The sequence below is a fragment of the Paenibacillus sp. FSL R5-0908 genome (assembly GCF_038006245.1).
Lineage (GTDB): Bacteria > Bacillota > Bacilli > Paenibacillales > Paenibacillaceae > Paenibacillus_AQ > Paenibacillus_AQ odorifer.
The window spans coordinates 288,358-346,028 of sequence record NZ_JBBOUV010000001.1 but is presented as its reverse complement, the minus strand read 5'-3'; the positions used below and the strand labels follow the sequence as shown (position 1 = coordinate 346,028).

General features: G+C 46.2%; 46 protein-coding genes and 1 pseudogene (1 of these 47 running past the window's edge). 16 read left to right on the top strand and 31 right to left on the bottom strand.

The window, feature by feature from the left end:
- Positions 1–119 precede the first annotated feature (119 nt).
- From MKZ09_RS01570 to MKZ09_RS01560, 3 genes are read left to right on the top strand one after another with little or no spacing between them, the layout of a single operon-like run.
- Positions 120–1,301: a glycosyltransferase family 4 protein gene (locus MKZ09_RS01570; RefSeq protein WP_076134785.1), complete on the top strand. Its 1,182-nt coding sequence runs from the start codon at positions 120–122 to the stop codon at positions 1,299–1,301.
- A complete protein-coding gene (locus MKZ09_RS01565) occupies positions 1,301–2,407 on the top strand; it encodes a glycosyltransferase (RefSeq protein WP_076134784.1) in 1,107 nt (368 codons plus the stop codon). Before MKZ09_RS01570 ends, MKZ09_RS01565 begins: the two co-directional genes overlap by 1 nt.
- Positions 2,400–3,479 carry a mannose-1-phosphate guanylyltransferase gene (locus tag MKZ09_RS01560; RefSeq protein WP_076134783.1) on the top strand — a complete coding sequence of 360 codons (1,080 nt, stop codon included), beginning with the start codon at positions 2,400–2,402 and terminating at the stop codon, positions 3,477–3,479. Before MKZ09_RS01565 ends, MKZ09_RS01560 begins: the two co-directional genes overlap by 8 nt.
- 104 nt (positions 3,480–3,583) lie before the next feature.
- Here MKZ09_RS01560 and MKZ09_RS01555 read toward each other — a convergent pair whose 3' ends face one another.
- The 7 genes from MKZ09_RS01555 to MKZ09_RS01525 form a co-directional block, all read right to left on the bottom strand.
- Positions 3,584–3,820 (bottom strand): DUF6953 family protein, encoded by a 237-nt coding sequence (locus MKZ09_RS01555; protein WP_036687339.1) that lies wholly within the window; start codon positions 3,818–3,820, stop codon positions 3,584–3,586.
- Positions 3,821–3,930: 110 nt separating this feature from the next.
- The gene (locus MKZ09_RS01550) at positions 3,931–4,248 is read right to left on the bottom strand and encodes a hypothetical protein (protein WP_036687337.1); all 318 of its coding nucleotides are present in this window, start codon (positions 4,246–4,248) and stop codon (positions 3,931–3,933) included.
- 57 nt (positions 4,249–4,305) lie between these two features.
- A complete protein-coding gene (locus tag MKZ09_RS01545) occupies positions 4,306–5,181 on the bottom strand; it encodes an alkaline phosphatase family protein (RefSeq protein WP_081394228.1) in 876 nt (291 codons plus the stop codon).
- A gap of 4 nt (positions 5,182–5,185) precedes the next feature.
- The gene (locus MKZ09_RS01540) at positions 5,186–6,229 is read right to left on the bottom strand and encodes an ABC transporter ATP-binding protein (protein WP_076203386.1); all 1,044 of its coding nucleotides are present in this window, start codon (positions 6,227–6,229) and stop codon (positions 5,186–5,188) included.
- The gene (locus tag MKZ09_RS01535) at positions 6,226–7,029 is read right to left on the bottom strand and encodes an ABC transporter permease (protein WP_076203383.1); all 804 of its coding nucleotides are present in this window, start codon (positions 7,027–7,029) and stop codon (positions 6,226–6,228) included. Before MKZ09_RS01535 ends, MKZ09_RS01540 begins: the two co-directional genes overlap by 4 nt.
- Entirely contained in the window at positions 7,026–7,946 is a 921-nt protein-coding gene (locus MKZ09_RS01530) for an ABC transporter permease (protein ID WP_076203380.1), read from the bottom strand. Before MKZ09_RS01530 ends, MKZ09_RS01535 begins: the two co-directional genes overlap by 4 nt.
- A gap of 84 nt (positions 7,947–8,030) precedes the next feature.
- The gene (locus tag MKZ09_RS01525) at positions 8,031–9,143 is read right to left on the bottom strand and encodes an ABC transporter substrate-binding protein (protein ID WP_076134779.1); all 1,113 of its coding nucleotides are present in this window, start codon (positions 9,141–9,143) and stop codon (positions 8,031–8,033) included.
- 279 nt (positions 9,144–9,422) lie between these two features.
- Here MKZ09_RS01525 and MKZ09_RS01520 point away from each other — a divergent pair, with 279 nt between their 5' ends.
- Positions 9,423–10,190, top strand: a complete 768-nt coding sequence (locus tag MKZ09_RS01520; protein ID WP_076203376.1) for a hypothetical protein — start codon at positions 9,423–9,425, stop codon at positions 10,188–10,190.
- A gap of 45 nt (positions 10,191–10,235) precedes the next feature.
- On the opposite strand, the gene MKZ09_RS01515 is transcribed toward MKZ09_RS01520, so the two are convergent.
- The 6 genes from MKZ09_RS01515 to MKZ09_RS01490 form a co-directional block, all read right to left on the bottom strand.
- On the bottom strand, positions 10,236–11,015 hold the full coding sequence (locus tag MKZ09_RS01515; RefSeq protein ID WP_036687327.1) for an ABC transporter permease: 780 nt from the start codon (positions 11,013–11,015) through the stop codon (positions 10,236–10,238).
- A 15-nt stretch (positions 11,016–11,030) separates the two neighbouring features.
- Positions 11,031–11,807, bottom strand: coding sequence for an ABC transporter ATP-binding protein (locus MKZ09_RS01510; protein WP_076134777.1), 777 nt, complete (start codon positions 11,805–11,807; stop codon positions 11,031–11,033).
- 12 nt (positions 11,808–11,819) lie between these two features.
- Positions 11,820–12,860, bottom strand: a complete 1,041-nt coding sequence (locus tag MKZ09_RS01505; protein WP_076134776.1) for an ABC transporter substrate-binding protein — start codon at positions 12,858–12,860, stop codon at positions 11,820–11,822.
- A 22-nt stretch (positions 12,861–12,882) separates the two neighbouring features.
- On the bottom strand, positions 12,883–14,337 hold the full coding sequence (locus MKZ09_RS01500) for an aryl-sulfate sulfotransferase (protein WP_076203372.1): 1,455 nt from the start codon (positions 14,335–14,337) through the stop codon (positions 12,883–12,885).
- 25 nt (positions 14,338–14,362) lie between these two features.
- A complete protein-coding gene (locus tag MKZ09_RS01495; protein ID WP_076203368.1) occupies positions 14,363–14,902 on the bottom strand; it encodes a MarR family winged helix-turn-helix transcriptional regulator in 540 nt (179 codons plus the stop codon).
- 580 nt (positions 14,903–15,482) lie between these two features.
- On the bottom strand, positions 15,483–21,380 hold the full coding sequence (locus MKZ09_RS01490; RefSeq protein ID WP_179089538.1) for an S-layer homology domain-containing protein: 5,898 nt from the start codon (positions 21,378–21,380) through the stop codon (positions 15,483–15,485).
- A gap of 256 nt (positions 21,381–21,636) precedes the next feature.
- Here MKZ09_RS01490 and MKZ09_RS01485 point away from each other — a divergent pair, with 256 nt between their 5' ends.
- Positions 21,637–22,023, top strand: a complete 387-nt coding sequence (locus MKZ09_RS01485; protein ID WP_038568262.1) for a hypothetical protein — start codon at positions 21,637–21,639, stop codon at positions 22,021–22,023.
- 104 nt (positions 22,024–22,127) lie between these two features.
- Here MKZ09_RS01485 and MKZ09_RS01480 read toward each other — a convergent pair whose 3' ends face one another.
- The 3 genes from MKZ09_RS01480 to MKZ09_RS01470 all read right to left on the bottom strand — a co-directional run bounded on the left by MKZ09_RS01480 (position 22,128) and on the right by MKZ09_RS01470 (position 25,236).
- On the bottom strand, positions 22,128–23,144 hold the full coding sequence (locus MKZ09_RS01480) for an AI-2E family transporter (RefSeq protein WP_076101160.1): 1,017 nt from the start codon (positions 23,142–23,144) through the stop codon (positions 22,128–22,130).
- 140 nt (positions 23,145–23,284) lie between these two features.
- A complete protein-coding gene (locus MKZ09_RS01475) occupies positions 23,285–24,469 on the bottom strand; it encodes a polysaccharide deacetylase family protein (RefSeq protein ID WP_081394226.1) in 1,185 nt (394 codons plus the stop codon).
- A 209-nt stretch (positions 24,470–24,678) separates the two neighbouring features.
- Positions 24,679–25,236 (bottom strand): GbsR/MarR family transcriptional regulator, encoded by a 558-nt coding sequence (locus MKZ09_RS01470; protein WP_076203364.1) that lies wholly within the window; start codon positions 25,234–25,236, stop codon positions 24,679–24,681.
- 219 nt (positions 25,237–25,455) lie between these two features.
- Between MKZ09_RS01470 and MKZ09_RS01465 the strand changes: the two genes are divergently transcribed.
- The 6 genes from MKZ09_RS01465 to MKZ09_RS01440 are packed head-to-tail and all read left to right on the top strand — an operon-like array spanning position 25,456 to position 30,653.
- Positions 25,456–26,337, top strand: coding sequence for a carbohydrate ABC transporter permease (locus MKZ09_RS01465; protein WP_076107350.1), 882 nt, complete (start codon positions 25,456–25,458; stop codon positions 26,335–26,337).
- A gap of 25 nt (positions 26,338–26,362) precedes the next feature.
- The gene (locus MKZ09_RS01460; RefSeq protein ID WP_076203360.1) at positions 26,363–27,208 is read left to right on the top strand and encodes a carbohydrate ABC transporter permease; all 846 of its coding nucleotides are present in this window, start codon (positions 26,363–26,365) and stop codon (positions 27,206–27,208) included.
- Between the two features lie 35 nt (positions 27,209–27,243).
- A complete protein-coding gene (locus tag MKZ09_RS01455) occupies positions 27,244–28,590 on the top strand; it encodes an ABC transporter substrate-binding protein (protein WP_081394225.1) in 1,347 nt (448 codons plus the stop codon).
- A gap of 15 nt (positions 28,591–28,605) precedes the next feature.
- Positions 28,606–29,394, top strand: coding sequence for an HAD family hydrolase (locus tag MKZ09_RS01450; RefSeq protein WP_076203354.1), 789 nt, complete (start codon positions 28,606–28,608; stop codon positions 29,392–29,394).
- A gap of 11 nt (positions 29,395–29,405) precedes the next feature.
- Complete coding sequence (locus tag MKZ09_RS01445; protein WP_038574002.1) at positions 29,406–29,732, top strand: DMT family transporter; 327 nt, start codon at positions 29,406–29,408, stop codon at positions 29,730–29,732.
- A 51-nt stretch (positions 29,733–29,783) separates the two neighbouring features.
- On the top strand, positions 29,784–30,653 hold the full coding sequence (locus MKZ09_RS01440) for a metallophosphoesterase family protein (RefSeq protein ID WP_076203351.1): 870 nt from the start codon (positions 29,784–29,786) through the stop codon (positions 30,651–30,653).
- A gap of 96 nt (positions 30,654–30,749) precedes the next feature.
- Here MKZ09_RS01440 and MKZ09_RS01435 read toward each other — a convergent pair whose 3' ends face one another.
- The 7 genes and pseudogenes from MKZ09_RS01435 to MKZ09_RS01405 form a co-directional block, all read right to left on the bottom strand.
- Positions 30,750–31,199: a hypothetical protein gene (locus MKZ09_RS01435; RefSeq protein ID WP_076203348.1), complete on the bottom strand. Its 450-nt coding sequence runs from the start codon at positions 31,197–31,199 to the stop codon at positions 30,750–30,752.
- Positions 31,200–31,232: 33 nt separating this feature from the next.
- Entirely contained in the window at positions 31,233–32,150 is a 918-nt protein-coding gene (locus MKZ09_RS01430) for an ABC transporter ATP-binding protein (RefSeq protein WP_269473473.1), read from the bottom strand.
- Positions 32,143–33,162, bottom strand: coding sequence for an ABC transporter ATP-binding protein (locus MKZ09_RS01425; protein ID WP_076134770.1), 1,020 nt, complete (start codon positions 33,160–33,162; stop codon positions 32,143–32,145). Before MKZ09_RS01425 ends, MKZ09_RS01430 begins: the two co-directional genes overlap by 8 nt.
- 15 nt (positions 33,163–33,177) lie before the next feature.
- Positions 33,178–34,023, bottom strand: coding sequence for an ABC transporter permease (locus MKZ09_RS01420; protein WP_076134769.1), 846 nt, complete (start codon positions 34,021–34,023; stop codon positions 33,178–33,180).
- Between the two features lie 4 nt (positions 34,024–34,027).
- Positions 34,028–34,978 (bottom strand): ABC transporter permease, encoded by a 951-nt coding sequence (locus MKZ09_RS01415; protein ID WP_076134768.1) that lies wholly within the window; start codon positions 34,976–34,978, stop codon positions 34,028–34,030.
- A gap of 69 nt (positions 34,979–35,047) precedes the next feature.
- Entirely contained in the window at positions 35,048–36,664 is a 1,617-nt protein-coding gene (locus tag MKZ09_RS01410; protein ID WP_076203342.1) for an ABC transporter substrate-binding protein, read from the bottom strand.
- Between the two features lie 83 nt (positions 36,665–36,747).
- Positions 36,748–36,858: pseudogene (locus MKZ09_RS01405) on the bottom strand (hypothetical protein); the annotation flags it as partial.
- Positions 36,859–37,321: 463 nt separating this feature from the next.
- On the opposite strand from MKZ09_RS01405, the gene MKZ09_RS01400 reads away from it, so the two are divergent.
- Positions 37,322–38,899: a glycosyltransferase family 2 protein gene (locus MKZ09_RS01400; RefSeq protein ID WP_076203340.1), complete on the top strand. Its 1,578-nt coding sequence runs from the start codon at positions 37,322–37,324 to the stop codon at positions 38,897–38,899.
- A 56-nt stretch (positions 38,900–38,955) separates the two neighbouring features.
- Here the strand turns inward: MKZ09_RS01400 and clpB are convergent, their stop codons facing one another.
- From clpB to MKZ09_RS01385, 3 genes are all read right to left on the bottom strand, one after another.
- Positions 38,956–41,610: an ATP-dependent chaperone ClpB gene (clpB, locus tag MKZ09_RS01395; RefSeq protein WP_076203338.1), complete on the bottom strand. Its 2,655-nt coding sequence runs from the start codon at positions 41,608–41,610 to the stop codon at positions 38,956–38,958.
- 618 nt (positions 41,611–42,228) lie between these two features.
- On the bottom strand, positions 42,229–43,239 hold the full coding sequence (locus MKZ09_RS01390; protein WP_179089537.1) for a DnaJ C-terminal domain-containing protein: 1,011 nt from the start codon (positions 43,237–43,239) through the stop codon (positions 42,229–42,231).
- Between the two features lie 175 nt (positions 43,240–43,414).
- Positions 43,415–43,888: an Hsp20/alpha crystallin family protein gene (locus MKZ09_RS01385; RefSeq protein ID WP_076203335.1), complete on the bottom strand. Its 474-nt coding sequence runs from the start codon at positions 43,886–43,888 to the stop codon at positions 43,415–43,417.
- 409 nt (positions 43,889–44,297) lie between these two features.
- Here MKZ09_RS01385 and MKZ09_RS01380 point away from each other — a divergent pair, with 409 nt between their 5' ends.
- Positions 44,298–45,944 carry an SWIM zinc finger family protein gene (locus MKZ09_RS01380; protein WP_076203333.1) on the top strand — a complete coding sequence of 549 codons (1,647 nt, stop codon included), beginning with the start codon at positions 44,298–44,300 and terminating at the stop codon, positions 45,942–45,944.
- Complete coding sequence (locus MKZ09_RS01375) at positions 45,941–48,961, top strand: DEAD/DEAH box helicase (RefSeq protein ID WP_076203331.1); 3,021 nt, start codon at positions 45,941–45,943, stop codon at positions 48,959–48,961. Before MKZ09_RS01380 ends, MKZ09_RS01375 begins: the two co-directional genes overlap by 4 nt.
- A 50-nt stretch (positions 48,962–49,011) precedes the next feature.
- Here MKZ09_RS01375 and MKZ09_RS01370 read toward each other — a convergent pair whose 3' ends face one another.
- A complete protein-coding gene (locus MKZ09_RS01370; RefSeq protein WP_076203329.1) occupies positions 49,012–49,812 on the bottom strand; it encodes a hypothetical protein in 801 nt (266 codons plus the stop codon).
- Positions 49,813–50,339: 527 nt separating this feature from the next.
- On the opposite strand from MKZ09_RS01370, the gene hflX reads away from it, so the two are divergent.
- Positions 50,340–51,605, top strand: a complete 1,266-nt coding sequence (hflX, locus tag MKZ09_RS01365) for a GTPase HflX (protein WP_076203327.1) — start codon at positions 50,340–50,342, stop codon at positions 51,603–51,605.
- 156 nt (positions 51,606–51,761) lie between these two features.
- Here the strand turns inward: hflX and MKZ09_RS01360 are convergent, their stop codons facing one another.
- The 4 genes from MKZ09_RS01360 to MKZ09_RS01345 form a co-directional block, all read right to left on the bottom strand.
- Positions 51,762–52,490 carry a protein-glutamine gamma-glutamyltransferase gene (locus MKZ09_RS01360; protein ID WP_076203322.1) on the bottom strand — a complete coding sequence of 243 codons (729 nt, stop codon included), beginning with the start codon at positions 52,488–52,490 and terminating at the stop codon, positions 51,762–51,764.
- A 75-nt stretch (positions 52,491–52,565) separates the two neighbouring features.
- Positions 52,566–53,828 carry a PucR family transcriptional regulator gene (locus MKZ09_RS01355; protein WP_076203319.1) on the bottom strand — a complete coding sequence of 421 codons (1,263 nt, stop codon included), beginning with the start codon at positions 53,826–53,828 and terminating at the stop codon, positions 52,566–52,568.
- A gap of 812 nt (positions 53,829–54,640) precedes the next feature.
- On the bottom strand, positions 54,641–55,774 hold the full coding sequence (gene ald / locus MKZ09_RS01350) for an alanine dehydrogenase (protein WP_076206116.1): 1,134 nt from the start codon (positions 55,772–55,774) through the stop codon (positions 54,641–54,643).
- A gap of 281 nt (positions 55,775–56,055) precedes the next feature.
- Positions 56,056–57,282 (bottom strand): Zn-dependent hydrolase, encoded by a 1,227-nt coding sequence (locus MKZ09_RS01345; protein ID WP_076206114.1) that lies wholly within the window; start codon positions 57,280–57,282, stop codon positions 56,056–56,058.
- Between the two features lie 220 nt (positions 57,283–57,502).
- Between MKZ09_RS01345 and MKZ09_RS01340 the strand changes: the two genes are divergently transcribed.
- A protein-coding gene (locus tag MKZ09_RS01340; RefSeq protein ID WP_076206112.1) for a glycosyltransferase family 2 protein crosses the window boundary here: on the top strand, positions 57,503–57,671 show its beginning. 890 nt of this gene lie beyond the right edge of the window; 169 of the gene's 1,059 nt are visible here — the first part of the coding sequence; it begins with the start codon at positions 57,503–57,505; its stop codon lies beyond the right edge, outside the window.

Sequence of the window (57,671 nt, the reverse complement as noted above, 5' to 3'; positions counted from 1 at the left end):
TTTGCAACATTTCTAATTTCAGAAAACCAAATACCTTTCCCTATTCAGAAAATAGAGTCTTCTTTATTTTCTTTTTTTGTATCCAGACCAATCGCAAGACCATTAGGGAGGCTCTTTGAATGAAAAATACAGTCCGTAATCACAACATCGTGTTCTTGGGAACCAGTCTGCCGCGAGAGTGCGGTATCGCCACGTTCACACAGGATCTGCTAGATGAACTTATCCACCTTCCCGGCTTCAACCCGCCCCGGATTATTGCCATAAACAACAATGAAACCTACGCTTACGATCAGCAGGTAATACGGCAGATCGACCAGCATAATTACGCAGATTATATAGATACGGCCGATTTCCTCAACAATTCTGATACCGATTTGTTGGTCATCCAACATGAATTTGGCATCTACGGCGGAGAAAGCGGTGAATACCTGCTGCCCTTTGTCGAACGTTTAAACATTCCGTATGTTGTTGTTTTTCACACAGTGTTGACCAAGCCCTCCCCTAAGCAGCATCAGATCATCCGATGTCTGGCCGAGCGTAGCGTGCAGGTCGTGACGATGGCGGAATCAACCCTTACCGATTTATCTACTATTTATGAGATCCCAGTTTCCAAAATCACATTCATCCATCACGGTGTCCCTCAAGTGAGCACAGCTTCACGCTCCAGCCTCAAAGCACAATACGGTTATCCAGACCGCAAAATCCTCTCCACCTTCGGCTTCCTCAGTCCCGGCAAAGGGATTGAATACAGCATCGAAGCCATGCGCGGCGTGGTCAAGCGCCATCCCGAAGCACTTTACATTGTCTGGGGCAAGACCCATCCGGTCGTCAAGCAGGAATCCGGGGAAGTTTACCGCCAGAAACTAACGGACCTGGTAGAAATGTTTGACCTGCAGGACAATGTCCAATTCGTCGATAAGTTGCTGACCCAAGAAGAAGTAATAGAGTCCTTGGTCATGTCAGATATCTATGTGACTCCTTATCTGGGTAAGGATCAGGCCGTCAGCGGCACCCTGGCCTACGGAGTCGGTTATGGCCGGGTCATCGTGTCGACCCCTTACCGCTACGCCCAGGAAATGCTGGCAGAAGGCCGCGGTCTACTGGCTGATTTTCATGATTCTGCTTCCTTGGAAGCCTGCATTTTGCGCTTGCTGAACAGCCCTGCTCTGGTGCAAACGATGGAAGACCGCACGTTGAAGCTCGGGCTCACTATGCGCTGGAACGAAATCGCCAAAATCTATGCCGCCTTGTTCCACAGCCATATCCAGAGCTCGGCTTCAGCTGATCGGAGCGTGATTTAATGGAAACCTTCACCACAGTACAGTCTAAACCAGGCTATATGCGCAGAATCACGGACGATACAGGAATCTTTCAGCATACCAAGTTTGGGGTTCCGGACCGTTCCAAGGGCTACACTACCGATGATAACGCCCGCGCCTTGATTGCTGCGGTCTTAATGTACGAGAATTCCCGGGATGCCGTGGCACTCGATCTCATTCATACGTATATCTCTTTTATCTATCATTCCCAGACAGCGGACGGCAATTTTCGCAATTTCATGGATTATAACCGCTCCTTTATAGAGGATAAAGGTTCTGAAGATTGCCAGGGACGTACCTTGTGGGCACTCGGGTTCGCCTTGTCACATGCTGCTTCCCTGCCCGATAACCTGATGAATACCTGCCGGTATTTGATCAATCAGGCACTGCCGCATCTGGAGGCCTTGGGCTCACCTCGGGCCGGAGCCTATGCCATCATCGGCCTAAGTTATCTTACCGAAGCACCGGGCTCATTAGGTTATGCTTTTCCATACCCGCATACTGAAAACACGACCGAAGAAGCCACCTTTCTGCCAAGGGCAACCATTGAGAGTCTGATCGAAAATATTGCGGTTCGGCTGCACAATCAATATACCCGCTATAAGGGGCACGGCTGGAATTGGTTCGAGGACAGCATCACTTATGGCAATTCCATGCTGCCCTGGGCTCTGCTTCGGGCCTTCCTGATCTCCGGGAATAAAGACCTGCGGGAGACCGCCAAGGAAAGCCTGGATTTCCTAGCTTCCACCACCTTCTCCAGCAAAGGTTACTATAAACCGATCGGCAGCCATGGCTGGCTGCTGCGCGATGGGCTGGCTGCACCCTATGATGAACAGCCCATTGAAGCCTGCGAGATGCTGCTGGCCTGCCGGGAAGCAGCTGTTGTTCTTGAGGACCCCGCCTATCTTGCGCAGGCAGAATTATGCTACAACTGGTATCTAGGGCATAATTCCTTGGGAATCCCTCTGATCGATCCGCAGACTGGTGCTTGTTATGACGGCATCCATGCCGCGGGGCTCAACCTGAACCAAGGCTCGGAGAGCATTATATCCTTCACAATTGCCCGGTTGGTGATGCATCATGAATAAATATGCTACGATCCTAGCCGGCGGGGGCGGAACACGGTTCTGGCCCCTGTCCAGACAAGAAATCCCAAAGCAGCTGCTGAACATTAGTGGCAACGACATTATGCTAAACGATACGATTGAACGCTTCAAAGGGATTATTCCTCAGGAGAATACAGTTATCGTTACTAATCGTACCCAAGCAGTATTGTTGGAGAGTATTATGCACAGCAGCGTTCTAAAAGCTAATATTCTAATTGAACCTGTGGCGCGAAATACAGCCGCTAGCATTCTTTTTGCAGCATTATCTATAGAGAAATCTCATGGCAATTCTTTAATGGTCGTCCTTCCCTCCGATCACTATATAACCGATGAGGAACAATTCCGTCTTACACTAGACGAAGCCTGTACTGTTGCCATGGAGTCAGACAAAATAGTAACCATCGGAATCAAGCCTACTTTCGCATCTACTGGCTACGGCTATATCGCCTTTGATAAGACGCCGATTGCGACTAGCCCAGTGGCTGTATATGATGTAGATGAATTTGTAGAGAAACCAAACTTTCAGAAGGCACAGAGTTATCTGGCATCCGGTAATTATCTATGGAATAGTGGGATTTTTATTTGGCAGACCTCTGTCATTATTGATAATTTCAAACGTTATCTACCTCGACTCTACAAAACCATGCTGCCCATCAGTGATTGTTTGGGTACAGATCAGGAAGAGGAAGTTATTAATGCCATCTATCCAACGCTTCAGAATATTTCGATTGATTACGGCATTTTAGAACGCTCTGATGAAGTTGTCGTGCTTTCCGGGCAATTTGGCTGGAATGATATCGGCAGCTGGGATGCACTGGGTTCAATCTTCCCTCCGGATGATGCAGGCAACATTATAAAAGCAAATCATGTAGGGATAGATACCCATAATTCAATCATCTATGGAAATGGCAGATTGATCACGACCATTGGTGTAGACGGGTTCATCATTGCCGATACTGGGGATGCACTATTAATCTGTCCCAAGGACAAAGCGCAGTCAGTCAAAGATATCGTGGAGCTTCTAAAGGAACAGGGAATGACAGAATATATCTAACTAAAAGGAATGCAAAAAGAAGGGCCATTGCAGTACATGCATGGTCCGTTTTTTATCTAATTATATAAGTTGAACAGTTTATAAATGTTTTTTAAGCGCCAAACCTAGGTCCAAGCCCACAAGAACCCGTCTCGATCCCAAGCAATTCTCCCGCCGTGGAGTTTCCGGAAAGCTTTCTTCACTTCTTTGGAGAGTGAGGCATTGCCGTTCTCATTCACAAATACAAATTGTTCTCCAAAATTCTCTTTTACATATTCAATCGCCGCCGTCTGATGCAAGGTACCCGTAAAACGAATCTCCTTCACCATCCATTCTGCTACTTCTTGTGCGGTTATTTCCATATGGATGCGCCTCCTCTCTGTGCTTACTGCTAAAATGTGCCCTCATTATAACATGAATACAGCCCAACCGGACAAACGTCCGAATTGGGCTGTATTGAAGTCATTTAACATCATTGTGGATAGATATGGTTCGAGGGATAACGGGACTTCTGTCCTCCACTCACCATCAACAGAATCCCAGTAATTAAGTGCAAGAACCAGCCCACAAAAGGAATCCATGCCAATAAAGAGGTTATAATTCCTAGCACTGAACCATAGATAGACTCACGGTCTCTTGAAGATAAAATCAATGTAATCACATGTAGAATAAACATCAACCCCAGAACGGAATACCCCGTGCCAATAACAATAGCAGCACCCAGGATTGGAATTGCCAAAATAATTTCACAGGAACCCGTAATCCATTTCATAGCTTTAGAAGCGCTCAATAGACAACCTCCTAATTGGGTAAAATATATGATTTTTCTCGTGCTAATTATTTTATTTCATACCAACGGCAAAGGTTCTTCCACTTTGTCATGGGATTGCTTCTGCACAAGTGGAGGCAAGCCCTCCTTACTCATTGCTGCTGAAGGGGCCAGCCCCAAACAGTGGCACATTAAAGGAGCCATTCGCAGCTGTGGCAGCACTTCTTCCTCTTTTTCCGAAGATAATACATCTACCCCAAACGTATATAATGGCACATCTCGCTCGGAAGGGGTTATCCCGCCGTGGTACCCATTTGCGTTCATTCCGTGATCTGCCGTAATCATAATCTTATAGCCCTGTTCCATCCAAATGGGCAAAACAGTGGCCAGCAGACCGTCGGCATTACGCACTGAAAGCTCATATTCTTTACTCTCTCCGCCATATCGATGCCCGGCGTCATCTATATTCATGGAGTGAATGTATAGGAAATGCGGATCATAGGCACTCCGTAAATACACCGCGTCGGCAAACACATGACTGTCGGGATAATGATCCTCGAAATAAAAGCTGCCATGCTGAATGGGCTTCATCACATTGTGCTGATGGCGATCAGCCAGCGGATCAAAAGGGGCCGAATTATAAAGCTCACTGACCCAATGAAAGGCGACAGCAGCTGTGCGCAAATTAGCGGCCACTGCCAGATGGAATACGCTCTCTTCATGGCTTGGTCTCACAATATGGTTAGCCGTAATTCCATTTTTGGACACAGGTGTCCCCGTCAAGAGCACTTCATAAAGCGGGCGTGACAGACTAGGCAGTTCCGATTTCACTCGGTGACATGATATTTTCCCCTGCTCCACCAGATGCTCCATATACCCCATGTATTCACGTGCGGCCTCATATCTAAGTCCGTCCAACACTACCACAATAAGTTTATTGTTCATTTCAGTCATCTTATTACGCTCCCTCTCGTTCCAGATGCAGCAGCTCAGAAGGGTTCAGAGCCAAGGTGACGTTAGCCCCTTCCACCAGCCTCAGCCAGCGTCCGTCATTTAAAAGATCAACCGTTAAGCAAATGTCTTCCACCTCTACCGTACACCTAATAATATTGCCCAACACGGAGACAGATTTAATGATGCCATCCACCAGTTGCACTCCGGCAGCAACCTCGTGAAGTCCCGCGCCCTCATGCAGCAGCGTAACCGCCTCAGGCCGAATAGCAAAGCGGTCCTTCGTGCTATCTATCCCCCGGAACAACGTCATCACTTCTGATCGGGTCAATACATTGTAACTGCCCATAAACCGGGCAACGAACTCTGTCCGTGGTGCGGAGTACAACCCCTCAGGTGTGCCATCCTGCACAATCCGGCCACCGTTCATAATACAGATGCGGTCAGAAAGAATCAGCGCTTCCTCCTGATCATGCGTCACGAATAGTGTCGTCATGTTAAACCTTTTTTGAATATCACGGATTTCAGCACGTAAATTCTTGCGTATCTTAGCATCTAGTGCGCTTAAGGGTTCATCCAGCAGCAATACTTTGGGCTGCACCGCTAGAGAACGAGCCAGCGCTACCCGCTGCTGCTGTCCACCGGAGAGAGACTGCGGATATACATCCCGTTTATCCTCCAGATCGACCAATGCCAACAATTCCGCGCAGCGATGATGGCGGGCTGATTTCGATAACCCCCGCATTTTCATTCCATACTCAATATTTTGGCTCACCGTCAGATTGGGGAACAAGGCATAAGACTGAAACACCATTCCTACCTCGCGCTTACGGGGCGGCAAACTTCCCAGATCTTTATTTTCCAAAAGAATTCTGCCGCCATCCAGCTCTGAAAGACCGGCTATGCAGCGTAGCAATGTGCTTTTTCCACAACCGGAGGGGCCTAGCAGTGTCACAAGTTCACCTTCACGGATCTCCAAATCGACATTGTCTAGCACGCAGGTATCACCGAACATTTTGAGCACACCCTGCAGCTTCAGATAATCATTCATCCCTTAACGCCCCCTCCCATCTTTTTGCCGAGCTTCATTAGTACCATCGAAAGAATTAGAATAAACATAAAATAAGAGATCGCAATCGCGCTGGCTAAATGTCCACTTTCACCAACCCTTTGATATAGATATACCTGAATCGTCTGAATATGTCCGCCAACTAACATGTTCGTAAGGACAAATTCGCCGAATAGAACTGAAAATGATAACAGTGTAGAGACGATAACCCCAGGCCATATATTAGGCAAAATCACATTCACAAAGGCCGTTCTTCGGCGGGCACCAAGCAGCTCCGCAGCATGCAGCAGTTCTACGGCATTAACCGTTAACAGACTATTGCGAATGCCCTGATACATATAGGGAAGGATGACCACAAAATATGCGCCCACCAATAAATACGCTGTTCCAGCGATATCAAAAGGACCAGAGGAATAGGTACGAATAAGACCTACCGCAGCCACAACACCAGGCACCGCATAAGGCAAAACAACAATACCTTTCATAAAGCTCTCCCAGCGCGGAAAATAGAGGGTGATAACAAAAACAGCTGGCAGCATCACGGCCAGACTCAGCATCACGCTGATCAGGCATAAATAAAGCGAGGTCCAAAGCGCCTCCAGAAAGCGAATATCCTCAAACATTTCCCCAAACCAATTCAAGGTCCAAGCTCGGGGCAGCAAGGTATTCTGCCAATCTTGTGCAAAAGCATAAATGCCCGTTGCCAAAAGAGGAAGCAGCAAATACACCATGAGCAGCAGCATGAAGGTGCGTGGAGCGAAGCCTGCTTTGCGTATATTCATTGCCCTACCTCCTCACGAGCTGTCCATAAACGCCGGGAAGCTTTGATTTTCACATCCGGTTTACTGACTGCTTTCGTTCCGAACCTCTCCGCACGCCGCACCATTAAATGGTTCAGATAAACCGCCAAAATCGTAGTCAGACCAAGCAGAACAGCAAGCGTACTCCCCATTTGTGGCTGTGTAACCACATCTCCGGCAACCAGTGAACCGATACGTACCGCCAACAGATTGTAATTTCCGCCAACCAATGCGTAAGCCGTGGCATAAGCCCCCATTGCATTAGCAAAAAGAATTCCAAGTGTGCCAAAAATCGCTGGAGTTAAAATAGGCAGGCCAATCGTCTTCCAGAACTGCCAAGGCCCAGCCCCCAGTAAGGACGCTGCCTCTCTCCACTGCTCACGAATTCCGTAAAAGGACGGGTACAAAAGCAGTAAGGCTAACGGAACCTGAAAGTATACATACACCAGGATTAGACCTGACCAGCTATATAGATCAAAACCGGCAAAAACACTCCAGCCCCACTGTTTAAATAAGAGTGTAAACACCCCATTATTTCCGAGCAAAATGATATAAGCAAAAGCCAGCGGAACACCTGCGAAGTTAGAGGTCATATTCGACAGCATCAGAAGTCTATCGCGTACTCTCGGGGTAAACCGGGTAATGCAATAAGCACAAAAAAGTCCGACAATGATCCCTATCAGACTTGAGGTTATGGAGATTAGCAGACTGTTCTTAATCGCCTGCATGTAATAGGCACTTTGCAACGCATGCAGATAATTGCCTAACGTAAATCCCGTTCCGTCCGCTGTGCGAAAGCTTCCCGTCAGCATGGATAGTATAGGTACCAGTTGAAAGGCTAACACCATTAGTGCAAATGGAATAAGTGCCAGAATCACACCGCGGCTTCTTTGTTTCATCTTACTCGCTCCTTGTCGCGGGAATAGAACAAAGGCGCCTTACGGCATCATGACGAAGGCGCCCTGCTTCTTTTTTGGGGAGAACTAGTTCAAATGCACAAGCACACGTTCCTGCCACAATTGAGGAATGGTTTTTGCCGTCTCTTCCCATACCTTGTAATCACCAACAGGCTTAGCGTTGACATATTCTTCTTTTGGCAGCAGCTTAGCTGCAACATCTTCCGGCAACGTTACACTGTCACGGATCGGACGAGCGTAACCTTTGGCAAGATTAATCTGTCCTTCATCGCTAAGGATATATTGGCGTGTAAGCTTCGCCGCATTAGGATGCGGCGCATATTTGTTGATGATCGTGGCATACCCGCTCACGACACTGCCTTCCTGTGGAATAGCTACCGCGAAGCCATCTTTGTTGATCTGGTCTCTATAGTTCAAAGCGTTGAAATCCCACAGCAGGGTAACTTCTACTTCCCCTTTTTCGATGTTGGCAAGGGAAGCTTCTGCATTGGAGAGACGTCCTTTTTTAGCTAAATCCTCGAAAAAAGCAATCCCCGGTTCAATGTTCGACTCGTCGCCACCAAAGGCAATTGCTGCGGCCAATACAGCCATCTGCGCTTGAGCAGCCTTGGTTACATCACCAACGATGATTTTGTAGTTACCGTTCTTCAGATCTTCCCAGCTCTTCGGCGGATTCGACACGAGCTTAGTGTTAGTCAGAAAAGAAATGGTGCCTTGATAGCCGACGATCCAATTCCCGTCCTTATCCTTAGCCCAATCGGGGATTTCATCCCAGTAGGATGTTTTATAAGGCTGGGTTACCCCTTTATCAACGGCAACCGAGCCAAACGCAATCCCCACATCTCCGATGTCGGCCGTTGGTTTGTCTTTTTCCGCATCAAACTTGGCAATTTCCTCCGCGCTCGACATATCGGTATCCGAATGTGTAAGACCATACTTACTGTTCATATCACTCCATGTATCTTTCCAGTTCGCCCAGGAATCCGGCATCCCCACACTGACGATACTGCCCTCTTCTTTAGCTTTACTTTCGATCTCAGTCAGACTTAATTCTTTGGTGCCAGCCTTTCCATTCGTTGTTTCTTCAGCCTTAGCCGAATTTCCACAAGCAGCAAGCAACAGGACGAGCAAGGATAACATTAGACCCATCGATAATTGATTTTTGATCCCTTTTTTCATGATTTCCCCTTCACTCCTATTTCTTATTTGCGGGCTTCTTTATGCTCCAACTGTTAGGCACCCAATTGCAGTATAGGCGTGTACTATTTTCGCGGCATTAAGGAGAATAGGAATATTTGTAAATAAAAAGAAACGACCTGTCGTCTTTTTTAGATGACCGCCGTTTCCCTCAGAATTTCTTTATGAAAATAATTACATTAATTACACTAAAATAGAACTTTACTGATGTATAGTAGTATTTATTCATAATAAGAAATGACCCTCAGAGGAGCTTGAAAAATGCCGTTTACAAAAATTCAGATGGTAACAGGTTTATTTCTATGTACTTTGCTTATCTCAGCTTGCAACAATGCAGCTACTCCTCCTAAAAATAACACGCCAGATACAAATAATAAAATCATTCAAATTAACAGTGATCGTTACACTCTCCCATTACGTGATCAGAACACAGAACAATACAACTACGCTGTCAAAACCTCTGCCGGTATCGTATGGTTGCCAGCCCCAAAAATGAACATTGCCCCTGGAACAGAAGAAAATCCATTTTATTTTCCAACAGAGCCATTCACTTTCTATTTAAGTTCTCCTAATGAAAAATCACTAGCTGTAGAAAAGTCCAAGAAGCTATTAACGTTACCCTTAAATGATGGCGATGCTGTTCTGGTGGTTAGCAGCGTTTTTGGATTAGATGATTATATCCTCTATCATACCTTTTCCATTTTCACTGATGGCGCTCAGCCGATACGAGAACAAGCTTGGGTGATGAAAGTAGACGATCCAACATCTAATAAAGAAATTGCTCAATTCCATTCATCTGGAGGTAAATTTTATAGTTATGCAGTTGATGAAAAAGAAGAACTTTATCTATCGGTTTCCATACTTCCTGGAAATGCAGATGGTAGCTATAGTTACGAAGTTTATATTTATAATCTTCTGACTGGCAACAAAGAAAAAATAAATGATTATTCTCTTAATCCCTCATCACCGGATTCCATCCAATTTAATTACAATGACAAAAAATATTCGTATAAACTTCAGTCCAAGTAAAAAACTGCCCGACATTTCCAGGCAGTTTTACATGTATGAATATAACTACCGTCTACGCGCTGCCACACTGACAACACCGTATCTGTAAAGCACCTTCTTACCGAACCAGCCAAAAAGCCGATCTGTAAAGAAGCCCATAAAGCCAAGGCAGAACAACCCGACAAAGATCCAATCCGTACGGAAAAACAACCGGGAATTCCAGATCAGATAACCTACACCTTCGTTCGAAGCAATCATTTCCGCCCCAATAATCGCCATATATGAGGTGCCCATCGCTAACCGGATACCCGTAAAAATATAAGGGATCGTCGCCGGAACAACCACATGAATCAGAATTTGCCACTCACTGGCGCCCATACTGCGGGCTGAGCGGATTTTGTCCTCTTCCACGGACATCACACCGGTTAAAGTATTCAGCACCACGATAAAAAAGGTGGCGTACATAATTAACGCAATCTTCGACTGCTCCCCAATACCAAACCATACTAGGAACAAAGTAATGAATGCAATCGGCGGGATAAAGCGGATAAAGTTCAGGAAAGGCTCCGCAAAAATACGGATCAAGTTCACCTTCCCAATGATTAGTCCTACGGGAATCGCCAGTAAACTGCCGAGTACCCAACCAATGAGCACCCGGTAAAAGCTAATCCCTATATATTGCAGCAAGGTTCCGTCTTCCAGCAGCTCCCGTCCGCCCTTAAGTGTACTCCATGGTCCGGGAATCACATCGGGGCCATAGATTACAGCTCCAAGCTGCCAGACGCAGAGCGCGGTAATCCATAGAAGGGTTACGGAAACCCACTTCTTCTCCACCCATTTCCTCATCTGTCTCACCCTATCCTATTCTTCGAAATGACCTTGAATTTGATTGTATAACGAGTAGAATTCCGGTGAGGTTACGTCCCGCGGATACGGCAGTGTATTGTCATAAATATCCGTAATATTAGAGGACGGTCCTACTGACATAATGCCAATTCGTTCTCCCAGCAATAACGCCTCCTGAATATCATGAGTTACAAAAATCACCGTCTTATGTGTCTGGCGCCAAATATTGACCAGTTCCTTCTGCATCGTTCGGCGCGTCATCGCATCCAGTGCGCCAAATGGCTCATCCATCAGCAGAATCGCTGGATCATTTGCCAGCACCCGAGCCAGCTGAACACGCTGCTTCATACCCCCAGACAGCTCCTTCGGGAACTTCTCCTCATGCCCGTTCAGCCCAACAAGCCCGATGAACCTATCCGATATTGTATGCCGTTCCGCCTTTGCGATTTTCTTCATCCGCAATCCGAACTCCACATTCTGACGGACGGTTAACCAAGGGAATAAGGAGGAATCCGCCTGCTGGAACACAACCGCCCGATCTCTGCCGGGCTTATTCACCTCTACATTATCCACCCGTAGATGCCCGCCGGATTTGGAGACAAACCCGGCGATCATATTCAGCAGTGTTGATTTCCCGCAACCACTCGGCCCGAGCAGAACGAAGAATTCCCCACCTTTAATTACGAGATCTACATCTTTTATAATGTAGTGAACGTCCCCAGCAGTCGGTTCACTGTAGCTTTTACGGAGCTGCTCAATATGAATGGTATGCTGCTTAGCAGGTAATGACATTCTGAACTCCCCCTATTTCTTGTACGTAACCTCTTCTGGCAATGCCTTCGCCAGCGGCTCGAGATTCAGTTTGCTATCCAGATCAAAATCCTTCTCAATGATTCCGTTGTCGACCATATATTTCTTTTGCTTGGTCAAACTGTCATACGCTGCTTGAGTAAATCCTAGTGCCCACGGATTATTCGGCAGATCCTTTATCGTTGATTCCTTAGGCTGCTTCACTTCCTTATACATCAGATCAGCAACCTCATCTGGGTGAGCCTGAGCATAGGCTCCGGCTTCATCCACCGCTGCTAGGAAATTCGCTATACCTTGCGGATTCTTAGTCGCAAAATCATTTCCCGTTACAATCCCCATCCCCAAGCGAACCGTGGTTTTAGACATATCTGTCAGTTCATGAACACCTTTAAGCGCATAGAGCTTATCATTCAGAACCGAACCATAAAACCATGCTCCATCCACAGCACCTTGCTTCAAAGCGATATAAGCTTCATCAAATGCACCCTGTCCTATTAACTCCACATCACTGAGAGCAGCATTATGCTCTTTCAAATATTCATCCCAAAGGTACGGAATGAAGGTGCCGCGTATGAAACTCAGCTTCTTTCCTTTCAAGTCTTCAGCCTTCTGAATATCGTCCTGTACGAACAATTTCCATTCAGTAGACGCTTCATCAGTCGCTAATCCCGCCGAGGCGATAATAGCATAATCGCCCTTCGCCACTGCGTTCAGCAAGGGGAAGTCTGCCCCGAAAGCCACATCCACCTGTTTAATAAAAAGGGCATTTACACCTTCCGCAGGGGAACCAAAGTTGACCAGTTCAGCGTCAATCCCGTGTTTGGCAAAGATGCCGTTATCTAGTGCCACCCGAAAAGTGGGATTCGTATTGATGTCAGCAATTTTTATCTTTAATGTCTCATCTTTGCTGTTCGCCGCTCCCTCTTTAGCGGCATTAGAGGCAGCCGCGTCGCCCTTGGAGCTGCAGCCCGATAAAAGGATAACCACTGATAAAGATAAGAGCAGAAAGCTTGAGCTGATCCATGATTTTTTCAACCGACACATCTCCTCAAATTTGTTAATTTACCTTGCGGCTGCTGCCTTCATCCGTCGTCGCCACACAAGCAGCTCCTTCAACAAAGGGCAGGGTTGTCGCCACACTTACCACAGAATCCGATCCTTTAGGTGCAGACCCCGGGACTCTGAACTGCGTTACGTCTATTGGCTCAATCGCTTGTTCAACTGGCGTTTCCAGCTGTGGTACCCATGCATAAGGCACACGGTAGGAACGATAGACCATGTTGGTATTTCTGGAGTCCGTAAATGGCGAAATATATTCCCATACCAGTTCATGTTCTGGCGTAACCTCAAAGAGTCTGCCGTTAGAACCTTCTGTAATTAAGGTGTTGCCATTCGGAAGCCGTTGAGCTGAGCTGATATATGGACTGTAGAATTTATAAGAATCGGTTGGGACAGAGAAACCTGCTTCTGCCGCTGTATATTGCCACTCAATCTCAAGGGTCACGGGATTAATCTCCAGAATTCGCGAGTGGTCGCGGAGTGCATTTTTTTGCCCAAAAGGAGAAGATGGATTTGGAAGACCATAACCGCCCCAGCCCCCGTTATCGAATACAAGTAAGTTACCTTCTCCCGGCAAACCTTTCGGAATGATGTGCGCATGATGCTGGCCAATGATCCAGTCGATATGCTTCACTTCTGGCAGCGAGTAATCCGGACCGATTCTCCAAACGATGGCTCCGGTACGCTTATCCGTGATCGCAATAATATTTGCTTCACGCGCATCCCAGATCACGTTATCCGGATGGAAACGCTCATCCCCTGCATCGTAAAACTTATTGGGTCCTACATAAGAAGCCGAATTGATATGCAGCCAGTCTCCAACACCACCACCTAGATTTCCGAAAGAGCGTGAGTTAGGATCACGAAATAGTACATTTTTGGCCGCTTCATCAAAGCCCAGCTCATCAAAATGTTCATTTGGAGCCCACTCCCAGACGATATTCCCCTCCCAGTCCACCTCAAGGATCGTGTCATCAAGCAATTGTTTGTCGGAGATTTGAGGATTGTAGATGTTTTTATGAGCAAGAATTAGCGTTTTTCCACTGTCTACCTTGGGTTCAAGCCCCGGTGCAAAATATCCGACCGGATTGCCTTCGCGCTGATAGTCATGATGCTGGCGGGCATACCAGAGGGGTTCATAACCCGGATCTTCTATATGTTCATAGCTGTTATATTTCCACATGATGTTCCCATCCCAGTCCACCTGTACCAGATCTACATTATCCTGTATTCCGAATTTAGGATCTCTTCTTCCTGTGCTGCCCAGCACATAACCACCCGGAAAGATTTTAGCCGGAAATCCAAGCAGCCCCTTCCACAAATGCACCTCTTTACCGTTCATATCAATCAGTACAACACCTTCTTCACCAGCTTGAAATACGGTATAGCCACTCCAGGCTTTGTTAGGGTTATATACGGTTGCTCCAGTTGGATAAATGGTTGAATGTCCCATCGTTCATCTCTCCTATTTTCAATTTTTAGTAGCTAAGATAATTACTTTTTTTGGTGGTTGTGCGTGGCTTCTGTTCAAGGGTTGGAGAGGTCTCTGCATTCTCCTTGGCGAGCTTCAGCAGGATATCCGAGAATCCTTCCAGATTGCTAATGATCCGCTGATAAAAGTCATTTTGCTGCGCCAATTCCTCCTCCGTAAACCCCTCAAACAAAAGCGAAATACATCGTTCTCCGATGTTGCTGTTCTGCTCCGCCAGCTTGCGGCCTTTATCCGTAATATCCAGCATTACCGTTCTACGGTCACCTTCTTTACGTCTGCGTACGGTATATCCACCCGCCTCAAGCTTATCGCTCAATGCGGTAATCGCACCTGAGGTGAAGTCTAGTTCATCCGCTAAGTCTCCTAGCCTTTGTTCACCATCGCGAATGATTTTGTGCAGAATCAGCATGCCTGGTAAGGAGATGCCTGCTACGGTGATCTTATCCCGCTCTTTCACGAATCTGCGAACCGCCTTGCGAAATGCCCAATCCGTCTCCTCCAGCTGTCTCCAATATTGTTCGTTCATGGCTTACTTACCTCTGCTTTCTCCCAATCAGCCCATAAAAAAGACTCCCAGCACCTACCCCTGACAAGGGAAAAGTACGGGAGCCTTTGGTGGTCCAATCAGCTCAGTTGAATTATTTCACTGTTCATTTAATTACTGTTTAAGTATTGGTGATATCATATACCCCTTTATTCCTACCTGTCAAGTAAGTATTTTATATATTCAAAAAAAAGAGCACCCTCAAAGGTACCCGCCAACTTGCAAGCTTATAGACCACTTTCCAGCACAAGCACATGGCTGTCTTCATCATAAACCTGCATAAAAGATGATACGGCCGGTAAATAACGCTCTAACTCGTAAATATATTTTACCCGATTCCTGAATTGGCAGATTGGAGATATCTAGTTTCACTTGCACTCCTTGCACTCTACCTTTTTATTTTGAAAGATTCTGAAAATTAAAAATTAATTCAAAAATATTATATATGAAAAATCATATGAATAGTGGAAATTTCCTTTTTACATAGAAGAAAAAGGAGACCACACGTAAAAAAGACAAAAAGCAGGTCAGAGTCACCTCTGCCTGCGTTTGCCAACCTATCTTATAATTTAATTATTCCATATAACAGTTTTGCGATTTCAGCACGGGTCACTTTGCCACGAGGGTCAAAGTTATTGTCGCCCTTACCGTCAAGGATTCCCTTAGCTTGCAAATCAATTACCGCTTGCTTCGCCCACTCAGATACACTATTCATATCCTTAAAGCTTGCAGCAGCAGCAACGGAAGCTTGCAATCCTGCTTTATACTGCATCAGTTTCTGCAGGACAACTGCCGCCTCCTCACGGGTAATCGCATCTTTAGGTCGGAACTTGCCATCACTGCCTTGGATCAATCCAAGCTGGACAGCTTTGTCTATCGACTGTGCATAATAAGCATCTTTAGATACATCTGCAAAAGCACTCTGTACGATAGCCCCATTTGCTTCATCCAATCCGAGAGAACGAACGGCCAGTGTAACAAAGTCTGCACGGGTTACATTCGCTAGCGGTCCATAATGCGTATCGTCGATCCCTTTAATCACATGCTTAGCCGTCAGCTTGGAAATATACGACTCTGCCCAGTGACCAGCAGTATCCCTAAATTGCTTATGGTATTCCAGCACCGCAAAGGAGGAAAAGTGATTTGTTGTGAAGGTAACGGTATTATCCTTAAACACTCCACCCAAGTATTCCAACGTGCTGCCATTTACATAATAGACACCCGCAAAATCTGTATCGAGCTTAGCAAGCTGTTCCTTAGTCAGCGTCAAGGTAATCGTAACAGCACCTTTAAGCTGGTGGATAGCCGTTTCTTTGCCTCCTGCTGATGTAGTGAGGTTCAACGTAACGTTAGCTCTGGATGAACTCATTCCAGCGTCATTGGCCTGTATAGATATCATACTCGTATCAATGCTTAGTAACAGCATATCACTGCCTGCCGGGATGGCCGGTAAGGAGGTTGATGGTACGCTCAAAGAAACGTTAGATGAAACAATATTCAAATTCAGCTTCTTATCGACAGCCTGTTGAACGGCGGCTGCATCAAGAGCAATTCTAATCTGATCTTGAGCCGAGGTTGCTCCGCCTGCACTAATCTTTAGGCTTCCCCCTGTAGCAGCTTCCTCTATCAGTTTCTTCAAGGCTGACGGATCAGCTGTATACATCCCATTACTTCCTAATGCCAGTTCAATGTTTCCTTTTCCCGTTCCAGGTGTGGCTGTAGGCGTTGGAGTCACTGTTGGCACTGGTGAAACTACTGGAGGTGCCGTTGTCACCTCCGGTGCTGGTGTCGGCGTCACTTCTGGCGATGGCGATACCTCTGGTGTCGGCGTTACCTCTGGTGTCGGTGTTGGTGTTGGTGTCACCTCTGGCGTCGGCGTCACATCCTCTTTTCCAGTGTAAAAGCCCCAGATATCTGAAAGCACACTACCGGAGTGATCATCCTCAACCTTTGTATACCATTGGTAGTAGCTATCCGGATTCAGCTTACTCCAAGAGACCTGAGTCTCCGCACCACTCTCTACTTGTGGATTGGCCGCAATTTCCTGATCGCTGTAAACCTTGACTCCGATATAGTCGGTAGCCACACGTTTAGTCACAGGCTGTAAATCCAGATCCAGAACGAACTCATCTTTGCCTGGATATTCGTCTTCATCATAGTAGTTATAATCATCCAAATAAGGCGAATAAGTCTTCACGCGAAGTTTGTTATTAGCAACATCGAACTGAAGCAGACGGATATAGCCAAGGCCTCCTTCTTCAGCACCTTGATAATCTGCCAGCATTTGATAGACACTGCGGTCTGGAATACCGTCACCGTTATCATCCAGCTCGTCTACCTTAAGCTCAGCATCATGATAATGGCCGGACAGTGCTGCGATTACGTTTTTGTTAGGTTTCACAACCATCTCGAAAATCCTATCCGCAATAGGTGCCCGGTTATTAGAAACCAGCAAATATTCATGGAGACAAAGAATCGCTTTACGCTCTGGATAACGGGCAACAATCTCATTCATCCATTCGATTTCTTCCTCAGCCAATCCCCAGCCCATGTATACAATAACAAAATCAGTTCCGTTCGCAGACACTAAATCGTAATGGCCCCTGTTGTTGTCATAAGAGCCACCGAAGGTCGGCATATTCTTGAATCTCCACTCTCCAAAATACTCCCAGAATTTCGTGTAATCCCCGGTTTGATGGCCTACGTCATGATTACCTGCAAGTACACCATAAGGAATGTTAGCTTCCTCCAGAACCTTCATGTCCCGGTCAGCTTCCTTCCACTCATACTCCTGATAGGATTTATCGACGATATCACCTGTATGAATAACATATTTCAGGTTCAAGCTCTCTTTGTTGTCAGCTATCCATTCTACATTTTTACGGTAAATGTAAGGGTAGCTCTGTGAATAATATTGTGTATCAGACATCCATACAAAAGAGAAGTCATACGTATCTTGTGTTACTGTACGTGCTGTCTTAGCCACAGAAGCAATTTCATCCTGAACCATTACGGCAATGCTATTTCCATTAGCATATTCTCCAGCTGTAACCGTGGATTTCAGCTCAAAATCCTCTGTTCCAGCGATTAAATGATCCAGCTGTACCCATTTTTGTTGAGCTGGACTCCATGCGTAGAGACTTACTTTACGTCCCGGCAACGAATTCCCTTTCCATTCAATATCTACACGATCTGATGCCTTAACCGACTCATCCAGCTTAATTTCATAACGCTGATAAGGGAATTGATCGACAGCATCATTAATTAAATATTGTCCGTCCACCGCACTTATTTTACTGTAGTCATCACTACTAAGCGCTTGTTCGCCCGCAGGTACGGATTGTTTCGGCGGTTCTGTATCGGATGCATTTATAAACCCAGCAAAGCCATGCTCCGGATGGTTAGCATCGTACTTAAATCCTCTAAAGAAGGTAACGTTTATCTTATCCTGATTAGGATCTTCAACCTTAACCTTTAAAGTCGGATTAGTACCTACAGCGGTCTCCCAGTTTGTAGGAGAAATAAGCAGTGGCGCAAATGGATTCTCATTCGGCACATGGAATGTAATTACCTTTTCTGCCTGATTGCCGATCTTATCTAAAGCTGTGATAGAAAGCGTATGATCCCCAGCCGATAACTTCCCGGATGAAGTAGCATAGGGCAGTTCAATAACATTACCATCCAGCTTCACGCTGACCTTATCTACACCCGCATAAGTATCCTTAACTTCAGCAGTAATTTCAAAATTGCCACGGTAAGTTTGTCCTTCTTCTATGGATGCTTTGATGGATGGCGGCGTGTTGTCGACAATTACGTTTGATGATACTTTCGTTCCACCTTCGGTAAGCGTTACTTTATGTTCTCCGTCAGTTGCTTCTTTAGTATTCCAGTTGTACGCCTTTGAACGGAACAAATCCGCTTTTAGATCAAACTGGAAGCCGAGGGATTCATGCTTACCTGCGCTGTCCCCCATCTTGATTTCCTTATCACGTTCTGCATAAGCCGGATCCCAAATTTCGGTCCCATCTGCCAGCAGGAGACGAACATTTTTTACTTCAAAATCATCCTTATTCTCCTCAGGACGAGGATCAAATGGAGATGATTTAGAGCCCGCCCGAATGTAAATCATATTATCCGTACCCTTTTGTAAAGCGGCAGAAGAAATAGGAAAAGTCAATGTAGTATACGTAGTAATCGGGTCCATAAAGGTATACAGAATACTGGCATCTCCTAGTTCTTCCGGTCCCATTGTGATGGCATTTTTAAAATAATAGTCTACATTTTTAGCTTCAAATACAAAGTAGGCATCATTCTCAAGTGCATTATATGCCTCGTTATTGCCCAGTAACTTACTGTCAATGCTCAAGCCTAAGGCATCAGCCTTAGCAGTAGCAGAGGTTCCCTTTACGGTCACGGAGCCATTGATCAACTGCCCCTCCTTCACATTCAAACGAAGGGGTGATTGATCCTGTCCTCCTGTAACTTTTACTTTCATTACTGGAGATTGTGTTTCATTCGTTCCATCAGAAACGAGAAAGTAATACTGGATTTCATTTCTGCCAATCAAATCCGCAGAGGTCAATTTATAGTGATACAAGCTATCGTTGAAGTCTTGGGATAGATTGTGTCTAACAGCCTCCGGCTGCTTGTCCGAAGACACTCTAACTTCCACAGAAGTAACAGCTTTATTGTCATCAGCAAAAGCCTTCAAATCGAGACCCAGCGACTGATCAATCTCCGTTACGCCCGTCAGATCTTCTACTGTTGGTTTCTCTGTATCCGGCTCCACATGGATCGGTGTGTTTGGAAGTTGTGTTACATCCGTCTGGCCTGGTGACGGAACGGCAGATCCCGTACTGATCTTGAGCATTTTACTCAGCCCATTCACTGGATACTTATATAGAAGGGCTTTATTCTCTTTGGTGTCATCGCCTTTAGCTCCACCATCGTAGGTGAGGTCAGCATCATAATACGCGGAGGAAATTTCCTTTTCCGTGTTACTTTTGATTACGACTGCCCGGCGGCCAGAGTTCGCCATACCATCGCTTTTGATCAAAAAGAGATTGGTGCCTTCAATTAAGTTTGTGTTGAATTCTGTATTGAAATCATTAGCAGTGTACGTACTATTGGCACTATTAATAACCCAGAACACCACGGACTGCTGTGCAGGAATCAGAAAGTTCTCTGGTGTCGAAGGCCACTTCACATCAGAAGCGTTACCTTTATCGGGATAACGATAATAGACCTTGTAGTCCTTGAAGTTAATTGGTGCATCAGTATTGTTATAGACCTCGATGAATTCAAAAGCGTCGCTGCTTGTTCCCTTTACATTCGTCGAATTCGGCAGCAGCTCTGTGATTAACAACGGCGGCACATTGTTCGAATCGAACGCCGGCAGGTTCACATGAACAGAATAACTCTCTGTCACATTATTAACGCGGATGCTGTAACGCAGCTCCGGCTCTTCCAGCGCAGCCGCAGGAATCATTGCCGCATATTCATCCCCACCTTTTGAGGTCATAGTGATTACCGTATCTTTCGCCTGAGAAGGAGAACCATACTGTAGCTTCACTACGGGTAGTGATCCATCTGCCCCGCTTTCCAAATTAGTAATCTTCGCACTGATAGGGAGATCGGCTGGATCGACACTACTCTGTGCAGTATGTTCAATCACTGGCTGCTTGTTCCCAGGAACTAGCTCAGGCACTTGTTCTGCCTCTACGGTTCCAGGCGTAGCCACAACCATTCCCGAATTCGCCATGAGGTTCATAACGGAGCTATCTGCTTGCAAATATTGATAGAAGATCCCGTTATTCTCCTTCACCTGTTCTTTTCCATAGGAAGCAGAAACAATTAGCGTATCTCCTGCTTTGCTTTTAATTTGTAAATTACGCGCAGAAGTGTTAGCCATCCCCCCGCCACCGTTGATCCGGAACAGATTTACTCCTTCCTGCAAAGCTGCAGAAGGAGTAAAGTTTTTGATGAAATCCTCCGCAGGAACATTCAGATTATTGCCGTTCATAATCCAGAAAACAATATTTCCATGCGCTGGTATTACAGCATCACCATTAGGTGCCCATGTATCTTTGTCATTATAAAAGAAATAATAATCCTTAAAATTAACCGGCTTGTCCGTATTATTGTAGACCTCAACAAACTCGTAACCATCTACAGAGGTTCCATCTGTCCCTTTTACATTTTTAGTATCCGGAACAACTTCTGTAATCAGTAGCGCTCCTGGATTATTAGGTACCGCGTACACATCTGCCATTACAGTCGTTTGACTTAAAAGCGTGTCGAGCTCAACCTGTTCATCAAAATGCGCCTCTAATTCGGAAGATGTCTGCTCCGTCTCCAGCTGCTGCTCTTCGGCATATCCTGCTGGAGCCATGATTCCCAACATCAGACTGCTGGCAATTATGCTGGAAAATAAACGTTTAGCTTTTGCTGTTATTCTCAAAACTCCGAACACTCCCCATTTGTTTGATTGTGATTCAATGCATAAATATGCAATGAAGCTCATCTGGAAAGTATACCTGCGGTGTATTATCGCTATATCATAGCCGTGTTAAATCTTTAGGTTATTTTTAATATTGCTTAAGCTTCAGTTCAGCTTCGCGGGTTACAATATAACTAGTTAGAACCCATTTTAAACGATACTTTAGACGGATGCTTAAGCAGGATAAGTTATTGCAGAACAAGAAAAGAGGACTCTAATGGATATAAAAAGAGTGATCATAGTCGGAACGGTAGTCGTAGTGATGTCTTTCGGAAATGCTTGGACTAGTCTTACCGCTAATGCAAGTTCGCCTGTAAAATGGTCCACCGCAGAGGTCGCGGATCAAGACGAATTATTGGAGGTACTTAACCAGCCAACGGATGAGGATCTATACGAGGCCATATATGACGGTAAGTCACTTCAAGATATTGCATCAGAACAAGGCCAAGATATTGAAGCTGTAATCGATCTACAGGTTGCCCAGCTAACGGATCAATTGGATTCACGGCTAGCCGCTGGAAGCATAACAACCGAGCAGTATGCGGCATATAAAGCGGAGCTGAGGGACATCGTTTCAGATAGTGTCCATACTTCCTTCGGTTAAGGGAATACATACAGCGACGCTGTAACATACACAAAAAAACGGCTAAATGGATCTTCCATTTAGCCGTTTTTTGTATATTTAATACTTATTTTATAACAGAATCGCTAAGTCCCTATCTTGTTCTCTCTGTTAATCTCCAGAATATCAAGGAAGAATACAAAGATCGGAATCCCCAGAATCAGTCCCCATACCCCGAGATAATGCTCAGAGAATAACAACACAATAAATGTATAGAACATAGGCAAATTCATTTTGGATGACATCAGTTTAGGATTTAGGAAGTAGCCTTCTACAAAATGCAGTACGGCAATCATTGCCAGTACATATATCGTCATGACTAGGCCACCAATATTGTAACCAATAATACAAAGTGGGATTAGCGAGATAACAAAACCTACAACCGGAATTAAACTAAGCAAGAAGATCATAATGGATAATGCGAAAAGGTAAGGAAAACCTAAAATCCAGAGTCCGATCACCGTAAAGCATGTATTAAACAACGCGATCAGAATTTGTGCTTCGATCACTTTTCCGAAAGAAGAGATGAATTTTCTGCCAAAATACTCAAGCTCTACATAGAACCAAGAGATTTTGCTCTCTTTAAGGCGGGAAGTGAAACTAACGATCCTGTTCTTCTCAAGTATAAATACAAAGCTCAAAATGGTTGATAAAACAAAGCTGGTGCCCCAATTGCTTATTTTCAAGACATATTCAATACCGTCTTTCATGTACGACTGATAGTTCAAATCCTTAAGCTGGGCGAATATATACTGCACTATATCATTCTGCGGGATGTTCTCAGGGGTCAAATTGGTCAAAAAATTCGTTAACTGTTTAATCTGTATAAAAACCTTAGGCAGATAATTAACGAGGGTTATGACAACTACAGCGATTAAGGCAAGGTATAGAATAACAATAATCACTTTGCTGTTAACTGCTACATATTTGTTAATGCGCTTCGTGAGCAGCACTTGAAAGCTATTCATTACATACGCAATCAAAAACGTCAACAGTACCAAATTAAGCATATCTCTAATGCTGAATAGCAGCAGAGCAACCAATCCTAAAATCAAAAAACGCCGGACCGTTAAATTTGCGTAATAACGCTTAAACAATTCCATCAGTTCTCTCCATTCGCCTACCAATTAGTACTCTGTTTATAGTCTACAGTAAGGAATTCACTTATAGCAACTAGTGATTCGCCTAAAATGACGAAATTACTCACTTTTTGTAATCTCATCCTCAATAAAAGTGACACTTTTCATGCTCCTGCATCCATATGAGTCAATTCAACGATTCGGCGTTTCGGATCATATTTCATATCTATATGCAGATCTTTGCATAATTGATGAAACGGAACCATCAAGGTCCCCTTCCTCATTTCAGGAGAATTCCTTACCATATTCACCTTTTGGTTGTTCAAGGTCAATTCCATGGGCAAATCGATATGCTTCATCTGATCAAGCGTCAACGCAGCGGTAAGTGTCTCACTTCCCCCGTTAATTCGTGCGGCATTCCGATCCGCTCTGGTGTTAATCCCATCCTCAATTTTGAAGGTCAGTGAAATCCCCAGCGAATCACAAACAGCCAGCAATCTGTCATTGTAGGACCCATAAGGAAAAGCAATTGCCGAATCCGTATTGCCCAATTCTTCTTTCAGCCTTTGTTCCGCCTTGGCCAGATCACGTGTAACTCTGCTGTAGTATTCAACATTCATCTCATTCCTGTTCTCATCATCAACATATAACAAGGCACTTGCAGCTGGCCGCTGCCCGCCCTCGGCATCCACAATCTCATAATGGTGCAAATCATAGGTATGACTATAAAATCCCATCCCAGCATGCTTCATTTCCCGCATTTGCTCCCAAGTGAGCTTCGGCACGCTATTCGGATCTGGGTGATCAATTGTAGATACGATAACAAAATTGACGGCTGTATATCCGTATTTTTGCAAAACGGGGAACGCCAATTCATAAAAACTTTCATATCCATCATCAAAGGTAAGCAGCACTGCATTGTCCGGAACTGCGCCGTTATTCAGCATAAATTCGCGGTATTCCGCCATGGTGATCACATGAAAACCTTCCTGCTTCAGCAGATTCATTTGATCGTCAAACCGATCAACCGATAACACCCAAGGAAACTGTGGCATAGGCTTCTCGGAAAGATGATGATACATCAGCACAGCCACCTGATCTCTGTAGTAAATGCCTTTTGGAAGAGGTCCGGATTTCTGCCAGCCGATTTGTGTATTTAGTGCCTGTTCAGCTACTGCCTTCGGGATCATAAGATCATCAGGTGAGGCTGGGTTGGAAGCTATCGTCTTTATCATTTGACCATTTACGTTAATAGTAATTGTTGAAGGTTCACGTTGTGTATTCAAAATAGCAGCAAGGCTTAGCAGTAGAACTATGATAACAAGCAGCATATACTTTTTCGTTTTCAATCTCAGAATCTCCTTAACAACATTTCTTGTCCCTATGTAACTATATATTTTATGGAAGTTCCACCTGCTATTGGTTACATTTTCTTCTTATTTTTGTTTCTTTATCATAAAAAAGAGGGCGAACCTCAAGCCGAACCGGCTTAAGGAACACCCCGCAAAAATGGAGATCTATATACAATTATGTACATCTATATGTGATTGTAGACGGTCTAAGACCTTCCCTTATCTGCGAAGTAACTCTCTTCCCCAAGCTCGTCCACGAACTGCTGCAGCCAATGATAATATTGAACGGCATGCTCCAGCTTCTCCAGATCCTTCAGGCAGAATTGCCGCTCCTCCTCAGATATATCTACGGCTTGAACCAGTCCCTCCAGCTCAGGAATGACAACGTCTAAAGCGTGCTTCATGACATCAATCTCCCGCTGCAGCTTCATCCCAAAAAAGTTCTTAAAGGTCTGAAAGAAATCTGTTTCCACTGCATACAGATCCTTTCGGTCCCGCTTCTCCTCCAGCTTAGTGACCATCTTGGAGGCCATCAAAGAACGGACCCCATAGCTCATATTACTCTTGCTCATATTCATCACATTCTTCATCTCTTCAAGCGTCATCGGACGGTCTTCGAAGAACATAATTCCATACAGCTGCCCGAATGAATAATTGGCACCATATAGGTCCATCGTCTGAGCAATCGCATCGATCATTGGACGCAGCAGCTGCTCGCGTGGAGATAAGTCTTTATTCTCTTCACCAAAGGCTACCTGTTTCATAGCTGCACCTTCATTCCACTTAGAATCTACCCTTCTATTTTACACAAAATAGCAACTACCTGCGTTAATCTCTTAAATTTTTACATAATCTCGCATCGATCTTTACGTCCACTTGACCACGCAGCCGCTCGATGAGTGTACAATTTTTTTTGAACGGAAGAGCTTTCCTCAGAATTATACCGCAAAAAACAGAAGATGGAATGGGGTATCGACAGAATAATGAAACGTTCGAGATTTATAGGGGAGTTGAAACCGGTGCTCTTCACCTTGCCGGCAATGATTCCATTCGTTGTATTTTGGCTAGCGCCATTACTTTATGTATTTTATCTCAGCTTTACCGAATGGGACTTCATGAGCCCCGAGAAAACCTTTGTCGGACTAACCAACTATCTGGATCTGTTCAGCAATCCTGCCTTCTATAAAGCACTTAGAGTGACTCTATTATTCTGTGCCGGAAGTGTGCTGCCAGTTATTCTGATCGGACTTGGACTAGCACTCCTGATGAACGGGAAGCTGAAAGGCTCCACCCTCTATCAGGTATTGCTGTTCTCCCCTTGGGTCACTCCGACCGTGGCTGTATCCATTGTCTGGTCCTGGATCTATGAACCCGAAATTGGCCTTGCCAATACTGTACTCGATCTCTTAGGTCTAGAAAAAATCGGCTGGCTTCAAGACCCTAAATGGGCACTGCTCGGCATTTTGCTCGTGACGATATGGAAATCGGTAGGCTGGGCGATGATTTTTTACTTGGTAGCACTACGCAATGTCCCTACGGATCTGCTGGAAGCTGCTCAATTGGATGGAGCAAATGCTGTTCAAAAATTCATCCGCATTACCTTACCGCTCATCTCACCAACGACACTGTTTCTGTTCATCGTACAGATCATTGGCGCGTTACAGGCTTACGACCAGATTAACGTACTTACACAAGGTGGACCCTCAGGATCAACACGCACCTTGCTCTATATGTATTATCAGTCTGCTTTTGAAGCCTTCCAGATTGGAGAAGCCTCTAGTGTCGCAATGGTTCTGGTATTTATATGTATGCTGCTATCCGTAGTCTCGCTAGAGGTTAGTAAACGGACAACCCATTATCAATAACAACTGCTGTAAAGGAGAACGACTGATGAATGCAACGATCGTACGCGTGGGCAAGCTGACCCGCCATCTATTTTTTACAGCTATTGCACTGATCATGGCCTTCCCCTTCTATTGGATGGTCACCAGCGCCTTAAAAACCAATGATGAAATCTGGCAGTCTCCGCCCACAATCTGGCCTAAGGATCCGCTTTGGAGTAATTTTTCAGCCGCCTGGCACGAAGCCCCTTTCTTCAGATATATGGGCAATAGCATATTTGTCGCTGTGTCGATTGTTATTTTGCAGGTAATAAATTCCGGGATGATGGCCTATGCGCTTACGCATATGAAATTCCGCTTCAGAGGGCTGTTCTCAGGCGTTATTCTTTTCGGCTACATGGTTCCATCCACCGCTGTTTATCTTCCCGGATATTTGGTATTGTCCCAGCTCCATCTACTGGATTCATATGCCGGATTAATTCTATCCAACTGTGTAAGTGTCTTCTCCATTTTTCTAATTCGCCAGGCCTTCCTTCAGGTTCCCCATGAGCTAGTGGAGGCTGGAGAAGTGGACGGTTCCTCGCATATGCGGATTCTGTGGACCATTCTTGTCCCCATTACACGTTCTTCCTTTGCTGTGCTAGCCCTGATCACCTTCATTGATCAGTACAATAACTATTTCTGGCCGATGCTGATCACCAAAGACCCTAATCTCCAGCTAGTCTCGGCGGGTCTGCGTAGTTTCTTTACTCAAGGAGGTGCTTACGGATTAAAATGGCCGCTGATCATGGCCGCTAGCGCATTCACCATCGCCCCGTTGCTGCTAGTATTTCTACTAGCTCAGAAAACGATCATGCAAAGTGTCAACATGACCGCTGGTTCCAGCAAAGGATAAGCTAACAATTCTATTTTAATAAGAGGAGAATGATGATGAACGTATTGAAGAGACTGTCCACCCTGTCTTTGGTTGCCGGATTTACAATGTTAACAGCTTGCGGAGGAAATGCGAATACAGGCAATGTTACAGCGGCAAATGGAGCTTCTTCCTCCCCCTCCACAGAGGCTGCACCCACACAAAATGCGCCGGTAACGATTGAATTCTGGTATGGTCTCGGCGGCAAGCTTGGTGAGAATATGGAGGCACTGATTCAGAAATTTAATACCTCTCAGCAAGAGGTCATCGTCAAAGGTATCGCGCAGGCAGACTACACTGAAACCGAACAGAAGCTGCAAGCAGCTATCGCTACAGGAAAAGTGCCTGCGGCTGCTCTCTCCTCCAATGTAGATTGGGCCCGTAAAGGATATTTCGCTCCGATAGACGAGCTTATGGCACTGCAGCCAGATTTTAATAAAGAGGATTTTGTCCAAACCTTTCTAAATCAGGGCCAGGTTGATGGTAAGCAATACTTCCTGCCGATGTATGGAACAACGCAGGTCATGTACTATCGCAAAGATGTTTTTGAGAAGAATGGGATTGATGCGAGCACACTAAAGACTTGGGAAGATCTAGCTGCCGCAGCTGCGAAAATGACAGTGAAGGACGGCGGCAAAACCACCCTTTATGGTTGGGAGCCTATGTGGGGTTCAGGGAACATGATTGATGCTGTACTCAGCAAAGGAGGCACTATCCTTAGTGAGGATGGAAAACAAGTTATGGTCGACTCTAAAGAGTGGATTGAAACCTGGGATTTGTTCCGCAAGTGGATTCACGAGGATAAGATCATGCGAATTCATTCCGGCGGTCAAGGCTGGGAGTATTGGTACAAGACGATTGACGATGTAATGAAGGGTCAATCCGCAGGCTACACCGGCTCCAGCGGCGATCAGGGCGACTTGGACTTCAGCATTGTTTCGGCTATGGAGCAGCCAGGCTGGGCAGGGATCGGTGAGGGCAAACCCGTAGCCCAAGCACTTATGGCCGGCATTCTATCCAAAGCTAACGACAGTGAAAAGGAAGCAGCTATAAAATGGCTAACCTACTTCACAAATGCTGAGAATACTGCGTCCTGGTCCATTAATACGGGATATATTTCGGTGCGCCAATCCGCATTGCAAGACCCGGCATTTGTGTCATTCAGCGAAAGCAATCCACAGATTAAGGTCCCATTGATGCAAGCTTCTCATGGTTCTGCACCTTTCCAAGACCCAACTGGCGGCAAAATTAACGATGCGTTGACAATCGCCGCAGATAAGGTGCAAATTGAGAATATCCCAGCAGTACAAGCACTTAAGGAAGCACAAGAAACGGCACAAGCAGCGCTTGATAAATTAAAATAAAGGGCGGTGGACTTCATGTCTGAGCTCATCACTCCACAAGGCAGATACGCTGTAGCAGCTATTCTATTCGATAAGGATGGTACGCTGCTCCAGTTCGTATCCCTCTGGGGCAGCTGGGGCGAATGTTTTTTAGAGAGATTCACGAAGTATATGAAGCAAAGAGGGCTACAGATTGCAGAAGAGCAGCTCCCTGCATTAATGGGAACTGTACACAATGCCCAGGGGAACATTACCGATTATGATCGCAACGGACCGCTGGCTATGGGGACTATGAGTGATCTTTATGCCATTCTGTCATGGCAGGGTTATTTGCAAGGTTTATCTTGGGCGGAGTCCATGGAGCTTGTCCATCAATGCCGTCTCGAAGCGGATGTTATGTTAGAAGAGAAACGCCCTGTTCACTCCCTTCCGGGACTTCATCGTTTTCTTGATGAGTGCGTGAGTGCAGGCATCCCTCTCGCCGTGGTGACCGCAGATGAAACAGAGGCCGCAGACAAACATCTCCAATGGCTGGGCATACGGCATTATTTCTCCGAAGTAATTGGAACAGATCTTGTGGATCAGGGTAAACCTTTCCCCGACATGGTGCAGCTGGCCTGCAAAAGGTTAGCCGTGGAACCCGCGTACACAGCGGTTATCGGCGATACTAACGGGGATATGCGAATGGCTAAAGCAGCGGGTGTACAGGTAGCTATCGGCCTAGCAGAAAGCGAAGGTACTAGTGCTTCAACACATATTCTCCCGGATGCAGATCTCATTGTACAATCTTATGCTGAGCTCAGAATTGAGGTTACTTCCCTGTGAGAATAGAAGGAATGTGGGCATGGATGTTTCTGACGCTGGCTATTGTGTTCGAACTCTCAGGGACCATCTCAATGAAAATATCTCAGGGGTTCACCCAGCTCTGGCCTTCCGTGCTTATGTTCCTGTTCTATGGAGCCAGCTTCACCTCCCTGAATTATGCTCTCACCTCGATTAAGGTAGGCGTAGCTTATGCGATATGGTCAGGAGCGGGAATCATCCTGATTTCCTTCATAGGAACCCTGTTCTTTGAAGAAAAGCTAACCCTATCCTCACTACTATGGATAGCCGTCATCATTGTCGGGATCATAGGACTGAACATTAGCGGCAAGACGCATTAGCGAACAGCAACAGTATTGGATAGGTTCATAGATGAAGGAGGATGCCCAAACATGAGTACGAACACATCACCTGAAGATAAACCAGTTATCACCTTTCAGATCATTACGGATACCCATGTCACTGCTGACCGCAATCATGAGTACAATCTTAACTTCGAGCTGGCACTCCGTGATATAGCAGCGCATGGGGAAGGCAGCAGCGGGATTATGCATATCGGTGATGTCACAGACCACGGCTTCCCTGCTGAATACGAAGAAATGCTTCGTATCCTCAAACAATATAAAACCGACCTGCCCGAGATTACCTTTACCTTAGGCAATCATGATGTGGGGCTCGGAAATTGGGAATCACGTTTAGGAATGTATACGTCACAGACCGGAATGTCCGGACCCTATCATGATCACTGGATCAATGGCTATCATTTTATTTTGCTAGGGACGGAGCAAGGATTGCCCAAGTTCTGTGATCTCTCCTCTGAGCAGCTTGATTGGCTGGAGCATAAGCTTGGAGAGCAAGCTTCACCAGAGCAGCCTATCTTTCTCTTCCTGCATCAACCGCTTAAAGACACCGTAGCCGGATCACTGGAATCGCAAGATTGGTATGGTGTCACACAAGATAAGGAATTAAAAGAAATTCTGTCGAGATATCCCCAGACCTTGTTATTCACTGGACATACCCATTGGGAGCTGGAGGTAAACAACACTATGTTCCCTGGCCATGGAGAGATCGCAACGATGTTTAATGCTGCTTCTGTCGCCTATCTTTGGACTAATGAAGATAAACATAAGACGGGCAGCCAAGGCTTCTATGTGGAAGTGTATAGCGATAAAGTGCTTGTCCGGGGCAGAGATTTTAAGACAGGAAACTGGATTGAGGCTGCACAATATGAGGTAGCTTACCCAGCGGTAAGCGTATATTAATGATAAGCATTTAAGCGAGAAATATAACAAAAAAAAAACGATTGTGCACAGGGAGTCCTTCCCCGCAACAATCGTTTTTTACTGTAGCTATTCAGCTTATCGTCCAATTGGTGCAATCCGGTAGACAGCTGTATCTCCATCCGCTGCCTTCGTATCACTCTCAATTTGCCACCCGAAGGATAACACAGAAGCCAAACGTTCCTTCTCGGCCACGGTCAAAGCCACCTCAGCCGCTTCCTTACCTTCCTCAAGCTCCAGAGCCGCTTCTTTGCCCAGAGCTACCCATATCCAGCTGCGAATCCCACGAATCGTGTTGTATTTGATCTGATAGCCTGTCTTCACCGCTTGCCCGAACAACTCCGGCTGCTCTGACTGCAACGTAGTCAGCTGTTTATAATCAAATTGGTATTCGCTCTCGTCAACGGGCAAATCGCCCTCTGCCACTTTACGAAGAATATCCTCATCAGACCACCCCAAGGAGCGGAGTGATTCCACCAATAACGCATCCCACTGGGATAACTTTACCCGGTTTAAGTTCTCTGACATTTTGATCCCTCCCAATCTATATATAGAGTCTAATCATACCGTAAAATCATAAGCAACATAATGACCCGGACTTACTTCCTGTAGTGTGGAGGTCTCAGCTCTGCCGTACTCTTGCGAATATCCGTCTAAAATAATTCTCTGATTGGCCCGCCGGGGATCCGTCTCCAAGATGGAAGACAGCAGCGCCTTTGTATAAGGATGAATAGGATTCTCGTACAGCTCATCACTTTCGGCTACCTCTACTAAACGACCGCCATACATCACGCCGATCCGGTCAGAAATATGCCGTACCATCGACAGATCATGTGCGACAAAGAGATAGGTCAAGCCGAATTCGGACTGTAAATCCTCCAGCATGTTCACTACCTGAGCCTGGACAGACACGTCCAGCGCTGAGATCGGTTCATCACACACAACAAACTCAGGTCTTACGGACAATGCTCTGGCAATCGAAATCCGCTGGCGTTGGCCACCGCTGAATTCATGCGGGAAGCGGTAAAGATGTTCTCTTTTTAAACCTACCTTTTCCAGCAATGCCGCAACAGCTTCTTTGCGTTCTTCACCTTCGTGGATGCCGTGGATTTTCATCGGCTCACTGATCAGATCAAGCACATTTAAGCTTGGATTAAGTGATGAATAGGGATCTTGGAAGATCGACTGAATGCGTCTGCGAAAAGGTTTTAGCTGCTTCTCTCCAAGCTTGCTCAGCGGCTGCCCGTCAAAAGACACTTCACCGTCTGTGTAGTCATATAAGCGCAGCAAGCAGCGTCCAACCGTGGACTTGCCGCTTCCCGACTCTCCAACCAGCCCAAAGGTCTCTCCCTGTCGTATCTGAAAGCTTACGCCATCTACTGCCTTAAGCACCGATGTATCGCGTCCCCACATATCCTTGCCTTTGGAGAAATGTTTTTTGAGATTATTTACGTCCACTAGAATCTTATTGTCACTCAACCGAACCACTCCCTTCAACGCCAGCTACGGCTGGAGTCTCCTGCACACCATCTGCTAACCAGCACATCGAACGGTGACCGGGCGATAATTCGATTACCGGAGGACGTTCGCTGCAACGGGCAAAAGCATTAGGGCAACGTTCCATAAACGGACAGCCAGAAGGAGGATTCAACAAATCTGGAGGTGTGCCTTCGATTGGAATTAGACGTTCACGTGATTTGCCGTCACGTTTCGGAATGGAGCGAAGCAGACCTTTCGTGTAAGGATGCTGTGGGCGATAAAAAATATCCTCCACCGTACCTTCCTCCATCACTAGTCCACCATACATTACGATAACCCGTGTACATACCTGAGCCACTACACCCAAATCATGGGTGATTAGTGCTATAGCTGTACTGGTATTATTTTTTAACTCTTTAAAAAGATCAAGAATTTGGGCCTGTATTGTTACATCAAGCGCAGTTGTCGGCTCATCCGCAATCAATAGCTCTGGCTGGCAAGAAAGAGCCATGGCGATCATGACCCGCTGCCGCATCCCGCCGCTGAATTCATGCGGATACTGCTGCAGCCGCTGCTCAGGATTATTAATGCCCACCTGCCGCAGGATACTTGCTGCCTCTTTAAACGCTTCTTCCTTATTTAAGCCGCGATGCCGCCGGATGACCTCCGTAAGCTGCTGGCCAATTTTTTTCACAGGATTAAGAGAAGTCATGGGGTCCTGAAACACCATCGCTATGCGGTTACCGCGCAGTTTTCTCCACTCTTTTTCCGAAAGGTTAGATAAGTTGTCACCACGAAAATTAATATTTCCAGCGATAATTTTACCCGGAGGTGCAATCAACGACATAATCGCCTTCGCAGTTACACTTTTCCCGCTTCCGGATTCACCAACAATCCCTACCGTTTCTCCAGCATCTATATGAAAGCTAACGCCACGAACTGCCTGATTCTCTCCATCTCGAGTTTGGAAGGAAACCTTCAAATTCTCAACAGACAATAGCCGTTCCGTCATGATGTCTTCACACTCCTATCTTCGGATCAGCTTCGGTTCAAAGCCAACCCGCAAAATATCGCCCAGAACATTAAAGCTCAGAACCGTTAATAGTATCAATAACCCCGGGAACAATGCCAAATAAGGTGCCTGAGCGATATATCCCTGCGCATTGTTAAGCATACTGCCCCAAGTGGCATTCGGAGGTTGTACCCCGAACCCAAGGAAGCTTAGGGACGACTCCATCATAATCGCGGAAGCAATATTATTCGTCGCACCTACAATCACAACAGGTACTAGCCCCGGAAGAATATGACGCCAGATAATTCCGAAGTTGCTCTGGCCGGAAGCTTTTGCATATAGTACATATTCCCGTTCCTTAATCGTCATCGTCTCCGCACGGATCACACGGGCAATGTTCATCCACATTAATAGAGCAATGATTAAAATGATGTTTCCTACACTCGGCTTCAGAAATACGCTGAGCAGCAGCAGCACGAGGAAAGATGGAATGGACATCACTATATCAAGCATCCGCATCAATAGATTATCAATCCATCCGCCAAAATATCCACTAATTACGCCCACCGTCACACCTATACCCGTGGCAATGATCATTGAAGCAAAACCAACTAGCAAAGATACCCGGCCACCATACAAAGCTCGGGCAAAATAATCCCGGCCGTAATCATCCGTACCAAACCAATGATCCGCCCCGGGTGCTTTCAAACGTGCCAAAACATCCATTGCATTCGGATCATGTCCGGATAAAAAAGCAAATATAGAGCCTAGTGTGAAGACGATTAAAGTAATGAGGGCTGCGACACCCAATTTATTCGTAAATAGCTCATCTCCAACACTTTTCCATTTACTGCGATTCATGAGGTCACCTCGTTAATTTAATTCGTGGGTCCACGAAGCTATATAGAATATCCGCGACCAGATTGCCGATGATCAGCATTAAAGAAGAGAACAAAGTTATTCCCATAATTACGGGATAATCCATCCCTTTAACCGCAGTCATCCCTAAAGAGCCAATACCCGGCCATGAAAATACCGTCTCCGTTACAATTGCACCCGCCACCAGATCACCCATCGACATCCCGAGCAATGTAATTACTGGCAACAGTACATGCTTAAGCACGTGACGGAACAGAATCGTTGTCTTGTTGGATCCAAAAGCATATTGAATCTGCACATATTCTTCTTTTAGCTGTCCAATCGTACTAGAGCGGATGTATCGTACGTAACCGGCCAGAAATCCAAAAGCCAATACGGCGCAAGGCAAAATACCATGCTTCAATACATCAACCGCTGATTCCACACCAATGGTTCGCATCCCCATAATAGGCAGCAGGTGCAGCTTAATTGCGAATAAGTACATAAGCAAGATGGCCAGCCAAAATAAAGGCACTGAAATTCCGATATAGGATAAAAAATTAATTAGTTTATCCACCCAGCGGTTCCGGTTAGCTCCAGCAAGCAGACCCATCGGGATCGCCAACAGAACGGCTAAGCCGATTGCACTGCCCATCAAACCTGCTGTTGCAGGTAAACGTTCTAGAATTTGCTCCAATACAGGCTGATGATTCACAAGGGAATAACCGAAATTGCCCTGCAGTACTTCTTTGATCCATATAAAATATTGAATGTAGGCTGGCTTATCCAGCCCAAGGTTATGCCGGATGCGCTCAATATCATCCGCGTGCATATTCGGCGTAACGAAGGATAGTACCGGATCCCCCGGAGCCAGCTTAATCATCGCAAAGCACACAACCGAGACAAAAAATAGCATCGGCAGGGTTTGCAGTAATCTTCGGACGATAAGTTGTCTCATACGTATATTCTCCCAGTTCTATATCGGTAAAAAAATAAGCTGGATTGACCAGCTTATTTTTTCCCGTTCTTATTTAAGGTAGATTTTCGATAAATCTTCAAAAATAACGACAGGCTTCAAGACTGCTTCTTCTAGACCGCCGTAGTTCTTGGAGACAGCTACAATAGTCTTAGTATTAGCAATTGGATAAATCGGTGCATCATCAGCAATGATCTCTTGGATCTTCTTATAGATCTCACCACGTTTAGTTACATCTGCTTCCCCTGCACCATCATTGAACAACTTATCGACTTCAGCATTATTATAATGCGAGTAGTTAGAGTCTGCAGTAGAAGTATACAAAATTCTGTAAGCATCAGGATCGTAACCCATAATATAACCTGCAATCGCAAGTTCAAAATCTGTTGAATTCATATCACTGAATTTCTGGCCATATGCCGAGGCATCCATATTTTGCAGTTCAACTTCAGCGCCAATGGCCTTTAGCTTTTGCTGCACGTATAGTGAAATGGCTTCCTGAGCTTTATTACCGCTCGATACAATCAATCTCAATTTCAGATCGCTAACCCCTGCCGATTGCAGAAGCTCTTTGGCTTTTTCTACATCATTATCAAAAGAAGGTACGTCATTAGTATAGAACAATGCATCCGGAGTCAAAAAGGACTTCGCCGGGTCTGCATACTCGTTAGAAGTATAAGCAGCCTGAATGATTTCATCACGACTTAGGGCTAGAGACAAGGCTTGACGAACTTCTTTTTTAGCAAGAGCACCTCTATCACTGTTTGCATTGAACAGCAAGTACGACAATCGGCCTTCACTATAAGGAAGGATTTCGAAATTATTCGAAGCCTCAATCGTTCCAACATCCTGTGGATCTAGATACTTAATGTTGATCTCACCATTCTGAAGTGCGAGATTCGCAGCATTCGTATCTTTAGCAATCCGGTACGTTATAGAATCAAGATGTGGTTTGCCGCCAAAGTAGTTATCAAATCTCTCGAGCGTAACATATTCGCCTGCTTTGTATTCTTTAAATTTAAATGGGCCAGATCCAACCGGAGCAGCATTCTTGGTGCTTTTCTCTAGATCCGTCTCATTCTCAAAAATATGCTTTGGAATCGGAAATACTTGCACTAGTGTAGCTTCAAAAGCTGGGCTGACCTGCGGAAGCTTGAACTCTACAGTCAGATCATCCACCTTAACGGCCTTAACGGGTTTATCACCGATGAATAAGTTCGCTCTCAGCATGCTGTTTTGCTTCTCATCGAGGATGCTATCAATCGTGAACACGACATCGTCAGCTGTAAGCTTTTCTCCGTCATGCCAAGTTAGTCCACTTTTCAGTTTCAATGTATAAGTCAGGTTATCTTCGGAAAGTGTCAGGCTGTCTGCCAAGTAGAAGGTCTTCTCTCCGTTATTCACTTGGAACAATGGCGCGTAGAGCGCTTGGTCAATCGTCAGACTGACACGATCACCTGCATAGTTCGGATTTAGAATGACAGGATCTGCAGCGACCCCAATAATTAAGTTGCCGCCATCTTTTGGTTCAGTACTTGCTGTCGATCCTTCAGTAGCCGTAGGCGTCTGATTTGTATTTGTGGAAGCGGCGTTATTTCCCCCGGAGCACGCGCTAATCAAAAATGTTAACAAAACCAAAGTAATAACTCCAGATAATCCTCTACGCATAAATTTCTCCCCCGTGTCTATATTGTCTTTGTTTGTTTTTTATATTGTATATCGGGATACTAGGAATTACAATGGATAGCATTTCACATTAATGTAATATTGAGGGAACTGATAACTTCGACCTTTTTCATGGCATCCCCACGCCTTAAAGTATCCACATGGTCCATACCTGAAATGACTCTTCCGAATACAGTATGCCAAGGGTCGCAATAATCAAAGGTATCGGGAAAGTCAGACCGTTATAAAAAACCTTGCTTGACCAGCTTCATCGTGATTACTCCCCTAAACTCTGTTCAGCCACCAATATGAGCTTCAGTCTTCGCGAGGTCGGTATACACCCTTTCCATCATCCCAGAACACATCCGCACGAGGATTCATGGCCAGTAACAGATTGATCAACTACTGAACTTTTAGTGGTGATTTATCCATAGTCTCATTCCTGTGCTCATCTGGCTGGCATTCTTATCTAATTATCCGGTAATTGTACAGCAGATCCATCAAAATTAATATATCTAAAAAGTGCAATTTATCCAACTCTCATTTCTCATTTACTATAAGAACTTTGCGAAATAAGGATTATTACTATCTCACTGTAAATATATTGAGAACATACCTATACCTCTCGGAAGAAAGGGAGAGTCCCCCAAGGAGGCCGCAATGAATAAGACACGCGTATTAATCGGCAGCCCGATCCATCAAAAGCCCAATGTATTGCGGGAATTTCTGAATTCCCTGCTGCGCTTGAATATCGAGCAAATCGAACTGGATTTCCATCTGATTGATGACAATGATGATGAGGAATCCAGCCGGCTGCTCCAGGAATTTAAAAGCAAGGGCGAGCATATTTTTATTCAAAGCTCCGGCTTTAACGATGCGTACATTCGCAATGATACGACTCACTATTGGAATTCTGATTTAGTCTGGAAAGTCGCCAACTTCAAAAACCTCATGATTAACCGAGCGCAAACCCTGAACTATGACTACCTGTTCCTGATCGACTCTGACCTCATCCTCCACCCAGATACGCTAAGACATCTAATAGGGACGAACAAAGATATTATTTCAGAGGTATTTTGGACACAGTGGCAGCCAGATACCATGTTTCAGCCGCAGGTCTGGATGCATGACGAATACAATCAGTGGGAGATACTTCCCGGCGAAAAACTGCAACCCGAGGAGATCAACCGCAGATTTCATGAATTCATAGCCAAACTCCGCAATCCTGGAATCTATGAAGTGGGAGGTCTAGGCGCTTGTACATTGATTAGCCAGCATGCGATAAAAGCCGGGGTGAGCTACAATCAGATCCGGAACATTTCATACTGGGGCGAGGATCGCCATTTCTGCATTCGTGCCGCGGCCCTTGGCATTCCGCTATTTGTTGACACCCATTATCCTGCCCTTCATTTGTACAGAGATAGTGATTTGAACAAGGTTGAAGATTTCATCAGAGAAACAACAGGGGTAAAAGCTGAATCGGCACCCACACCCATCGAGGAAAATTCCAATGAGGCTGCAGCTGCTCCTATAACCAAAAAGCGTCCCAAGCTAACCCTTACCATGGTTGTAAAAAATGAAAGCGGGCGCTTCCTGCGACAGGTTCTGAAGGAACACCGCAAATATATCGATGAGGCTGTCATTATTGATGACGGCAGCACCGACAATACAGCAGCTGTCTGTCTGGAAGCACTTGACGGCATTCCCGTTCATCTCGTGCATAATACCGAATCCAAGTTCAGCAATGAAATTGAGCTGCGAAAACAGCAGTGGGAGGAAGTCCTAAAGACAAATCCCGAGTGGATTCTGAGTCTGGACGCGGATGAGATCTTTGAAGCCAGCTTTGCGGAAAATATAGATACCTTGCTGGATGCAGATGGGGTCGATCTGTTCTGCTTCCGCCTTTACGATTTATGGAACGCGAACCATTACAGGGAGGATACCTACTGGCGCTCTCATCTGAACTACCGCCCTTTTTTGCTTCGCTATAAAGAGGACTTCAACTATGTATGGAATGAATCCCCACAGCACTGCGGGCGGTTCCCGGAAAATATCTTTGAGCTGTCTCATCAGCTAAGCAACCTGCGGCTCAAGCATCTCGGTTGGTCCAAAGCCGAGTTCCGGCTGGAAAAATATCTGCGTTATATGCTCCTCGACCCCGACGGCAAATACGGCTGGAAAGAGCAGTATATGTCGATCTTGGATGAACAGCCTCATCTAATCCCTTGGGTGGAGTGAGGCTTACAATAAAAAGGGCGTTCACAAAACCATTAGGGTTTTGTGGACGCCTTTTTTTATTCAGAACTCAATTCAGAACTCTGTGGTCCATCGACTTCTGGCTTCAGAATGGTTACCGTCAGCCCGTTGCCGGATTCATCCACCTGAATAACTGATCCCTCTGCGGCTTCACCAGCAATAATCGCACGCGCCACACGTGTCTCCAAGCTGCGCTGGATGAATCTTTTCAACGGTCTTGCCCCATACACAGGATCAAAACCTTCCTTAGCGATAAAACGCACCGCCGATTCAGTTAATGCCAGCCCGATCTCCCGTTCTGCCAGACGTAGACGCAATCCATCCACCAGTTTGTCCACAATTTTCTCGATCTCACCCAGTGTCAGCGGCTTGAACATTACAATGTCATCCACCCGGTTCAGGAACTCTGGACGGAAATGACCACTCAGTTCCTTCATCACTCTATCCTTGGCAGCTTCCGTGAGCTGACCGTTTTCATCGGTGCCTTGAATCAGATGGGGTGAACCGATATTAGAAGTCATAATGATGATTGTATTCTTGAAGTCAACCATTCGGCCTTGTGAATCAGTCAGCCGTCCATCATCAAGCAGCTGCAGCAGAATGTTAAACACATCGGGATGCGCCTTCTCCACTTCATCGAGCAGCACTACAGTATAAGGCTGACGCCGCACAGCTTCCGTGAGCTGCCCGCCTTCCTCATATCCAACATATCCTGGAGGTGCGCCGACGAGACGGGAGACACTATGCTTTTCCATATACTCCGACATATCTATACGGATCATGCCATCTTCGCGGTCAAAAAGAGAGACCGCAAGCGACTTAGCGAGCTCAGTCTTCCCTACACCCGTCGGACCAAGGAACAGGAATGAACCAATCGGGCGATTCGGATCTTTGATTCCTGCTCTTGCCCGAAGCACTGCATCGGCCACCAAGCTGACAGCTTCATCTTGGCCCACTACCCGTTCATGCAACGTATCCTCCAGACGCAGGAGCTTATCCCGCTCGCCTTCTACCAGTCGGCTAACCGGAACGCCGGTCCAGCGGGAGACAATATCTGCGATTTCCTCTTCAGTAACAGCCTCACGTAGCAATCTTGTATCCTGGTCTTGCTGTGCCGCTTCTTCCGCTGCTTTCAACTGACGCTCCAGATCAGGAATAATGCCGTAGCTCAGTTCGGCTGACTTATTAAGATCATACTCCTCCTGTGCATCGACCAGATCCTTGCGCGCTTGCTCCAGCCGTTTTTTGAGGTCGCGAATCCCTTGGATAGCAGACTTCTCTTTCTCCCAGCGCGCCGTCATTCCTAGCTGCTTCTCCTTCAGGTCAGCGAGCTCGCGCTGCAATATTTCGAGACGGCGTTTGCTGGCGTCATCGGTTTCTTTTTTAAGCGCCGCTTCTTCAATCTCCATCTGCATCAGGCGGCGGGTCACTTCATCCATCTCACCCGGCATGGAGTCTATCTCAGTGCGGATCATAGCGCAAGCCTCGTCCACTAGGTCAATCGCCTTATCCGGTAAAAATCGATCCGTAATGTAACGATTGGACAATACCCCTGCGGCTACTAGGGCGCTGTCATGGATTTTGACCCCGTGGTGGACTTCAAACCGCTCCTTCAGACCACGCAAAATGGAGATCGTATCCTCTACATCGGGTTCGCTCACGAGCACCTGTTGGAAACGGCGCTCCAGCGCAGGGTCCTTCTCTATATATTTGCGATATTCATCTAGCGTTGTGGCACCGATACAGTGCAGCTCACCCCGGGCCAACATCGGCTTCAGCATATTGCCCGCATCCATCGAGCCTTCGGTTTTACCTGCGCCCACAATCGTATGCAGCTCATCAATAAAAAGAATAATGCGGCCGTTACTTTCGCGAACCTCCCTCAATACCGCCTGCAGGCGTTCTTCGAATTCACCACGGAACTTCGCGCCTGCCACAAGTGAACTCATATCGAGTGAAAAAATCGTCTTATCCTTCAGACCCTCCGGTACGTCTTTGCGTACAATCCGGTGTGCCAAGCCTTCCACAATGGCTGTTTTCCCTACACCTGGTTCACCAATCAGCACAGGGTTATTTTTCGTTTTACGGGACAAAATCCGGATGACTCGGCGGATCTCACCATCACGACCAATGACTGGATCAATCTTGCCCGCGCGAACCTCTGCTACAAGATCACGTCCGTATTTCTCCAGCACCTCATAAGTAGCTTCTGGCTCCCGGCTGGTTACCCGCTGATGTCCACGAATCTCAGCAAGCACCGACATCAGCTTTTCACGGGTCAGTCCACGGCGGACAAAAAGATCCCTTAGCTCACGATTCTCCCCGCTCGAATCCGACACCATGGCCAGCACAGCATGTTCCACAGAAACAAACTCATCCTGCATCTTCGCCGCTTCCTTCTCCGCCTGCTCCAGCAGATGAATCAGCGATTGCGAGGCGTAACGCCGTACCGTGCTTGCTCCTGACCCGCTAATGCTCGGCTTGCGTTGAAGCAGTTCATCTGTGCTGCGCATCAGCTCAGCCACAGGGATATTCATCTTTTGCAGCAATCTTGGCAGCAATCCTTCTTGCTGCTGAAGCAACGCTTTTAACAGATGGAGATTATCGATCTCCTGATGACCGCTGTCTGATACCAGCGACTGCGCCGCAGCTACTGCTTCCTGCAGCTTTTGAGTTAATTTATTGAAATCCATAGCTCTCACCTTTCTATTTAAGAGTGATTATATTAAATCGGCCGTTGGGGCCGGGATAGGTTAATTTAGCGGGATTTATCCGCTTATTTCGAGTAACTAACTGGTTTGCTCTCATTCTACGGGATTTATACTGTTCTTTTCGGACTAGTGGCTGGTTTGCTCTCATTCTGCGGGATTTATACTGTTCTTTTCGAGTAACTAACTGGTTTGCTCTCATTCTACGGGATTTATACCGTTTATTTCGAGTAACTGGCTGGTTTGCTCTCATTCTACGGGATTTTTATCGCTCTTTTCGCGCATCGAGCCCCATTCGGCACTTTCTAAGGCATTTTTGCTTCTCTTTTCGACCATCGAGCTCCATTCGCCGCATTCTAGGGCACTTTTGCCTCTTTTTTCGCACATCGAGCCTAATTCGGCACTTTCGAAGGCACTTTTAACTCTCTTCTCCCACCATAGTACCGACTTTCACCGTTTGAGCGAAACGTTCTTTTATAGTTAGTGGCTAAATAAGTTACTGTTCTGCAACTAGCATTCAATTCAGTCTTTCACCAATCTGAGTTGATCACAAACGAGTGAAATCACCTTACCTCTACCTCTTCTACCTCTTCTACCTATCTATTAATTACCCACTTTTGCCTTCTGCCGCTGGGTGCCAGTGCTTTGACGTTTAGCTCTGGCTTCGAAAGGGCTGGAGTCTGCCAGCTTTCGGTAGAGATTTTTCTCCGCTTCGCTGATAGGTTCAGGGATAACAATCTCAATTCCAAATAAAATATCGCCATTCGCACCATTCTCACGTTTTAAGCCCTTGCCGGGGATACGTAGCGTTTTGCCGCTCTGAATTCCGGCTGGAACCTTCAATTTCACGGCGCCGCCCCCCGGTAATGGAACCTTCACTTCTCCGCCCAATACCGCTTGCCAAGGAGCGATTTCAACCATGCCATATAAGTCGCCATCGCGAATCTCATAAATATCATGAGGAAGAATATGAAGTGCCAGCAGCACGTCGCCACCCGGAGTGTTTCCCGCAATTTTAATAATTGTATCCTCGTGGGATCTAGGCGGAATGTTCACATCCACCGTTTTGTCGCTGACCTGTACTCTTACAGTGGCACCCTTATAAGCCTGCTCCAAGGTAATATCCAGCTGCGCCTGCATGGTACTGCGGGCCTCGCCCCACGGATTGCCATTCGCACGCCCCGTTCCACTTCCCGAGAAAAAATCAAAGCCAGCCCGGTCAGCCGAGCCCCGATTCCCAAAAAACATCCCGAATAAATCTTCCTCCGAAATACCAGAACCTCCTGTTGAATAAGTCCCACTGCTCCAGCTTCCACTTCCACTGCCACTTCCAGCAAAGTTTGAACCCCAAGAGGAGGTTCCACTCGCCGCCCCTCCACTAGCTCTGCCACGTTGAGCTCCATAAAGCAGCTCTTCATCATAGAGCTTTCGCTTATCCTCATTACCAAGCACTTCATAGGCTTCAGCTGCTTCTTTGAATTTCGCCTCTGCCTCAGGGGCTTTGTTAACATCGGGATGCCACTTTTTGGCAAGCTTCTGATAAGCCTTTTTAATTTCCTGTTTAGTAGCTTTTTTGCCCACGCCCAAAGCATCATAATAGCTTTTACTAGCCACTCGCGCTTCCTCCTTTCCATCCCTAATCTCATACCGACCACCATTGCACTCCGAGAAAAGACGCACCATAGCCGGAATCCTCCACTACAATGCGCCTTCTATTCATAACACTATATTAAAAGCCCGCTGCCATCTCTAAAAGGCTGAGCGGAAGTCCATTCCGCTTAATTTATGCTTATTCAGACTGCGAACCGGTAGAATTAGAATCTCCGTCTTGAATCTCGATGCGTTTACCTTGCATTTTTTGCCGTTTGGGAACTTCCAGCTTCAGCACTCCATCTTTCAAAGACGCGCGAATTTCTTCCTCGGCAATATCTTGAACATAGAATCTGCGCACATATTCACCATATCGGCGTTCTCTGCGTACAATCTGATGTTCCTTGTTCTCCTCGGCATTTTCTTCCTTACGTACCGCTTTAATCGTCAAATAAGGACTGGCATAATCAATGTCGATTTCTTCTTTATTCAAACCAGGAAGTTCAGCTTCAATCAGGTAAGCCTGCTCACTCTCACGAATATCTGTTCTGAAGGACATCGTGGAGCTCTTAATCGGTGCAAAAAAATCATCATTAAAAACATCATTCAAGGACTTAGCCAGCATACCAAAAGCATCATCTCTCCGTTTACCAAAAGGAACCATATCAAACATTATCCATTCTCCTCTCATTGACTTTGACTTTATTTGACCTATGACCTTATTATAGTCCCCTACCTGAGGAATAACAAAACCGATTTAAGCTGATTATCGCTCAAATTCAGGCGAATTAACTGATTTTAAACGAGAAAATTAGTTCTTTTTATTTATTTGACCAATTTTGACCTTTATTTGATCTTTCGTAAATGACACCTATATAATCATGACCCAACCTGCAGTACGATTATTATATGTTCAGACCTTCCGATCAATACAAGCCATTAGCTTCTGATCATCTCCACGCCCGCTTTTAAACGGAGTTTCCTTACGGTCTATCAAAATTTAACGATTTAAAGATGAAGCCAGCAGAAGTGATATAATGAAAGACAACTAAAGACCATTTTCGTTACAGGAGACCAATTGTATGCAACCAACCTATGCTATGGACGATACGCAGTGGAGTAAGCTCATCCAAAATGTCGCCTATTATTTCGATGATCTTACCCTCAAGCGGGGGTTCCAATATTATAAACAAAATCGAGTGCAGCCTTTTACCATGACGGAGCCTCGTAAGATTAACGCTCTAGTTGAAGGTAGAGAGGATTACCGCGTCACCATTGATCTCGACGGCTTCACCAATTGTCATTGTAATTGTCCAGTATCAGGTCATTGCAAGCATATGGCTGCCGTGCTGCTGAATTATGCCGAACAACAAAATAGATCTGTACAGGTTTTGGCTAACGCTAAAGCTGCATCCTTTTTGCCCAAAATATCAAGTACAGCAACAAGTACTTCTATTGGAGCCGATGCAACTCGTCAGCAGCAAATGAAAGAGATGGCCAACCGCATCGCTAGCGGAAAAATAACGGAGTGGCGGGAGTATTTTGAATTCTGTGTCTCCCCTCTAGCCCATACCACCCGAAATCCTGAATATGTGAGTCGGGCCTTGTCTGCAATTAATAAATTCAAACCAAAAATGCTTCCGGAAACGGAGAAGCTGTTCACTCTGCATGCTCATCTTTATCTGTTGGAAAAGCTCGCTAAGCCTTCCACGCTATCCGTCGGTCAGGCCGCTTACGCCCCTTCTCTTGGTTATTACACACAGGTAGCAGTCTCAGAGCTACAGGAAGTAATTACAGGTCTTTTAAAAAAGACACTTCCGCTGTCCCCCGAGCAAGAGCAGGATCTATGGCCATACGTCATCGATACTTTATCTTATCTGCGGCGCGAGATGTTGACGGAGTCGCGGGATCGCTCACGGGATCAACCCTCTTTTTCTCTTAGCTATGATCTGCTGTGGAGAAATTGGATTTATCCGAATACAGGTGGAACTAAGCTTTACCTGAATGAAATCGAACAGCTGCAGCAAGCAGAGGTTGAATTAGGCGCTTCCCTGTCACAACATGCGTGGCTGTTAGCTCAGAGCCGCATGTATTACTATCTGATGGATGATCAGAAGGCTTGGGACTTACTGAATAAGGCTGCCGAGCGCCCGGGTCTCCATCCCGATGAGCTCATGAGCTTCACCTCTCCGCTGCTGGATGCAGGGGACTGGCCCCGGTTGGTGGGTTGGCTTGTTCAGATCGGTCCACTGCTGAGCAGCAGACTCTATAATCTCAATAGCTATTCAACCAGTTGGGAAGAAGCTGTTCGCCACCTGCCTGAAGCTGAGCCGCAAATGTGGGATACACTAGCCACCATGTTACCTATCTCTGGCGAAGTCTATGAAGAGATGCTAATTACCTATGAGAAATGGCAGACCTGGATGGATTATCAGCTGTCCATCGGTAAACAGCCCTCCGAATTTCGTGTCAAAGACCTCCAACCGGTGGAAAAGAATGCGCCTGAGGTTCTGCTGCCCTTTTACCATCAGGCCGCCGAAAGATTCGTGCTGGATAAGAACAGACATAGCTACAAAGCGGCTGTGAAATTATTGAAACGATTATCCAAGCTGTATAAAAAGCTGAAACAAGAAGAACGCTGGGAAAAGTTCCTCACTGCCTTCGCCATTAGGCATAGCAGGCTCCGAGCGCTGCAAGAGGAGCTTCAGAAAGGAAAGCTAATACCATGAACATGCATTTACGCACGCTGACCATCCGGCTTGCATTAAGCCAGTATGGCGATGCTTTGATATTTGGAATGAATGAGCGCGAAGATCTCGTGCCGGGCTTGCAGCTTAAGCAGCGGCTTTTCGCCTGGCATGAGGCGTCTTTTTATGGTACGGAGTTAACCGTACAGCCAGCCGGCGAAGGCGTGGAGCTAGTGATTCTTCCTGCTGAGCAGGTTATTCCCTTCTTTGCCGAGCAGAAGCTTCTGGCGCATATCGAATGGAGCTGGGAAGGCGATGCTGCCCAGCTCACAGAACTGGCGCCACTTCTGGCTATATGTCTGGAGCACAAACAGTATATTCCCGACATCTCCGCCTACCGCGCCGGGAGGCTGCAATGGACTTGGGACGAAGGGGCTCTTGCGCAGGTGGCAGTGGACAGTGACACTGCTAAGGGAGCCCTTGAGGCGCTAAATGGCGGCAGCGAATTTAGCCGTGGATTACGTGCGGCGTTCTCTGCCGCCGTATCGCAGCGCTATTACAGCACGGAGGCCGAGGCCGGTGACCTCCGCAGCGAATTCCCGCTTCTCTTCGATAGAAGCGGAGCACTTGCAGCGGGCATGGATACCGCCGCGTGGCTTATCGCCATTGGCTGGAAGGCGGACACCGCGCCTTTCCGGCCCGCTCTACAGCTGCTGGAGCCCGATGAGGATGAATCCTATTGGCGGCTGCAGCTGATCCTTCAGGACAAGCGCGATGAATCCGCGCTTGTTCCCATCAGGCTCGCCGATAACGGCGAGCCGTACGGCTTGTGGCCGGCCGCGTGGTCGGCTCATGTGCATGAACGGGCCGCGGGATGGCTGGAGCGCCTCCGCGGCAGTCTGCCGCCCGAGCGCTTCGCGGCGGGCGGCGATGTGCTGGCCGAACCGCTCAGCGATGCCATCGCTTGGCGGTTCTTGACGGCCGAGAGCCAGCGGCTGCTGGAAGCAGGCTGGCAAGTGCTGCTGCCGGCGTGGTGGGAAGCCGCCAGCCGGAAAAAGCCGCGCCTGCGCGCAAAGATCAGCTCCGGCGAAGACAAACGCAGCGGCGGCGAGTCACTGTTCGGTCTCGATTCGATCATCGATTTCGATTGGCGCATCTCCATCGGCGACGCGGATCTCACTGAAGCCGAATTTGCCGAGCTGGTCGCAAGAGGGGAACGGCTCGTCCGCTTCAAGGGCAAATGGGTCTCACTCGATCCGGCTCTGCTGGCGCAAATCCAAAGAGCCATGGCGGGAATGGACAAGTCGCAAGGCTTGTCCTTCCAAGACGTGCTTCAGCTCCACTTGCTAGGAGCTGGTGAAGAGGCAGACGCTGAAGCTACGGAAGAGCAGCTGCAAGAGGATGCCGCGCGTCTGCGTCTGGAGGTAGAGCTGAACGAGCATTTGATCAGCCTTATCGGTCAGCTGGGCCAGCGCTCAGAATGGCCAAAGCCGCCCGTACCCGCAGGCCTTAAGGCGGAGCTGCGCACCTATCAGCATGAAGGATTCGCCTGGCTGACCTTTCTGCGCCGCTTTGGGCTGGGGGCCTGTCTAGCCGATGATATGGGACTAGGCAAAACAGTACAGCTCATCGCCTATCTGCTACACATCCAAGAGAACACGGATGCAAGCTCAGCCCGGCGGCAGACCGACCCACCAGGTTGGCCTTCATTGATCATCTGCCCGACCTCTGTGTTAGGCAATTGGCAGAAGGAGCTGGAACGCTTCGCGCCTTCGTTGAATGTTATGCTTCATTACGGAAGCCGCCGTCTGGACGCGGGATTCTTCTATGGCGCAGCTTCGCAAGCCGATGTGGTACTGACCTCTTATGCGACTGCTGCGCTTGACCAAGAGCTGCTGAAGGAATTTACTTGGGCGACGATCTGCCTGGATGAAGCTCAAAATATCAAAAATGCCCAAACCAAACAATCCGCAGCTGTACGTAGTTTTCCAGCTTTACACCGGGTCGCCTTAACAGGGACGCCGATAGAGAACAGATTATCCGAGCTGTGGTCCATTTATGATTTTATAACCCCAGGTTATCTGGGCAGCGCCAAGTCTTTTAATGACCGATTCACGAATGCTATTGAGAAGGAACGCGACGCGAAACGTACAGCGGATCTACAAAACCTAGTAAAACCTTTCATGCTGCGCCGTAAGAAAAAAGACCCAAATATACAGCTCGATCTACCTGATAAAAACGAAATGAAAACCTATGTTCATCTGACAGCCGAACAAGCCGCGCTTTACGATCAGACCGTAAACGGACTGTTGGAACGGATGAAGAAGCTGGAAGGCATTGAGCGCAAAGGGGCAATTCTCGGGGCTCTGACCGGGCTTAAGCAGCTATGCGATCACCCGATGCTTGTGACAAAAGAAGCTATCCCTGAACTGGACACGGACAACAAGCTGGATACCAGCTTTCTTATTAACCGTTCCTCCAAACTCGAAAGACTGCTGGACATGGTTAAGGAGCTGCGCGCGGAAGACGAGCGCTGCCTGATTTTTACTCAATATGTGGGGATGGGGAAAATGCTTCAGGCGGTTCTCCAGCAGGAGCTGGGCGAACCCGTCCTTTATTTGAACGGAAGCACCTCCAAACAGGCGCGCGACCGCATGATCGAGCGGTTTCAGACACCAGCCCCTTCTGCGGAAGATGGTTCTACACGCCCAGACGCATCGCCGTCTGATCAGCCGAATGTATTCATCCTTTCACTCAAAGCTGGGGGAGTTGGCCTGAACTTAACTGCAGCCAATCACGTATTCCACTTCGACCGCTGGTGGAATCCAGCGGTCGAGAACCAAGCAACTGACCGTGCTTACCGCATGGGCCAGACTCGTGATGTGCAGGTGCATAAATTCATCGCTCTGGGCACACTCGAAGAACGAATTGATGAGATGCTGGAGAATAAGCAGCAGCTCAGCGATAATGTGATCTCCAGCTCGGAAGGCTGGATTACCGAGTTGTCCACTGAGGCTCTGAAAGATCTCTTCACCTTGCGTAGAGACTTAAATGACTAGCAAAAAGGAACATTCGCATAAATGCGAATGTTCCTTTTTCACAAGAATAATTACCATTGCTCGGACATTTTAAAGGTGACTGCGAGATCGTCCCCGCCTGAGAGAGAGTTTACCACCAATGTGACCGGTTCATCATAGAACTCATATGAGAGTCGCTCATTAAGCAAATTGACCGCCAGATTCGCGTACGCACCAGAAATCCCCGATCCTGTACCTTGCATAATAACTTTTCCACCCGTGACTGTAGTGCAGGTGTAGTTCACCAGCAGTGCCGTGTCCGTGGCAGGAATATTCGTAGTCGGTGTAGGATAATTCTCGAAGGTCCCATCAAGTGTCCCGCCTGCAACAACCATATAACGCACAGGTCTTTTGGACATAACATCTAAAGCTGCCGGTCGAATCTCAGCCGCAAGACCTTGTGGAATAGCAAAGCCAGGACGTCTCATAAAGCTGATCGCTGCGAAGTCAGTCGATGTAACGGTCACGTTATCACGTATTTCTGAGGTTATCCGGCTCACTTGAAACACTTCAAGATCAACTGCCGTCCATACACCGTCCGTATCAACAAGAAAAACCTGAATCTTCATCTGCTCCTGTGAATAAACAAAATTAAATTGGAATAAATCCTCTACCATGACATAGGTCTTGCTTAAGGTCTCCTGATATTGCAGCTCAAATAACTCTTCAATAAAAATGGCCTGGGGGCTTACACTATTGGATAAGCCCGTAATATAACAAAACGCGCCAGCCGATCCATTGTTGACAACTTTGATCACTACTTGATCTATTGGCCGAGTACCGTCGACTGGTAAATTAATAATGGTGTTTGTGGACAGAACAGGCAATGTCATCACACCTCCTATATATCAATTCATATATGATATGTAAACATTGTTTAGAATTATTGGGTGTAATTAAAATACAAGAGATGTTCCAGAGCATAAATAGAGATTTGCCACTAAATAACGAATGTGGTAAACTCGACTTAACTTTTTATGAACGGAGGGTTACGTGTGATAGACTTTATCCGAGTTAGAACTTTGCGCGGCTAATTGAATAGCGCTAAAGCTCTGCCCATGTGCAGAGGACTCAGGATTGGTCTACCCATTTTTAAAGGTAACCCGATAATTTAACAACAGCGAGTAGGGAGGATTCTCTTCACCTCCATTCCTTTAAGAATTGAACATCCATAGAAGCCGATTAGCCAACTGCTGCTCGCAAGGGATCAAAGTGCCTCTTCCCTGCGACTGGACTGTTGTTTAATTCATTCTACCTATGGAAGGCCCTAACTCTGACGTCCTCTAACGAACCGTAAGCACAGGCAGATTGCCTGTGTTTTTTTGCGTTTATTATTTACTATTGGAGGATGAATAAATATATGGAACAAATACGAGAAAAAGCAATTATAGTCGGTATCCAGCTTCAGAACGAAACGAATTTCGCCTATTCGATGGAAGAGCTGAGCAATCTGGCAGTTGCCTGTGACCTTGAAGTCGTAGGAGAGCTTAGTCAAAAGGCAAGTCGAATTAACCCCTCCCATTATATCGGGACAGGTAAAATCGAGGAATTATCGGCACTTTTAGAAGCACACGATGCTCCTATTGTTATTTTTAACGACGAACTGTCACCTTCACAGATCCGCAATTTGGAGTCCGCTCTGGACCGTCAAGTCATTGACCGGACCATTCTGATCTTAAATATTTTTGCGGAAAGAGCGAAGACCAAGGAAGCACAGCTGCAAGTTGAGGTAGCCAAGCTGCAGTATATGCTGCCGCGCCTGACAGGTCTTCGTGAGTCGCTGGGCAGACAAGGTGGCGGAGCTGGACTTAAAAACAGAGGTGCTGGTGAAACCAAGCTAGAGCTGGACCGCAGAAGAATTGAAGAGCGGATCACTGCTTTACAGGTTGAACTGCAACAACAAGTAGCAAGACGCCAAATCCAGCGGAAACAACGGCATAAAAATGAAGTTCCCGTCGTCTGCCTTGTAGGCTATACGAACACCGGAAAATCCAGCTTAATGAATGTCATGGTGGAGACTTACCATCCAGGTTCCAATAAACAAGTATTCGCCAAGGATATGCTGTTCGCTACACTAGAGACATCGGTTCGCAGCATTGAGCTTCCTGATCACAAAACCTTTTTATTAACAGATACTGTCGGATTCGTCAGCCAGCTTCCCCATCATCTGGTCAAAGCGTTCCGCTCCACTCTTGAAGAAGTTACCGAAGCGGACTTATTGATTCACGTAGTCGATATTTCCGATCCGCAGCATCAACAGCATATGGCGGTTACGGATGAGACGCTTAAAGCACTCGGCGCTGACCAGATTCCAACGATCTATGCCTATAATAAGGCTGATCTGACTGATTTGCCTTACCCGCAAATTGAAGGTGACAATGTCTACCTTTCCGCCAAGCAAAATAGCGGAATGGCTGAACTTACCGCTCTGATCCGCAGCCATGTTTTTACGGACTATGTCCAGTGTGAGATTCTGGTTCCATTTGATCGGGGTAATGTAGTCTCATATTTCAACGAACATGCCCATGTTCAATCTACTAGCTATGAAGAAACAGGCACACGCCTTGAGCTGGAATGCAGAAAATCTGATTTTGAGAAATTCCGCAACGATTTTATTGAGCTATAACAAATTAGAAACGACGTGGTAATCCTTAATTAAAAAAGAGGGATAGAGTTTTCAGAGTTATCTGAAGCTCTATCCCTTTCTTTTGTGAATAAAAAAATGAACAATACAAAAGAGCCCCCTCTTTGCATTGCTCAGTAAGTATAAAATAGGCAGACGCTAGATCTTATAAATATAGTTTCTAGAGCCTATTCTTGAACATACAGTGTATCGGAAGCTTCTATTGTTGGCTGCCGGTAAAACCGTTCCTGCAGATAACCGCTGTAAGTAACTAAAGTCTGGATGCACCGATTCATCCGTTAAATAGGCCGAGATATCACTCCCATATACTCTTTCCTGATTCAGAGAGTCTATGATGATCTCTCCAGTAGTAATCCCTATGCCATGGCCGTAGAACAGATCATTTTCGAGTTTAATTGCATTCTCGCCCTGCCATTCTGGCTTGCTCGGAGCATGATCGGGATTCTTGAAATATACAACGTCTCCCCGCTGCGTTAGTTCCTTGTTGTAGTTTGTAATTAAGCGTAGATTCTCATCGTAATTCCAGTCCCATAAGAACAAATCCTTGAAATACTGATTAAACGCTTCCTCACCTATAGCTTCAATCGTCGCCCGATACATAACAATGACCATGGCTGTCGCGCATTCAAAGGCATATAAATGACCATTCCGAAAAATATCTTTAATTCCCACTGTGGGTTCTACGCCAGTGTTCAGCTGAAGTCCACCAATCTCTGTACGTGTCCAAAACTGCGGATTGCAGCGGGAATCATCAAATGTTGCAAAATCCACTCCACTTTCATTTAAAGCTTCAGCCGATTCCACGATGCTTTCTCTCATTTTGCGCTCAAAGTCAAGGGCATCGGGTGAACGAACTTCCTTCACCATGCTTAGTCCCTCCAATGTTATAGGTTCTAAATATAGGTTATTGTACGTGTTCGTCACCGGGTTGGTGCTTAATTCTCATGATTCCCTGGCATCCACGAACCACTGGTTAAGCTGCCGTGTCTCTTCCGTCAAAATATCGAGGAAAATAGAAGTGCGATAACCCGTATCCTTCAAGCTTTTACCCGTAATCTCTGCGATTCGGTTTAATCTATAAAGCAATGTATTAGTGTGTATATGTAAAAAAGCCGCAGATTCCTTTAAATTACCGCTTAATGATAAATAAACAGCGATGGTTTTGAGAAAATCACTTTTATGCTCGCGATCATGTTCTTTTAGCGGATATAGCAACGGGCTTTTACGAATTCGACTGCGCTTTTGCTCCATAATAGCCGGTATATATGCCCAAAATCCAATCTCCTCGTACAATAGCAACTCCCGCCCATGAAAAGGCAGCAGCTTTTTGATCTCCACAATGGACACCGCTTCCCAATAGGCAATAGCCGCGGACATATATTCAGTGTAATCGAGACTACAGCCAACAGCCAGTGTGCAGCCTTCACTCTTATACATATCCTCCATTGTTTTATGCAGGAATGAAGATAATCCACCCGCCCCCTCGATCACAAAGCTGAAGGAAAACAGAATAATCAGCCGATTATGCTCAGCCGTCAGAAATAGTAATTGCAGTCCGGAATAAGATGCCATAACCTGCCGAAACCGGAGTATTAAATGATCATCGATTACCTTGTCACTTTCAAACACGCTAATATAATATTTTTCCGGCAAAAGAATGGACCAAAATTCCGCATCCTTTTTAATATTTGCTTCGTTGTCGTAGTGGGAGGTAATCAGCTTCCAGAAAAAGTCCTCATGCGTTTTGTCCTGCTTCGTTTTCCAGCCTCGCTGCTTAAGTAAATAACGGCCTACGATACCTGCCGCCTTCTCAACGATATTTTCGGCATGCCCTTCTACCAGGGTGCCTGTATCTACTACCCATATGTACCCGAGAATTTCCTTCTGATGTTTGATACAAATGGCCAGCCGGGGACCAAGTCCCACCTCCAGCACTGCAGGAATTCGAATGGGATGTGCCGCGCTCTCCAGCTGCTGCATAATCCCTTTTTTGCGCAAGCCAATAATCACAGTGTTAGGTACACGCTTCCCGATAATCGTTGAAATCCGCGCGGAGTCACTCTCAAATTCATGCGAGCTGTAGCCAATCACATGATGATTGCTGTCCTCGATGGTAACTTGAGACTGTAGCGATTCACTTATCGTATCCGCCAATGATTCCATACTGTCGAAAAAACGATCAAATAATGGATCTTTATCTGTCACTAGCTTCACTCCCACCTGAAGAATAACCAAATCCTGTACTCTAGAGTGATTTCATTATAGTATGCATCCCCCTAGCTGACTATAAGATAAATAGCTGGTTTAGGTGAGGGACGAGATCGGCTAGGTGAGGAAGGTGTTTGGGAGGGGGATGTTTGGTGGGGGTTTTGTTGGGGGTGGTGCGGGAAGTTTTGTGGGGAGTTTTGTCGGGGTGTTTGGGAAGGTTTAATAGTTGTTGGTGTTTACCGAATGTTATAAATGGTTTTTAGGGAATAACCCCCGGAAATTCTGTGTTTTAATCATCACACGGTCATAATTAGGGAAATCCTCCCTAATATTCTGCACTTTAAGCATCACACGATCATAATTGGGGAAATCCTCCCTGATTTTCTTCCGTTTTGCGTATAAACAGGCATATTCCTCGTTTTTTAGGGAGGAATTCCCTAATAACAGCATTTATAAGCTATTTTCGCGTTTTTTTAGGGAGAATTTCCCTAAACATCTCTCATCTAAGCTTTCACCGTCGCAGAAGCAAAAAGCTAATCAAAATTAGCTTGATCTAAACAAATCTAACCGGATACAGCCGGAACTAGCCAGTTCTGTTCGGATTCTAACCAACTTCACTACGTAATCTATCCACCATCACACCACACGAGCAAACATCTAATGTATCTAATTACACTGAAACACAATCTATTTACTTTAACACCGTACTGACAAACTTCCACCTGATCTCCATCGCAAGAAACGCCAAACAGCAAGCTCCCCGCAGAGAGCTTGCTGTTTGGCTCATTCCATTATGGAACGTGTCTATTTTAGATCAATGTGAATGTCTGTTCCATGGCTTGCTCAACCGAATAAGGTGTCTCACCCAACGCTTCGGCAACAGCTTGGCAGGTGATTCTGCCATTGGCTACATTCACGCCGCTTCTTAGGCCGTCATTATCCTGAATCGCCTTGATCACACCTTTATTGGCAATTTGCAGGGCATATGGAACTGTAACATTTGTTAAGGCAATAGTTGAGGTCTTAGGAACAGCGCCCGGCATATTAGCGACGGAATAATGCAGCACGCCGTGTTTCACAAACACGGGATTATCATGGGTCGTCACTCTGTCGATGGTTTCTACAATGCCACCTTGGTCAATGGCCACGTCAACGATCACAGATCCCGGCTTCATAGTCTTAACCATTTCTTCAGTAACCAGCTTCGGTGCTTTGGCACCCGGAATTAACACGGCACCTACCAGCAGATCCGCTTCAGCCACTGCTTTGGCAATATTATAAGGGTTAGAGATCAACGTATTGATCTGTGCTCCAAAAATATCGTCTAATTGACGTAGTCTCTCCGCACTGAGGTCAACTATCGTAACATCTGCGCCTAAACCAATAGCCATCTTAGCTGCATTAGTACCTACTACACCGCCGCCAATAATACTCACTTTACCTCGGCAAACGCCAGGAACACCGGAAAGAAGAATACCTTGTCCGCCGTAGTTCTTTTGCAGGAACTGTGCTCCCAATTGGACAGACATCCGGCCAGCTACTTCGCTCATCGGTGTTAACAGCGGCAAGGTGCGTCCATGAACAACCGTCTCATATCCGATCGCAAAGACGCCTTTGTCTTTAAGCGCAGCAGCCAAGGCAGGCTCTGGTGCAAGATGAAGATACGTAAATAGAATAAGGCCTGGACGGAAATAGGGGTACTCGGTTGCCAATGGTTCTTTTACCTTCATCACCATTTCAGCGGAGCTCCAGACTTTTGCTGCATCCTCAATCAGTTGTGCTCCGGCAGAGACATACTCTTCGTTTGGAAATCCACTGCCCACACCGGCTCCAGCTTCTACAAGCACTTGATGACCTTCAGTAATTAAACTAACTACACCCGCAGGGGTTATGGCAACACGATTTTCATTGTTTTTAATTTCTTTAGGTACTCCGATAATCATCATTCATCTCTCCCATCTAATGTAGATCCCTTATGTAAAGAATGATAACATATGATTAGCATTCCCATTTTGTTAAAAAATTAAAATATTATCTACCATGATTGTGTTTTTACACAAAGGATCAGACTTAACTGCCCATTAATCTTTAACCACTTTGGTACTCAACACAACCATCCTTATTATCTCATAAAAAAAGACACTCTATAGAGTGCCTTTTTGACGATTTTGTATGAAATTAAAGCGACTACCATATCGGAAAATGTTATATTAAGTGACATGTACTATCTTGATAATATCAACATCACTGTTTCTAACACTACATTTACCCCTTTTTCGCAGTCTTCATAAGAGGTTAGTTCCTCTTCACAATGGCTTTTACCCTTCACGCTAGGCACGAACACCATTGCGGACGGCAGAAAGCTGGCTACGAATTGTGCATCATGCCCTGCACCACTTGCGATTTTTCGACTGGAATAACCCAAGGTTTGAGCCGCTTGCTCCACCAAATCACACACATTCTGATCAAACCACACCGTATCTCGGCCCCATAGCTTAGTTTTGCTTACTTCACAATCCAGCAGTTGCTCTGGCAAACCGTTAATAATGGCTTCCACTTCACGCACAATCTCCATATCTTTATGTCTGGCTTCAATGGTGAAAATCACTTTATTGGGAATGACGGTATGGATATTAGGAAGCACATTCATTCTGCCCATGGTATAAACAAGCTCGGAATCGAGCGCCCCTAGCTTGCTACGCAGCTCAATAATCAGATCTGTGGCAGCAAACAAGGCATCTTTGCGCATCGCCATAGGGGTTGTGCCCGCATGATCGGATTCTCCCGTCACCTCAATCTCGTAACAGGCCATACCAACTACACTGTCAACCAGCCCAATCGTCAGCTCCTCTTTTTCAAGAACAGGCCCTTGCTCGATATGAAGCTCCAAATAAGCGGTCGCTTCGGTGATACGATTGCTCATTTCTCCCTTATATCCACTCTTCTCCAGCGCTTCACCAAAGGTGATGCCTGCTGGATCTTTTTTGTTCAACATGACACTTTTATCAAACTTTCCGGACAACACACCAGAGGCCATCATCGATGGTTCAAAACGTGCCCCCTCTTCATTCGTAAAATTCATAATCGTCACCGGAACCTTCGGCTTAATCCCGTAATCTACAAGCGTCCGCACCACCTCTAGACCCGCGATAACCCCTAGGACGCCATCGAATCTGCCCCCTTTTTTCACAGTATCCATATGCGAGCCAATCACAATCGGAGGCCCGGAAGTTTCGCCTGCCAGTGTGGCATACATTGTCCCCATATCATCCATCTTCACAGACATTCCAAGCTCTTCACAACAGGCACGAAAATCATCCCGAGCTTTAAGATCCTCTTCCGTCAGCGATAATCGGGTCACGCCATTTTTATCTGTACGCCCATAATCGGCAAATGCCTCGATTGTATTCTTCAGTCTCTCACCGTTCACGAATATTGTTTGCAGCTGCATCCCAGATCCCTCCGCTTCGAACGTTTTGTTGGCTTTCTATCTATGTTAAACCAAACCATAATATTTTCATTTTACATATTGTAATAATTATTATTCACATGGTGCTACAACGAGTAGAGCCAGCAATAAGTAAACTAAAGTAGTATATACAATCTTTTCATACGAGGGGTAAGCTTAAGATAGCTTATCATCCAGTTCTACACAGGAAAGGAGCGAGCCCATGAATCTAAGCCTTGTGATCCCGGTATACAATATAGAGCAGTATATAACCCCTATGTTTAATTCACTGCTTGACCAAAGCGATCCGCAGTTCGAAGTCATCATCGTAGATGATGGTTCTACGGATAACACTTACAACGTTATAGAAAAGATTCTTTCGCGTAATCCCG

Coding starts and splice junctions, on each gene's coding strand:
- MKZ09_RS01530 (WP_076203380.1), bottom strand. CDS start 7,946: ATGAAACAAAGAAGCCGCGGTGTGATTCTGGCACTTATTCCATTTGCA.
- MKZ09_RS01540 (WP_076203386.1), bottom strand. CDS start 6,229: ATGAATGATTATCTGAAGCTGCAGGGTGTGCTCAAAATGTTCGGTGAT.
- MKZ09_RS01495 (WP_076203368.1), bottom strand. CDS start 14,902: ATGAACGAACAATATTGGAGACAGCTGGAGGAGACGGATTGGGCATTT.
- MKZ09_RS01515 (WP_036687327.1), bottom strand. CDS start 11,015: ATGAGGAAATGGGTGGAGAAGAAGTGGGTTTCCGTAACCCTTCTATGG.
- MKZ09_RS01565 (WP_076134784.1), top strand. CDS start 1,301: ATGGAAACCTTCACCACAGTACAGTCTAAACCAGGCTATATGCGCAGA.
- MKZ09_RS01400 (WP_076203340.1), top strand. CDS start 37,322: ATGAATAAGACACGCGTATTAATCGGCAGCCCGATCCATCAAAAGCCC.
- MKZ09_RS01440 (WP_076203351.1), top strand. CDS start 29,784: ATGAGTACGAACACATCACCTGAAGATAAACCAGTTATCACCTTTCAG.
- MKZ09_RS01455 (WP_081394225.1), top strand. CDS start 27,244: ATGAACGTATTGAAGAGACTGTCCACCCTGTCTTTGGTTGCCGGATTT.
- MKZ09_RS01465 (WP_076107350.1), top strand. CDS start 25,456: ATGAAACGTTCGAGATTTATAGGGGAGTTGAAACCGGTGCTCTTCACC.
- MKZ09_RS01555 (WP_036687339.1), bottom strand. CDS start 3,820: ATGGAAATAACCGCACAAGAAGTAGCAGAATGGATGGTGAAGGAGATT.
- MKZ09_RS01485 (WP_038568262.1), top strand. CDS start 21,637: ATGGATATAAAAAGAGTGATCATAGTCGGAACGGTAGTCGTAGTGATG.
- MKZ09_RS01375 (WP_076203331.1), top strand. CDS start 45,941: ATGAACATGCATTTACGCACGCTGACCATCCGGCTTGCATTAAGCCAG.
- MKZ09_RS01525 (WP_076134779.1), bottom strand. CDS start 9,143: ATGAAAAAAGGGATCAAAAATCAATTATCGATGGGTCTAATGTTATCC.
- MKZ09_RS01360 (WP_076203322.1), bottom strand. CDS start 52,490: ATGGTGAAGGAAGTTCGTTCACCCGATGCCCTTGACTTTGAGCGCAAA.
- ald (WP_076206116.1), bottom strand. CDS start 55,774: ATGATTATCGGAGTACCTAAAGAAATTAAAAACAATGAAAATCGTGTT.
- MKZ09_RS01520 (WP_076203376.1), top strand. CDS start 9,423: ATGCCGTTTACAAAAATTCAGATGGTAACAGGTTTATTTCTATGTACT.
- MKZ09_RS01445 (WP_038574002.1), top strand. CDS start 29,406: ATGTGGGCATGGATGTTTCTGACGCTGGCTATTGTGTTCGAACTCTCA.
- MKZ09_RS01545 (WP_081394228.1), bottom strand. CDS start 5,181: ATGACTGAAATGAACAATAAACTTATTGTGGTAGTGTTGGACGGACTT.
- MKZ09_RS01380 (WP_076203333.1), top strand. CDS start 44,298: ATGCAACCAACCTATGCTATGGACGATACGCAGTGGAGTAAGCTCATC.
- MKZ09_RS01570 (WP_076134785.1), top strand. CDS start 120: ATGAAAAATACAGTCCGTAATCACAACATCGTGTTCTTGGGAACCAGT.
- MKZ09_RS01480 (WP_076101160.1), bottom strand. CDS start 23,144: ATGGAATTGTTTAAGCGTTATTACGCAAATTTAACGGTCCGGCGTTTT.
- MKZ09_RS01560 (WP_076134783.1), top strand. CDS start 2,400: ATGAATAAATATGCTACGATCCTAGCCGGCGGGGGCGGAACACGGTTC.
- MKZ09_RS01450 (WP_076203354.1), top strand. CDS start 28,606: ATGTCTGAGCTCATCACTCCACAAGGCAGATACGCTGTAGCAGCTATT.
- MKZ09_RS01535 (WP_076203383.1), bottom strand. CDS start 7,029: ATGAATATACGCAAAGCAGGCTTCGCTCCACGCACCTTCATGCTGCTG.
- MKZ09_RS01415 (WP_076134768.1), bottom strand. CDS start 34,978: ATGAGACAACTTATCGTCCGAAGATTACTGCAAACCCTGCCGATGCTA.
- MKZ09_RS01435 (WP_076203348.1), bottom strand. CDS start 31,199: ATGTCAGAGAACTTAAACCGGGTAAAGTTATCCCAGTGGGATGCGTTA.
- MKZ09_RS01510 (WP_076134777.1), bottom strand. CDS start 11,807: ATGTCATTACCTGCTAAGCAGCATACCATTCATATTGAGCAGCTCCGT.
- MKZ09_RS01470 (WP_076203364.1), bottom strand. CDS start 25,236: ATGAAACAGGTAGCCTTTGGTGAAGAGAATAAAGACTTATCTCCACGC.
- MKZ09_RS01410 (WP_076203342.1), bottom strand. CDS start 36,664: ATGCGTAGAGGATTATCTGGAGTTATTACTTTGGTTTTGTTAACATTT.
- hflX (WP_076203327.1), top strand. CDS start 50,340: ATGGAACAAATACGAGAAAAAGCAATTATAGTCGGTATCCAGCTTCAG.
- MKZ09_RS01385 (WP_076203335.1), bottom strand. CDS start 43,888: ATGTTTGATATGGTTCCTTTTGGTAAACGGAGAGATGATGCTTTTGGT.
- MKZ09_RS01420 (WP_076134769.1), bottom strand. CDS start 34,023: ATGAATCGCAGTAAATGGAAAAGTGTTGGAGATGAGCTATTTACGAAT.
- MKZ09_RS01500 (WP_076203372.1), bottom strand. CDS start 14,337: ATGGGACATTCAACCATTTATCCAACTGGAGCAACCGTATATAACCCT.
- MKZ09_RS01370 (WP_076203329.1), bottom strand. CDS start 49,812: ATGACATTGCCTGTTCTGTCCACAAACACCATTATTAATTTACCAGTC.
- clpB (WP_076203338.1), bottom strand. CDS start 41,610: ATGGATTTCAATAAATTAACTCAAAAGCTGCAGGAAGCAGTAGCTGCG.
- MKZ09_RS01460 (WP_076203360.1), top strand. CDS start 26,363: ATGAATGCAACGATCGTACGCGTGGGCAAGCTGACCCGCCATCTATTT.
- MKZ09_RS01345 (WP_076206114.1), bottom strand. CDS start 57,282: ATGCAGCTGCAAACAATATTCGTGAACGGTGAGAGACTGAAGAATACA.
- MKZ09_RS01425 (WP_076134770.1), bottom strand. CDS start 33,162: ATGACGGAACGGCTATTGTCTGTTGAGAATTTGAAGGTTTCCTTCCAA.